Genomic DNA, 56,961 nt, shown 5'->3' with positions numbered 1-56,961 from the left:
GGTGGCTTGCGCACGGGCCGCGACGTCATCATCGGCGCATTGCTGGGGGCCGACGAGTTCGGCTTCTCGACCGCGCCGCTGATTGCCGCCGGCTGCATCATGATGCGCAAGTGCCATCTCAACACCTGCCCGGTCGGCGTCGCCACGCAGGACCCGGTTCTGCGCAAGCGCTTCAAGGGCACGCCCGAGCACATCATCAACTACTTCTTCTATGTCGCGGAAGAGGTGCGCGAGCTGCTCGCAGCCATGGGCTACACCCATATCGACCAGATCATCGGCGATACCGATCTTCTGGAAAAGCGGGCGATGATCGAACATTGGAAGGCGCGCGGGCTCGATTTCGCCCGCATGTTCCACAAGCCCGACGCTCCGGCCGAAGCCACGCACTGGACCGAGCGTCAGAAGCATCCGATCGATGACGTTCTCGACCGCAAGTTGATCGAGCAGGCCAAGCCGGCGCTCGAATCGCGTCAGGCCGTCACCATCGAGACCGAGATCCGCAACGTCGACCGTTCGGCCGGCGCCATGCTTTCGGGCGAAGTCGTCAAGCGGTTCAAGCACAAGGGCCTGCGCGACGACACGATCTCGGTGAAGCTCACCGGCACGGCAGGCCAGTCCTTCGGGGCGTTCCTGGCGCGTGGCATCTCGTTCGAGCTGATTGGCGACGGCAACGACTATGTCGGCAAGGGTCTCTCGGGCGGACGCATCGTCATCCGCCCGCCGGAGAATGCGAAGATCGTCGCCGAGGATTCGATCATCGTCGGCAACACCGTGCTTTACGGCGCGACCGAGGGCGAATGCTACTTCCGCGGCGTCGCCGGCGAGCGTTTCGCCGTGCGCAACTCGGGTGCCGTCACCGTTGTCGAAGGCGTTGGTGACCATGGCTGTGAATACATGACCGGTGGTGTCGTCGTCGTCATCGGCCAGACCGGGCGCAACTTCGCCGCCGGCATGTCGGGCGGTGTCGCCTATGTGCTCGACGAGGCCGGCGATTTCGCCGAGCGCTGCAACATGGCGATGGTCGAGCTGGAGCCGGTTCCGGAAGAGGACGACCTGATGGAGAAACTTCTTCACCATGGCGGCGACCTCGACCACAAGGGCCGCGTCGACGTATCCGGCGACATGACCAGCCATGACGAGGAGCGGCTCTATCAGCTCATCTCGAACCATGTGCATTTCACCGGTTCGACACGCGGCAAGGCTATTCTCGACGACTGGGCGAACTACCGGCCGAAATTCCGGAAAGTCATGCCGGTCGAGTACCGCCGCGCGCTGATCGAAATGGAGCGCATGAGGATGGGCGTCGCGGCCGAATAGGCCGCGTCAGCCGTCCGGACAGAAACGGGCCGACCGAAGGTCCGGGCTGGACGGCTGAGCCAACCTGCTTCAAGAGAAGAGCCAACAATTTTTGCCTGTGATTTTTCGCAGGGCCTGATCGACGAAAGTTTTTGCAATGGGCAAGGTAACAGGATTTCTTGAGATCGACCGGCAGGTGCACAAGTACCAGCCGGCCTCCGACCGCATCCGGCATTTCCGTGAGTTCACGCTGCCGATGTCGGACAAGGAAGTCGAAAAACAGGCCGCGCGCTGCATGGATTGCGGCGTGCCGTTCTGCCACGGTCCGACCGGCTGTCCGATCCACAACCAGATCCCGGACTGGAACGACCTCGTCTATAATGGCGATTGGGACAATGCGATCCGCAACCTGCATTCGACCAACAATTTCCCGGAATTCACCGGCCGCATCTGCCCCGCGCCTTGCGAGGAAGCCTGCACGCTAAATCTGGAAGACATTCCGGTCGCCATCAAGACGGTCGAGCAGGCGATCGCCGACAAGGCTTATGAGCTTGGCCACATTCGCCCCTATCCGGCGGAGAAGAAGAGCGGCAAAAGCGTCGCGATTATCGGCTCCGGTCCGGCCGGCATGGCCGCTGCCCAGCAGCTTGGCCGCGTCGGGCATGACGTTCATGTCTATGAGCGCGAGAGCAAGCCGGGCGGCCTGATGCGCTTCGGCATTCCCGACTTCAAGATGGAAAAGCACTATATCGACCGCCGCGTCGAGCAGATGCAGGGCGAGGGCGTGATCTTCCATTGCGGCGTCAATGTCGGTGTCGACAAGCCCGTTTCGGAACTGCTCGCCGAATACGACGCCGTGCTCTATTGCGGCGGCTCAGAGACGCCGCGCCCGGCCAACATTCCAGGCGACGATCTCGAAGGCGTGCATGATGCGATGCCTTACCTCGTCCAGCAGAACAAGCGGGTGGCGCGCGAAGACATTCAATCGGTCGCCTGGAAATCGGAGGCCATCGTTGCCGGTGGCCTGCACGTTGTCGTTGTTGGCGGCGGTGATACGGCGTCCGATTGCGTCGGCACTGCATTCCGGCAGGGCGCTGTGCGCGTGACCCAGCTCGACATCCGCCCGCAGCCGCCGGAGAAGGAAAACAAGCTTGCCGTCTGGCCTTATTGGGCAACCAAGATGCGTACCTCTTCTTCGCAGGCCGAGGGTGCCGAGCGCGAGTTCCAGGTGGCGACGCTCGAGTTCATCGGCGAGGACGGCCAGCTGACCGGCGTGAAGTGCTGCGAGGTCGATGAGAAGCGCAAGCCGATCGCCGGCACGGAGTTCGTGATCCGCGCCGATTTGGCCTTCATCGCCATCGGCTTTGCCGGTCCGATGGCTGGTGGCGTGGTCAAGGAGCTGGACGGACAGCTGAAGATTGGCGTCGATAGCCGCCGCTCGACCAATGTCGATGCCAATGACCGCGACTACCGGACGAGCGTCGACAAGCTCTACGCGGCCGGCGACATTCGCCGCGGCCAGTCGCTGGTGGTCTGGGCCATCCGCGAAGGCCGCCAGGCCGCCCGCGCCATCGACGAGGCGCTGATGGGTTCGAGTGTCTTGCCGCGGTAGGCAGCTTCGAGGAAATCTCGTGAAAAGGCGCCTGCGTGGCGCCTTTTCTTTTGCCTAAGCATGGCAGCTGCCGGCTTTGTCCAAGACTGCCACGTGAAAATTACTCAATCTGCTGATACAGTTTGAGGATGCAGGAGTTCGATCCAGAGGATGTTCTAAGTCGCCCGTTGATGGCGAATTTGGCGACCGTTACCGAGGACGGCGCACCGCGCAACGCGCCGGTATGGTTCGTCTGGGAGAACAGTGCGATCTGGCTTCTCGGGTCATCTGATGGAAGCGCGGTCAAGCATCTGGAAAGAGACCCCCGCTGCGCGGTGGAAATCGTTCACTTCGACAATGAGGCAGGCATTCTGCTGCATCTTGGGCTGCGCGGTGTCGCCACCGTTGAGCCGATGTCGCCGGACCGCTTCATGCGGCTGCTTCACAAATATCTCGGCCCCGAAGCAGGGTGGAATGAATGGTTCATCGACAACGTGGCCCAGATCGAGCATCCGGACGGGCGCATGATCAGGCTTGCGCCGACCAGCATTTTCACCAACAACGTGTCGTTCTTCAGAACCGGTCCTGACTTTGCGTGGCCTCCGGGGTAGGGGCTGATCAGCGCCTGACGGTCGCTGTCGTGTCCGGCGCAGCTGCCGTTGCCGGTTCGGCCGGCCTGGGCGGCCAGGAAAAATCGTCGGCGCGGCCGGGCTTGGCTTCGGGCGCGATGCCGTCGATCGCCAGTTTTTCGCCGGGGGAGCGCGGCGATGCTTTCCCGACATTTGCGCCGAGCAGCTCGGTGCCGCCGTCCAGTTCGGGATCGTTGAGCGAGATCGGCACCGTGCGGTCGACGGGTGCAGCCTTCTGGGCCTCCGGGGTCAGGGCCGGCAATGCCGGCACGCCGGCCGCCGCACCCGGTGCTGCGGTGAGACCGAGGATCTTGCTCAGAGGTTTTTCCGCGTAGAATGCCAGCTTGCGCTTTCCCGCCTGGGTGAGATTGATGCCGTCGTCGGAACGCAGGCGGACCGGCTGGCCGCTGACGTCGGGACCGGTCGTTATGAATGCGCCGTTCTCATCGACGAAGCCGTCCCAGACATCGACGAACTCGGCCTTGGCCCCCTCGCTCGCCGCGCGGTAAATATCGTTGAAGGCCAGCATGTCGGAGGTCATCTTGGAAGACCTGAAAGCCGGTACGCCGACCCAGACGAACGGCACCTTGCCTAGTGTGATCGCCTTGGCCAAGGCTTCTGTGCGCTTGGCATATTCCTTGTTCCAGTTGTCTGTTCCCAGAGTTTCGCGCGTATCGCCGACTCGCATCTGCTGACGGTCGTTGGAACCCATCATGACGGCGATCGCGGCGGGCTTTTCGGTTTCGATCAGCGCGCCGATTTCCTTGGGCCAGTCGAAATAGTCCTCGCGCACGAAGCCGGACGAGCCTTTCGACCTGTCTACAATACGGACCTTGGGGTTGTCTGCGTATACGATACCAAGACCGTCGGCGAGGCCGCTGCCGAGAAAGTCACCAATGACGAGCACGACCTTTGCATCGGGCGCCTTGTCGACGACGGGAATTTCCGGCTCTGCCGGCTTACGTGCGACGGCGCGCGCCTTTGGTGCCGTCTTGCGCACGCGCGCCTTGGGCCTGCCACCGGGTATGTCTTCCGGTGGCGCCAGGCGTGGCTCCCTGCGCGGGAAAAACAGGTCGCGCAACGACCATGGCCGGTAGACCGGTTCCTGCGCGAAGGCAGGCGAAGCCGGCAAGGCCAACCAAAGACCGGTCGTCAGGACCGCAAGCGCAACAAGGAACGCCGTAATCCGGACCGGAAATGCGGTGCGTTCCTTGCCTGGCAAAGGCCTTGCTCCTAGCGTTTCCTCAACGTCTTGAGCACTTCCATGCTCGGATGGCCGTCCTGCGTCAAGCCGGCCTTGGCCTGGTATGCCTTGATGGCCGCACGCGATCCTTCACCGATCTTGCCGTCGAACTTGCCTTCGTAATAGCCATAGGCGGACAGGCGTTGCTGAAGTTCCTGCTTCTCCTCGAAGCTGAGCTTGGTGAAGGGGCGGCTCCAATCCTGCACGAGGCCGCCATAACCGGCGATCTCGTCGGCAAGCAGGCCTACGGCGAGCGCATATTTGTCGGCATTGTTGTAGCGCTTGATGACGAAGAAGTTCTTGGTCATCAGGAAAGCCGGTCCGCCACGGCCATCCGGCACTTTCAGCTCCGCCTTGTCGGAGCCGCTGCGGAACGGCTTGCCGCTTGCGCGGGTGACGCCGAGCGACTGCCATTGCGACAGCGACTTGGAGCCACCGGGAAACTTGCGGCCATCCGGCAGGCTGACCTCGTAGCCCCAGGTCTTACCGCTCTGCCAGCCATTCTTGCGCAGCAGGTTGGCGGCGGTCGCCAGTGCGTCAGGTACGGAATTCCAGATGTCGCGCTTGCCGTTGCCATCCATGTCGACGGCATAGGCCTGATAGCTGGTCGGAATGAACTGGGTGTGACCCATGGCGCCGGCCCACGAACCGGTCAGGTGGCTTTCGTCGATATCGCCGCTCTGCAGGATTTTCAGCGCAGCGATCAGCTGCGTGCGCGCGAATTTTGCCCGGCGTTCGTCGGCATAGGCAAGCGTCGCCAGCGAACGTACGACATTGCGCATGACATCGTCGCGCTTGAGGATTTCGCCGTAGTTGGATTCCATCGACCAGATGGCGAGCAGTATGTGACGGTCGACGCCGTATTTCGCCTCGATGCGGTCGAGCCACGGCTTCCATTTGCGGGCCATTTCGCGCCCGACAGCCACCGATTGCTCATGCACCCGGTTGTCGAAGTAATCCCATACCGACGCGGTGAATTCGGGCTGGAAGCGCGCCTTCTGCAGCACTTCCGGATCGATGTCCTTCACATTGCGGAAGGCGCGATCGAAAGTCGTGCCGGAAATGCCGCTTTGCGCGGCGGTGTTGCGGAAGCTCGAAACCCAGCGCTGAAAGCCGGCGTCGGCCGAAGCCGGAGTCGCCGAAAACATAAGAGCGAGCGACAGACCGGCGGCTGCCGCGGCGCTTGCAAGGCGAATTGCGGTCTTGCGAACGAGCATATTTTCCTCCTTGTCCATCATCGGAAGACTCATTCATCGCCGAACGCGGTTATCAATCAGTTTACCATAGCGAAATTCGCACGCCAAAGAGCCCGCGAAAGCGCAAAAGCGGGTGGTCAATTCAATATTTTTCAATTTCGGCGTGAAAATGTCGCACTCCGTGATTGTCGACAGGCCGTTGGGGTGGATAAGTGTCAATATGAAACAGGTTCGCAAAGCAGTATTTCCGGTCGCCGGTCTCGGCACGCGCTTTCTTCCCGCAACAAAATCCATTCCCAAGGAAATGCTGACGGTCGTCGACAAGCCGGTCATCCAGTATGTGGTGGATGAGGCGCGCGAGGCCGGCATCGAACATTTCATCTTCGTGACCGGCCGCAACAAGGCTGTCATCGAGGATCATTTCGACGTCCAGTTCGAGCTGTATGACACGCTTGCCCAACGCGGCAAGGACGACCAGCTTGCGCGTCTTCAGCGCCTCCAGCCGGCGCCCGGGCAGACGAGCTTCACGCGCCAGCAGGTGCCGCTCGGGCTTGGCCATGCGGTATGGTGCGCGCGCGATCTCGTCGGCAACGAACCCTTTGCGGTGCTTCTGCCGGACATGATCATGCAAACGGATCAGAGCTGCCTCAAGCAGATGGTCGAACTCTACAACGAGACCGGCGGCAATATCGTCGCGGTGCAGGAATGCGACCCAGCCGAGGCGCATAAATATGGCATCGTCGGGCGCGGGAACGAGGTGCGTAACGGGTTCGAGATCACCGGCATGGTGGAAAAGCCGAAGGCCGGAACGGCGCCGTCCAATCTCTACATCAATGGCCGTTACATCCTGCAGCCCGAGATTTTCGGAATCCTGGAAGGACAGGAGCGCGGGGCAGGCAACGAAATCCAGCTTACCGATGCGATGCTGAAACTGGAAAAGCAGCAACCGTTCTACGGCTCGCACTATAAGGGCAGGACCTTCGACTGCGGTTCGCCCGAAGGCTTCATCGAGGCCAATGTGGCGTTTTCGCTGTGGCGGCCAGACATGCACAAAAATATCTCGGCGATGCTGGAAACCATGCTCAAGGAGCTGAAGCCCATCGAGTAGCGGTTGATTGGCCTATCTCTGGACTTTCAGGCCGACGAACACGCTGTTGGCCTGATAGTCGCGGCCTTCCAGATTGCTCTTCAACTGTTCATGGCGCAGCCGGCCGGTCAGGCCGGCATAGCGGTTCAGCCACCAGGTCGCACCGGCTTCCGCATTGAATATGACGTCGTGCCCGTCCGATCCCGAATAGTCGCGGTATCCGGCGCCGACCGCAGCATTGGCCGTTAGATTGGCGCGGATTTCGCGCTCGACCGACAGCCGCGCGGAATGGAGTACCGAGCCGCTTTCGCCGGCCGTCGTCGATCCCTCCACCTCGGTCGAGGCGGCGAGGTTGACCATCGTGCCGCGCTCCGGCGACCAGGCAAGATTGGCGTTGACGGTCGGCCCGCCTATCGCATCCAGGCGATCGTCGTCGAAGCCTTCGCGAATCCAGCCGGCGGAAAATTCACCCGACAGCTTTTCGCCGAGATCGAGTTCAACGCCCGCGCGCGCGCCGAGCCGGTTGGATGAGCGCTCATATCCGCTCGCATCGATCTTCTCGTCGTAGAAGCGACGGCCGACTTCCGCTTCCAGGAAGGGCGTCAGCGCTGGTGAGATTTCGTAGCCGCCGCGAAGCGTCAGCGTTGCCAGCGTCGAGTCGCGGTCCTTCTGAGAGATGGTGCCGCCGGTGGAGAGTTCCGCGTCGCCATACATGTCATGCTCGACCCTGCCGGTGATGCCGAAGCGGGCCTTGCCCACATCCTTTTCGAGGCCGAGGCTGCCGTTGAACGTCTGCCGGATCGGCTGGGACAGGGTGCCTTCGATCGCGACCGGGGAGGAGCCCGATTCCGGCCGGCGCAGATAGCCGGCCTCGACGCGCCCGCGAAGCTCGTTGCCGAGTTCGAGATCAAGCTTTGCGTCGATACCTGCTTGCGTCTCCTTGATCTCTTCGCCGGAGAGTGTCCTCCGCAGGATACCGTAAGCGTCGATCGTCGCCGAATGACGGCTCCAGTCGGATACGGCGTTAAGGCGTAGCGTGGTTTCCGAAAGCACGCCGGACGAACCGCCGCTGCTCGCACTGGCGTTGGAGGTGGCGGTTATGCCCTGCTCCAGGGACGGGCGAAGCACGAAGGAACCTGCGCGGATGCCGGTGGCGGCAAAAGGATTGTCCTCGCGGGGCCGCTTCAGGCCCTCGATCGCTTCGGCACGCTCTGCGCCCTCGTCGAGCTTGAGGACTTGTTCCGAATCGATGGTCGGCGTGCGCACAGTGCCGGTGGTCGTTTCATCATCGACGCCCTCGACCGGTTGTCCGCTGGCAGTTGTTTCGTCGTTCGGCTGCGTGGTGGTTGCACTGTTGCGATTGCGCGCATCTTCGGTGCGTTTTCTGGCCGCAGAGGTGGGACGCGTGCTTGCCGGCGGCGGATCGTCGGCAAAAGGGTCGTCGGCATTCGGCGGCAGAGCGAACAGGCTGGTATCGGGCGAAGCCGCGTTTTCGGGGGCATCCGGGACGGCGCCGGTGCTTTCAGGAACATATTGCGGCGGCGGGTTCTGGTCTGTGGGTGCCTGATTTGCGGCATTCTGTGCCTGAGCCTTGCCGGTCTGACCTTTGCCCAGCAAGGAGCCGGTAACATCGGTCTCGGCAACCGCTCCGCGCAGTCCGCCACTGTCCTGCGCATGAGCCTGGAACGCGCACAAAAGGGTGGCGGCACTTGCCGTAAGAAGCAAGGTCCGCAGCGCCCGCGCTTCCGGGCGTCCTCTATTTTCTGGGCGAACCCAAGACATAATCACCTGCTGTGAAGCCCCAAACCGCCATCGCACGCAGACATCAGCGTTACCGGACCGTAAATCGGGATGGTTAACGGAGGGTTGAGGAAGGCGCTGCCCGGAAGGGGCTGGAGTCGATAATATTGGACAGCGGCACGCCAAAGCGCTAATCGCATCAGCCATGCACGCAGGATCTCTCAAGAAGAAACAGCCGGACAGGCAGGCGTCGATCGCTTCGGCGATGCGGACGGTGAGCACCGAACGGGCAGGCGTTGAGGCGCTGACCGAAGCGCTGGAAAATGGCCTGGCGGAACCTTTCGCCGAAGCCGTCGAATTGCTGGCCGGCATCAGTGGCCGAGTTATCGTGACCGGCGTCGGCAAGAGCGGGCATATCGGCTCCAAGATCGCGGCCACATTGGCCTCGACCGGAACGCCGGCGTTCTTTGTCCATCCCTCCGAAGCCAATCACGGCGATCTCGGCATGATTGCCCGTGACGACGCCATACTTGCCATGTCCTGGTCAGGCGAGACCGCCGAATTGAAGGGCATCGTTGCCTACGCCCGGCGCTTCAGCATTCCCCTGATCGCGGTGACTGCAGGCGAGAATTCGGCCCTTGCCCGCGAATCGACCGTTGTCCTGAATCTGCCGCGCGCGCCGGAAGCCTGCCCGCATGGGCTTGCACCGACGACGTCGACGCTGTTGCAACTGGTTATCGGCGATGCGCTTGCAGTGGCGCTTCTCGAGGCGAGAGGTTTCACGGCCGACCATTTCCGTACTTTTCATCCGGGCGGCCAACTCGGTGCCAATCTGATGCATGTCGCCGAGATCATGCATTCAGGCGACGAGATACCTTCCGTGCCTACGGGCACAAGCATGTCCGAGGCGATTATCGAGCTGTCCAAGAAGCGGTTCGGCTGTGTCTGCGTCATCGACGGCGAGGGCAGACTTGCCGGCATCGTCACCGACGGCGACCTTGCCCGCAACCTTCACCGCAATCTTGGCCAGTTGGCTGTCGACGACATCATGAGCCGCAAGCCGAAAACGGTGAAGCCGCAGATGCTGGCAAGTGCGGCCATTGCCGTGCTCAATGACAACAACATCAGCGCGCTGGTGGTTGTCGAGGACGAGCGCCCGGTCGGCGTCGTCCATTTCCACGACCTTCTCAGGATCGGCGTCGTTTAAGAAAACGACGCTACGCGGTCAGCCGGCGCCCGATTCGCGCCGGTGGCAGGCGGCCAGAGGAGGGTTCCTCAGCATCGTTTGCACCTGCCGGACCATGCCGGAATATCTGGTTCAACGGCTTGGGGCGGCCGAGGAAAAAGCCCTGTGCCTCGTCGCATTGTTCAATCCGAAGAATGGAAAGCTGATCGTCAGTTTCCACGCCTTCGGCCAGCACCGGAATATCGAGGCTTTTGCCGAGCGTCAGCACCGCACGTACGATCGCCTTCGCCTGCGGGCTTTGCTCCACTTCGCTCATGAAGGAGCGGTCCAGCTTGATCTTGTCGAACGGGAAGGATCGCAAGGTATCGAGCGATGAATAGCCCGTTCCGAAATCGTCGAGCGCGATCGTCACGCCGAGCGCCCTGATCTGGCGCAAGATATGAAGCGTGCGGGTCTTGTCGGCGATAATGGTGGATTCCGTGATCTCGAGTTCCAGTCTGTTCGGCGAGAGGCCGGTTTCGATCAGGATCTCATGGACAAGCTTTGAGAGGTCGGCGTGGGCGAACTGTACCGGCGATAGATTTACCGCGATCTTGTAGGGCGTGTGCCATGAAACGGCTTGCCGGCATGCCGTGCGCAGCACCCATTCGCCGATCGCGAGAATAAGGCCGTTTTCCTCGGCGATCGGGATGAACTCCGACGGCGGGACCGAGCCAAGTTCTGGGTGGTTCCAGCGCAGGAGCACCTCATAGCCGCGAACATCGCCCGTCAGGACCGAGGTCTGAACCTGGTAATAGGGTTCAAGCTGGTCGAGTTCGATGGCGCGGCGCAAATCCTGGGCCAGCGCCCGGCGTGCGCGCGAGGCTTCGTCCATCTTCGATTCGTAGAAGCATACCGCCCGCGTGACCTCGGCCTTCGCCCGGTACATTGCAAGGTCGGCGTTGCTTATCAGTCGGCCCTGGTTGTCGCCGTCTTCAGGATAGATCGCGACCCCGATGCTGGCGCCGGTCGAGGTCTCGAAATCGTCGATGCGAATCGGCCGGAACAAGGTGGTTTCCAACCGCGATACGAAATCCAGAAGATCGTTCGGTTCGCTGAAGCGTTTGACCGCCGCGAACTCGTCCCCGCCGACGCGGGCTATGAATTCGCCGTCCTTCAAAAGCCGGGAAAGCCTGCGAGCGATGGTTTTCAATGCATGGTCGCCCGCGCTGTGGCCGCGAAGATCGTTGATTTCCTTGAAGCGGTCGAGGTCAATCCCGAGAACGGCCACCTTGACGGAGTCTTCCTGGGCACGTTCCAGCTCGTTTTCGAGGTAGCTTCCAAAGCTCACGCGGTTCGGCAGGCCGGTCAGCGAATCGTTATGCGCCAGATGCTGGAGCCGCTGGAACGTTTCCAAGCTGGAGCGCGCGTCGATCAGGTAGCTCGCGATTCCCGTGCCGGCGATGATGAAGCCAACGCCTGCGACTGCAATGGCCATCGCCTCAAGCACGTCAGGGTCGGTGCCGGCGGCTCCGGTCAGCATCGGTGTGACCGAGACAGCCGTCATTCCGGTGAAATGCAGGCCGACGACGGCGAGAACAAACAGGCCGAGGGAAAGATGATGGGCGGAAATCTGGAAGGACCGACGGACAGCCTGACCAATCGCCAGCGCTGAAAGGATTGCAGCGATAGCGATCGACGTCACGACGTAATCGGCGTTCCATTCGACGATGCCGTCGACACGATACGCCATCATGCCGGTGTAATGCATTGCTGAAACTGCAAGCCCGATGGCTGCGCCGCCCAGTTCCGGCGCGAAGCGCTGCGTCCGAATCAGAGCGACCGTAAAGCCGTAGGCACAGCCGGCAATCGCAATGAGAAGCGAGGCCATCGTCAGCATCGGGTCGAAGGTGACCGGGGCTTCCGCCTGATAGGCGAGCATCGCAATGAAATGTGTGCACCAGACCGAAGAGCCGGCAGCCACGGCCGTGAGGAATATCCAGCCGCTCTTCTGCAGGCCCTGCCGTTCGCCCGCCCGTCGAAACAGTCCAAAGGTGACCCAGCTGCCGCTCACGCATATCAGTGCAGCCAGAATGACCAGCCACAGGTTATGCTCCGTGGCGATGCACGAAATGACGCTCATAGAGAGGGACCCCCGTCCGACAACTTTCGCGTGAAGTCGGACAACCTAAGGTCTTACTTCACCACCCGTAAAGTACGCAGAAGTTGATTACAAATGGTAAAAAAGACCGTGACGGTCATGATTTGCGTGATGACGCAGGGGAAACGGCTGGAACTCGAGGATGCCTCAGCCGATGTCAGGCGACTTCGACGACCAGCTCGGAGTCTTCCACGGCCGTAACCCGCACGCGCGCGCCGACAGGAAGGTCTGGCCCGGAAACGCGCCACATGGTGTCACCAAGCTGGATGCGGCCACGGCCTTCGGTGATCGGTTCCGTGAGTGTCGCCGTGCGGCCTATCATCTGTTCGCTGCGCCGGTTTAGCAATGGCTGGTCACTCTGGCTGTTGCGGCCGGACATGATCCGATTGCCGAGATAGGCTGAAACCAGCGACAAAAGCAGAAAGACGATGACCTGGGCCTGCCAGACCCAGATGCCGGCATCCCAGATCAGCAGGGAGATCGCGCCGACGATTAATGCGGCGATGCCGATCCACAGCAGGAAGACGCCGGGAACGACGATCTCCAGCGCGAGCAGGGCAAAGCCCAGCACCATCCAGTTCCATGGGCCCAGTTCAGAGAAAATGCGTTCAAGCATGTTCGTTGCCCCGCGCCGGTATCAGTTCTTGTCCGGTGTGCGCGTCACCGGCGGCCGCGATGACTGGCGCTGGGCGCCCGCCGTGCCTTCCGGCCGGAATACTTCCTGGGCGATCGCGCCAATGCCGCCGAGTGAACCGATCAACGACGATGCCTCGAAGGGCATCAGCACGATCTTGTTGTTGCTGGAAGAACCGATCTTGGCCAGCGCTTCGGTGTATTTCTGCGCCACGAAATAGTTGATTGCCTGCACGTCGCCCTTGGCGATGGCTTCCGACACGACCTGTGTTGCACGCGCCTCGGCCTCGGCCGAACGTTCGCGCGCCTCGGCGTCGCGGAAGGCGGCTTCCCTGCGGCCCTCGGCTTCCAGGATCTGCGACTGCTTCAGGCCTTCGGCAGCGAGAATCTGCGCGCGCTTGTTGCGCTCGGCCATCATCTGGCGGCCCATCGATTCGACGAGATTGGCCGGCGGGTTGATGTCCTTGATTTCGACGCGGGTGAGCTTGATGCCCCATGGGTGGGCTGCCTCATCGACCACCCGCAGCAGGCGTTCGTTGATCGCGTCGCGGTTCGACAGGAGCTCGTCGAGGTCCATCGAGCCCATGACGGTACGAATGTTCGTCATGGTCAGATTGAGGATGGCGTTCTGCAGGCCGGACACCTGATAGGCGGCCTGGGGTGCGTTCAGCACCTGATAGAAGGCGATGCCGTCCACGGCGACGATGGCGTTGTCGCGGGTGATGATCTCCTGCGTCGGCACATCCAGAACCTGCTCCATCATGTTCATCTTGGCGCCGATGCGATCGATGAAGGGGATGATGAGATTGAGGCCCGGCGAGAGCGTCTTGGTGTAACGGCCGAACCGCTCGACGGTGTAATTATATCCCTGCGGCACCGTCTTGATTCCCGTAAACAGGAAGAGAAGGACAAGGATAACCAGGATCGGGATCAGGACGTCGAGACCGGTGAACGGCATGCAGCTCTCCCTCAGATTCGGCATGCGGCATGACCGCGTGGATGCGGTCCTGCCTTCACGAAAACACTTAAGGGTGTTTCCTCACGGTTACAATCGCGTGATGGTTGATTGTTTCGGCAGGCGCCGCATCAATGATCGAAAGCGAAAAGCGATGCGTCGGTATCGCTTGCGCCTTCAAGCGCCGAGACGATGATTTCGGAGGCTATCTGCGAGTAGGTTATGCCGTTGCCGCCATAGCCCATCACGGCAAATATCCGTGGGTGCTGCGGTATGGCTCCAATATAGGGAAGGCCGGTGCTCGTGGTGCCGAAAGAACCGGCCCAGGAAGATGCCGGTTCCGTGTCCAGCTGCGGGAACAGGGCCTTCAATTTGGTTGCGATCCGTGCCGATTTGGCGCCGATCAACTGGTCTCGGCTATCCTCATCAGAAAACTCCTCGTCTTCGCCGCCGCAAATGACGCGGCCGTCAGATGTCGCGCGCATGTAAAGATAGGGGTCAGACGCTTCCCAGACGAAGGCCTGATCGCGCCAGAGCGAATTCTTCTGCGGTTTCGTCGCGATTGCCCATGTCGAGATGATCTGGTGCCTGACCGCCGGCACGATATCGGTCAGTTCGTAACCCGTTGCCAGAACGACATGTTTCGCCGTGATCGTCGGGCCCTGCGTCGACGCTGCGACGACATTTTCGCGGGAGGTCTCCATGCCTGCTATTTCGACGGGCGCGTAGTATCGAGCCTTTGCCTCGAGCGCGCTGAGAAAAAGCCCGGCCGCGAGTTTTCTCGGATCGAGCGCGAGATTGTCACGGCTTAGAATGGCGCCGTCGCGGTCGATGCTGAACGCATTCTGAAGTGCGGCCTTGGTGAGATAGGTTGAGTGGATGCCGGCAGCGCGCCTGGCTTGAGCTTCCTCGCGAAGCGCTGTCGGGCCAAGCACATTGCCGGCGAGATAAAGCGAAGGCTTTGGCGAGGGGCTGCACTTTATGGCAAGTTCTTCGATGCGTGCGCCAAGGTTGGCCACTGCGAGTTTCGATCGCCGCCATGCCTGCTCGGCCTTTGCCTTGCCGATCTTGGAGACAAGCGTCGTAAGCGGCTGATCGACCTCGAATTGGACAAGCGCTGTCGTGGCCGATGTCGAACCTTCGAGCGGACCGCGTCGGTCAACGCAGACGACGGAACGTCCGCTTGCGGCAACGGCCTGCGCAATCATTGCCCCGCTGATGCCCATGCCGACGATCAGGACATCGGTTTTCACATCTCGGGTCAGCTTTTGCGTCGGAACCGCGGGCGAGCGGTAGGCGAACCAGACGGGGCGGCCGGTTCTCAAGTCAAGCTTGCGGTTCATGGAAAGGTTTTCTCCGGAAGGGGCGGTCGTCAACGCCGCTCCGACCGGGGAGTTCCCATTGTCACACCCAGCCGGACAATTCGCGCCGCACCAGCGCTTCAATTACCGCCATGCCGTCGGGGCTGTCGTTGAGGCAGGGGATATGCGCGAAGTTCTTGCCGCCGGCATGGTGGAAGATTTCCGAAGCCTCGACCGCGATCTCCTCCAGCGTCTCGATGCAGTCGACGGAAAAGCCGGGATTGACGACGGCGATCGACTTTACGCCTTCACGTGCCAGCCTCTCTACGGTCTTGTCGGTGTAGGGCTGCAGCCATTCCTGCGCGCCGAAACGCGACTGAAAGGTGTTGATGAGCTTCTTCTCATCCCATCCCAGGCGTTCGCGCAGCAGCCGCGTCGTCTTCACGCAATGGCAGTGGTAGGGGTCGCCCTTCTCGAAGTAAGGCTTCGGGATGCCGTGATAGGAAGCGAGAATCACCTCCGGCTCGAAGTCCAGCGTCGCAAGATGGCGGGTGATCGAGTTCGCCAGCGCGTCGATATAGACCGGCTCGTCATAGTAAGCCGGAACGCTGCGGATCGCCGGCTGGTTGCGCATCTTCATCAGCGCGCGAAACAGCTTGTCGTTGGCGGTGGCGGTCGTGGTCGCCGAATATTGCGGATAAAGCGGGAAGGTCAGGATGCGGGTGCAGCCTTGCTCGACGAGGCGCTTGGCGACGCTTTCGGTAGAGGGATTGCCGTAGCGCATCGCCCAGTCGACGACCACGGTAGGCAGATCGGTGAGGGCCTCGGAGAGCCTTTCGCTTTGTGCGCGCGTATAGGTGCGCAGGGGCGATTCGTTGCGTTCGGTGTTCCATATCTTCTTGTAGTTCGCGCCTGATTTTTTCGGCCGCGTCGTCAGCACCAGCCCGTAGAGAATGGGATACCAGATAGGCTTCGGCAGTTCGATGACACGCGGGTCGGAGAGGAACTCGCGCAGATAGCGCCACATCGGCCCGAACTCGGTGCCGTCAGGCGTGCCGAGGTTGAGAAGGATGACGCCGATCTTCGGCGGCTTGATGGCGGGATGGCCTGCAGGGGCATGGCCCGTTGCGGTGTTCTCGGCTCGTGTAGTCGCGTTTTTCTGGTTCATTCGGTGTTTCTCCCGCGCAGGCCGGAAACTAGCGGCAGATGCCAGGAATTCAATGCAACGTCTGGCCGCAGGCAATTCGGGGCCGCTAATGCAAAAAAGGCCCGCCGGCGAACCGAGCGGGCCTTTCGTAAGACGTGTACCGCGAAATCAGTTCGCGGCGGGGATCGCCAGTGTCGCACCGACGGGCAGATGCTTTGGCGTGTATTTCGAGTTGGCCTCAGCGATGCGCTTCCACTTGAAGCCGTCGCCATAGACCTTCTGGGCAATGTCCCAATAGGTGTCGCCGGCGACGATGACGTGGCTGTCAGGTGATGCCGCCGTGGCAGTTCCGGCTGCGGGCGCAGTGGTTGTTGCAGATGCGGCCGCGGTGCCTGCTGCCGGCGCCGTCGTGCCGCCTTCGACCTTCGGTGCCTGATTGGCGATGTCGCCAGAGGCGGCCGGCATGTCGGGCAGCTTCACGTCGCCACTGGCGGCAGGCGCGGCGCCTGTTGCCGGTGCAGTGGTACCAGCAGCCGGTGCCGTGGTGGTTTCCGCCGGCTTGGTCGCATCGGCCGGTGCTGCAGCCTGTGCAATTTCGGTGATGCGGCCTTCAATCTTCGGCGTGTAGGGCTGATGGGCGCCGAGATAGTCCGCAACCACCTGTTCCAGTCCCGGACCGTAGTCATAGGCGTTCTTGGCCTTCTCGGCGAACACCTTGTAGCCGTCGCCGCCCTGGCGCACATAGTTGTTGGTGGCGACCGTGTACTCCTTGTCCGGGTTGATCGGCGCCCAGGCGCCGTTCTCCATGACCTCGACCGACTTGATGCGTCCCTCATTGGGGGCACCCGACCTGTCGAAGGAGTATTTCAGCCCTGCTACCTGCGCGAAGCGTCCGGCGCCGTCGTCGATCTGGCTGACGCCGTTCTCAAGCGCGGCTTTGAGATCCTTGCCGGCAATCTGGAAGGTTGCGATGGTGTTCTGGAACGGCAATACGTTGAGAACCTCGCCCATCGTGACCTTGCCGCCGTCGATCGAGGCACGCAGGCCGCCGCCATTGGTTATGACGATCTCGACGCCCTGGCCTTTGACCCTGTCCAGCACCGCATCCGAGACGAGATTGCCCATCGCGCATTCCTGGGCGCGGCAGGTTTCGCGGCTTCCGTCGATAGCAGCTGCCGTCTCGCCCACCTCCTTGGCTTTCAACTCCTCGATCGGAGCGCCGAGTTCCTTGATGCGGGCAAGCACTGCCGGGTCGGGCGTGATCGATTTGTCGAGGAAGATCGGGTCGCCATTGGCTTCCTTGATGTTGCCGTCGTCATCGAACACCACCTTGAACTCGCCAAGATATTTCGAATAGGAAGCCGCCTGCACCACCGCCACCTTGTGGCCGTCCGGATTGTCGACCATCGTCGGATAAGGGCCTTCGGCCTTGGGGTCGGTATTGGACAGCAGCGAGTGGCTGTGGCCGCCGACAACGACGTCGATGCCCGGAATCTTGGCGATGACATCGCGCTCGCGCTTGTAGCCGATATGGGTGATGGCGATGATCTTGTTGACGCCCTCAGCCTTCAGTTTCTCGACCTCGGCAGTGATCGCCTTGACGTCGTCCTCGATGGCAATGTTCGGGCCGGGCGAAGCCAGATCCGGCGTATCGTTGGTGATGCCGCCGATGAGGCCGATCTTCTGGCCGCCGACTTCGACGACCATCGACGGCTTAAACTTGCCGGCAGCGCCGGATTTGTCGTTCGGCACGACATTGGCGCTGATTACCGGAAACTGAGCCTTGTCGAGAAAAGGTACAAGCGCGCTCTCGCCGTCGTCGAATTCATGGTTGCCGAGGGTAACGGCGTCCAGCTTCATCTGGTTGAGGAATTCTTCTTCCGCCGCACCCTTGTAGGTGATGTAGAACAGTGAGCCCTGGAAGCTGTCGCCGGCATTGAGCAGCAGGACGTTCTGGCCGTCCAGCTTCTTGCGCTCCTGGGCGATGGCCGTGATGAGCCGCCCCGCGCCGCCTATGCATTCGCCCTTGGTCTCTTCCTCTGCCGAGCAGGTCGACTCGTATTTGTTGTTGCCTTCGATACGGCTGTGCCAATCGTTGAAATGCAGGATATTCAGTGTGTAGTCGGCAAAGGATGCCCCGGTCGAGAGGGCGAATGCCGATGCGGAGAGCGCTGCGGCAGCGACGAGCTTCTTCATTTGGTGTCTCCCGAGTGATCCTGTCCGGAGGCGTTTAACGCCAGTCCTTGACCGTTTTTTTACACGGCTCGCGGGCATGTTCACATTGCGGTTTGGCGGATGCAAGAGGAATCCAGCCCTAGTCGACGGTCTGCCGATTATTTCGCGTAGTCGCGTTCGTCAGCAATTATCTTGCCGTCGTTCGGCAGGGAGCCCGGCATGGCGATCTGCACGTCGCCGCCAAGCTTGGTCACGTCGCGAAGCGAGGCTTCGAGCGCATTCTTCTCCGCTGTCCGGCCATTTGCCGGCTCGACATGCAGCACCATCGTGTCGCGCTCGCCGTCACGCCCGACGACCAGACGCGCTTTGGCAATCTCGGGATGACGCCTGACGATGTCTGCGACCTGCTTGGGGTCGACGAACATGCCCTTGATCTTGGTGCGCTGGTCGGCGCGGCCCATCCACCCCTTGATCCGGGCATTGGTTCGGCCACATGGCGAAGCGCCCGGCAGGATCGTGGAGAGATCGCCAGTGCCAAGACGAACCAGCGGGTAGGCGGGATTGAAGCCGGTCACCACGACCTCACCGACCTCACCGTCGGGTAGAGGGTCGCCGGTGCCAGGGCGCACGATCTCGATGATGACATGCTCGTTGACGATCATGCCGGGGAGAGGCGTTCCATCTTCCGCAGCACTTTCATAGGCGATGACGCCGAATTCGGCTGTGGCGTAGCATTGTAGAACGTCTATCCCGCGCTCGCGATATTCCGCTCGCAGCGAGGGAAAAAGCGCTCCGCCCGACACCAGTCCACGCCGGAAGCACGAAAGATCCTTTCCGGCCTCGGCTGCCCTATCGAGCATGACCTTCAGGAAATCCGGGGTGCCGCAATAGACTGTTGGCTTCAGGCTGGCGGCTGCCTCCACCTGCATGTCAGTGTTGCCGGTTCCTGCTGGAAAAACCGTGCAGCCGAGCGCGCGGGCGCCCTCGTCGAGGATGAAGCCGCCGGGCGTCATGTGATAGGCGAAGGCATTATGGACGATATCGCCAGGACGAATGCCGGCGGCGAAGAAGGCACGCGCCGCAGCGCCTTGATCGACCTTCAGGCCCTGCGGCTCCCATAGTGGACCCGGTGACAGGAAAACGCGGCTGCCGGCGAGTGCGGCGGGATCGGCAAAGCCACCGAAAGGTGGCTCGGCCATTTGAAATTCCATCAGCTCGGCTTTTCTCAGAACCGGCAAGGCAGTCATCGCCTGCCTGCTGGTGATGGCCGAAAGGTCGACCCCGTCCAACCATCGGGCAAGGCCGGGTGCGGCTTTCACGGCAGTCTTGAGAAAGCGGGGCAGCGCCTCGAACAATGCCTTTTCGCGATGGGCCGGGGCCTGGGTTTCGGCCGTATCGAAAAAAGCAGTCATCGCGTTCTCCCTCCGCGTTGCGGCGGGACTATCGCAAGACTCTGATCCAACGCGCAAGGTTGAACAGCGATATCAGCGCACCGGCAAGATAGGTGAAGGCTGCGGCGCGCAGGACGTGGCGCGCTGCGGGCATATCTTTATCGCTGAGATAGCGTCCGCGCTGCAGAATGGGCAGAGCCTTTCCGAAGCTCGCATCGAATTCGACCGGCAGCGTGACAAGATGCACGACAGCGCGGATCGCCAGCATGCCGACGCCAAGCCCGAGACAGGCCAGGAAAGCCGCCGGGGTGCGGAACACTGCTGCAAGAATGGGCGCGCCGATCAGGATGACCGAAGCAATCTTGTCGGTGGTTATCGCCAGAACGGCCAGCCTGTGGCGCAGCGCCAGCATCTTCTCGCCGCGACCGTCCTGCAAGGCGTGAGAAACTTCGTGTGCTGCGATTGCGACCGCGGAAACAGACCGTCCGTCGTGGTGCGCAGGCAGCAGCCTGACGGCCTTCGCCTCGGAATCATAATGATCGCCGAGTTCGGTCGTCTCCACCTTGACGTGACCGAGGTCGAACTCATCGAGCAGGTGACGGGCAAGCTCACCGCCTGTGCCGGGAAAATCGGGCCGGTCCTTGCCGTGATGGGCGATGATCGACCGCACCCAGAACTGCGGCACGAAAACAATCGCGGCCAGCAGCACTATGCCGATGACCGCGATCAAAACCCGTCCTCAGAAACGCTGGTTCAGCCGACCGCCGGCCGCCGTGTCAGCACGAACTGCTGGCCGCCGGAGCTGGTGCAATTGAGCTGGTTTGCAGCGACCATCGAGCAATTGACGTTGCTGGTGGTCTGGCGGATCAGCGAGCGCATGGTGATTTCCACATTGCGGTTATCAGCCATGCGATAGCTGCCTTCAGCCAGCTTGTTGCCCGTATCGAGCGCGTTGGTCTGGAATACGCCACCGGCAAAGCGCGAGACGGCAACGCCATCCGTGCTCATCCATTCGCCTTCGACGCCCTGGGGAGTCGCGGCGAGAGGCCCGCCACCCGGCCCGGAGCTGACGCAGCCGGCCAGAATGGCGGCAGTTGCGGCAATGGCTGCCGCCGAAAACAGTTTGCGCGCAATCGTCATGATAAAATTCCTTCCTCGGTCCGCAATCAAGCAATCACCCGATTTCCGGGCGATTGCAAGGGCTTGGGGGTACCAGAGACTTATGAATGAGAGTTAACGTACCAGTATGTTACGGAACTGCCACGGGTCCTTGGTGTCGATGTCTTCGGCAAACAGGCCTGGACGGCCCTCTAGAGGCGTCCAGTCGGTGTAGTAGCCCTTCACCGGGCCCAGATAGGGCGACTGCACTTCAAGGCAACGTGCGAAGTCCATCTCGTCGGCTTCGACGATGCCGGCTTCGGGGTTTTCGAGCGCCCAGACCATGCCGGCCAGTACGGAAGAGCTCACCTGCAGGCCGGTCGCGTTCTGGTAGGGCGCGAGCTTGCGTGCCTGCTCCAGAGTCAGCTGCGAGCCGAACCAGTAGGCGTTCTTGTCGTGACCGTAGAGCAGTACGCCGAGCTCGTCCGAGCCGTCGACCAGCTCGTTCTCGTCCAGAACATGCTGCACCGGCTGCGCCTTGCCGGCGGCGCCGAACATCTCGTCCAGCGAAAGCAGGGCGTCGTTGCAGGGATGATAGGCGTAGTGGCAGGTCGGGCGATAGGAGACCTTACCCTTCTTGTCGTGCACGGTGAAGAAGTCGCTGATCGAAATGGCTTCGTTGTGCGTCACCAGCAGGCCATATTGGGGGCCCGGGGTCGGGCACCAGGTGCGCACGCGGGTGTTGGCGCCGGGCTGCTCCAGGAAGATCCCCGCCTTTGAGCCCTTCTTATGCTTCCTGGCATTTTTAGGCGTCCATTTTTCGTGGGTGCCCCAGCCGAGTTCTGCCGGCTGGAGGCCCTCGGAAATGAAGCCTTCCACGGACCATGTATTCCAGAAAGTATTGAACGGCTTGGGAGTCTTTGCCCGCTGGGTATCGCGCTCGGCGATGTGAACGCCCTTGACGCCGGTCTTCTTCATCAGCCGGGCCCAACCGTCGCGGTCGTCCTGCGCCGGCGTGGCGAATTCGAGGCCAAGATCGGTGGCGAGGTTGACCAGCGCCTGTTTGACGAACCACGAGACCATGCCCGGATTGGCGCCACAGGTGGAAACGGCGGTCGGGCCACCCGGATGCTTGCGCTTTTCGGCCAGCAGCGATTCACGCAGGGCGTAGTTGGTGCGCGAGGCGTTGTCGGCCTTGTCGTCGAAATAGAAGCCGAGCCACGGCTCGATGACCGTGTCGATGTAGAGAACGCCGAGCTTGCGGCAGAGACGCATGAGCTCGACCGACGAGGTGTCGACGGAGAGATTGATGCAGAAGCCGCGGCCTTCGCCCTCGGTCAGCAGCGGGGTCAGGAGGTCCTTGTAGTTCTCCTTGGTCACAGCTTCGTGCAGGAAGGTGATGCCGCGCTCATCGAGCAGCTTGCGGTCGGTGTCGCGCGGGTCGATGACCGTCATGCGCGACTTGTCGAATTTGAAATGGCGCTCGATGAGAGGGAGCGTTCCGCGGCCGATCGAGCCAAATCCGATCATCACCACCGGGCCTGTGATCTCACCGTAAACGGGCCATTTTTCTTTCGCCATTCTTCAAAACGCTCCTTGTTTCGCGCCTCCGGAAGGTATTTCGGACGGTCGCCAGAGTGCCAGATCACAGATCGGCGTCACAATAAAGAAGATTCCGCCAACAGGGTTAGGAGGCGCCGGCCATCTGGCTCAACACCGCGACCAGCCGATCGCGGTCGGCGCTCAGCCCCTTGTAGTCGAGCTGGGCCTGGTCGAGACCGGCCAACTGGCCGGCGAATGATGCGGCAAGCGTTGCTCTCTCAGGATGTTTGCCCAGCATCGAAAGCGGGTTCAGGTAGATGCGGATGGTGAAGAGAATATCCTGCGATTTCGGCAGTTTGCGCAACGTCTGGCGTTCGACGCGGATGAAAGCCTGCGCGGCGATCTCGTCCTCGGAAAACTTCGAAGGCTGCATGGTGGCGCGGTCGATGCGCTGCCGTTGCGAGATGGGATGATAGAGCGCGTCGCCGGCCTGCAGCGACCAGTTGAAGCGCTCGACGGCCTGCCCCTGCAGCCTGTCGAACATGCGCTCGATCAGTTCGGCGGGCCGTGTGCCCGGTCCGAAGCCGGGCACCGGCTCGTGGATATCATGCAGCGGCTTGCCGAATTTTTCCGTGAGCGACCATGACGAGGGAAAGCATAGCGATCCTGCGGCGAGCCGCCAGCCGTTGTCGCCCTTGCGCATCAGGATGAGGTCTTCGGGAACGAGCAGTGACGCGGTGCGCAGCGGAGGTGTTTCCGCCGCGTTCAACGCGATGCGCCGTCCAAGCGCGGGTATCTCGATGGCGTCGCCGATACGCCGATAGGTCTCTGGAAAACGCTCCGGCAAATATGCCACGAGAGCATCGAGGATTTCGCGCTGCGCTTCGCCGGTATCGGCTTCCGCGACGAAGACTTTTTCGAGCAGCGCCCCGTAAAGCCGATCCTTCTCGGCCAGATAGTTTTCGAGATCGCCATCGATCTCGATCCATTCATGCGGGTCGAGCGGCTTCAGGCCGATCGTGAAGGGCTGCGAGGAGCCGTCATAGGGCGTGTGGGTGAGCGTTTCGTTCAAGGCATCGTCCGGATCGTCGTTCAGCGGCACTATGCCGTTCCTGAAGCTGGGCACAAGAAAGCTCTGCTAGGCCAGCCGTGCCCGGATGAGGCCCCGTAGCGAATTGCCGACGAAGAGGGTTTTTGCCTTGTATAGATCGTCAGTTGTGAGAACGGCTTCGATGGCCTTTCCAGTTTCCAGCAATTCGGCGCGCAGAACACCGGCCAGCAAGCCGCAACGGAGCGCCGGCGTCCGCAGCACACCGTCGCCGGTATCGACGAACAGCGTGGTGATGGTTCCCTCGCAGGCCTCGTCTCGCTCGTTCAGCAGGATGACTTCGTTGGCCGCATCTGCCGGAAATTCCGATCTCGCTGCCTCATAGGCCGCGCGTTTCGTCGTCTTGTGGCGCAACAGCTGATCGTTTGAAGCCAGCCGCGCTTTGGCGATGGCAACCTTCCAGATGGTGTCGGCCGGGAGCGGCGCGAAAGGCTGTGTGGTGACTTTGGCTTTGCCTGCCGGGTCGATCGTCAGGCGAATGCGGAGCGGTGCGCTTCCACTTGCGTTGTTCGAGAGTTCGCGCTCCACCACAGCCTGTTCAAACTTGAAACCGAGATTACGCGCCGACGCTTCAAGCCGCGCCAGATGCCGCTCAAGCCGGACGAAACCTTGCGCCGGCTCCCAGCGCAGTGTCTCGATCAGTTCGAAGTCGGGCGGGTTCCCGTCGCGAAGCGGGCCTTCAGAAGACATTCCTCATATTCCTCTTCAGCCGTCGAATCGAAGACGATGCCGCCGCCGACATTGTAGACGGCCTCGCCCTCGGGATAGAGCGAGATGGTGCGGATGGAGACGGAAAAGCGCATCGTGCCGCCGGGCGCGATCCAGCCGATGGCGCCGCAATAGGCGTCGCGGGCCGTGCCTTCCAGATCGTGCAGGATTTCCATCGCCCTGATTTTGGGCGCACCGGTGATCGAGCCGCATGGGAAGAGGGCGGCAAATATCCGCGCGATCGACAGGTCGGGCAGGAGCTTTGCGCGCACCCGGCTGACCATGGTGTGCAGCGTCGGGTAGGTCTCGATCTTGAAAAGCTCCGGCACGTCGAGCGTGCCGACTTCGCTGATCAGCGAGATGTCGTTGCGCAGCAGATCGACGATCATGCGGTTTTCCGCCTGGTTCTTCGGGTCGTTGCGCAGGAAGTGGCGCTGCGCCTCGTCCTCTTCCGGGGTCGCACCGCGGGGCGCCGTCCCCTTCATGGGATGCGTCTCGATCCAGCCTTCGCTATCGATCTGGAAGAAAAGCTCCGGCGAGCGCGACAGAATGATCGGATCGCCAAGCGAAACCAGCGCGCCATATTTCACCGGCTGGCGCTCGGTCAGTGCGTTGAAGGCGGCAAGCGGGTCGCCCGACCATGAGGCGTGGATCGGGAAAGTCAGGTTGCCCTGATAGCAGTCGCCCTGCCGAAGATGCTGGTGCAGCCGCGAAAAACGCTTCTCGTAGTCCTCGAACGACCAGGTCGCGCGGGCATCGAAGATCGGGCCGTTGGTCACCGGCTGACGAAAGCCGGGCAGATCGCTTTCCGATGGACCGTCGAAGACGCCAAGGCAGATCAGCGGCGCGCGGCGTCCCTCGGGCAGGATCGGCCGCAGCTTGGGCTCCAGCAGATAGCCGGCCTCGTAGGAAAAATAGCCGGCAAGCCATTTGCCGGCATCATGGGCCGCCTGTGCTGCCTCAAGTGCCGGGAAGAAGCTCTCCGGCGTGTCGGCGACAATAATCTTGTGCGGCCGGTCGAACAGGAGTTCGTGGCCGGCTGGATCGTCGCGGAACAGGACGAACGGGGATGCTGGCATCGTGCTTAACCGGTGAATTCCAAATCTGCCCGGCTCAATCGAGCGTTTCCAGCTCGTCGATCAGGTCGCCGATGACGGCAAGGCCGATCTGCCAGAAGGCCGGGTCGGAGGCGTCGAGGCCGAACGGTCTCAGCAGCTCGGAGTGGTGCTTGGTGCCGCCGGCGCGCAGCATGTCGAAATACTTCTCCTGAAATCCCCGTTCGGCGTTCTGGTAGACCGCGTAGAGCGAATTCACCAGGCAGTCGCCGAAGGCATAGGCATAGACGTAGAAGGGCGAATGGATGAAGTGCGGGATATAGGTCCAGAAGGTTTCGTAGCCTTCGCGCAGCCTGATCGCCGGTCCCAGGCTTTCGGCCTGCACTTCCAGCCAGAACTGACCCAGCTTGTCGGACGTCAGTTCGCCGTTGCGGCGTTCGGTGTGCACCTTGCGCTCGAACTCGTAGAAGGCGATCTGGCGCACGACCGTGTTGATCATGTCCTCGACCTTCTGGGCGAGCATGGCCTTGCGCTCGCGCCGCTCGGTGGTCTTGTCGAGCAGTGAGCGGAAGGTCAGCATCTCGCCGAAAACCGAGGCAGTCTCGGCAAGCGTTAGCGGCGTTGAGGCCATCAGCGCGCCCTGCGCGCCGGCAAGCACCTGATGCACGCCGTGGCCGAGCTCGTGGGCCAGCGTCATCACGTCGCGCGGCTTGCCCATATAGTTGAGCAGAACATAAGGGTGAGCCGACGGCACTGTCGGATGCGCGAAGGCGCCCGGCGCCTTGCCCGGCCGCACCGGCGCGTCGATCCAGCGGCGGTCGAAGAAGGTGCGCGCGATCTGCGCCATATCCGGCGAAAACCGCTGGTAGGCCGACAGTACCGTGTCTTTCGCTTCGTCCCATCCGATTGTCGCCTGCGGTGTCTCGGGCAGCGGCGCGTTGCGGTCCCAGTGGTTCATCACGTCCATGCCGAGCCAGCGCGCCTTCATCGCATAATAGCGGTGCGACAGGCGCGGATAGGCGTCGCGAACGGCGGAAGCCAGCGCATCCACGACGCTGCGCTCGACGCGGTTGGCGAGGTGGCGGCTATCTGCAATGTCCTCGAAGCCGCGCCAGCGGTCCGAGATTTCCTTGTCCTTGGCAAGCGTGTTGGTGATCAGCGTGAAGGTGCGCAGGTTTTCCTTGAAGGTTGCGGCCAAGGCTTCCGACGCCTTGCGCCGCACCTCGCCATCGACATCCTGAAGCCGGTTCAGGGTTGGCTCCAGCGTCAGCTCTTCGCCGTCGATGTCGAAGCGCAGATCGGTCATCGTTTCATCGAACAGACGGTTCCAGGCGCCGCGCCCGGTGATCGACTTCTCGTGGAAAAGCTGCTCGATCCGGTCTTCCAGCTGGAAGGGCTTGTCTTTTCTCAGGTCGAGCACCCAAGGTCGGTAGTGGCCGAAAGCCGGGTCGGCATCGAGTGCGGCAAGAACATGCTCATCCTCGACCAGATTAAGCTCCAGCGCGAAAAACAGCAGATGAGCGCTGGCGTCCGTCATCTTCTCCTGGATGTCGCCATAGAGCTTGGCGCGCTGCGGATCGGCAGTGTTTCCGGCATAGATCAGCCCTGCATAGGAGGCGATGCGGCCGATCAGTTCCTCGATCGCCTCGTAGGTGCGGAGCGCTTCGCCGAGCCGGCCGCTGGCGCCCTTCTGGGCTTCAATCGCCAGCGTTCCCTTCCAACGGGTCTCGAAGGCGATTGCGTCTTTCGCCGCCTTTTCGAGGTCGCGTTTCAGTTCCGGCGCATCCATGGCCGCATAGAGGTCGGTCAGATCCCATTCGGGAAGATCGCCAAGATCACCGGCTGCGTGGCCGGAGGTCAGTGGAGCGGCGTTCCGCCCCGAAACCATGCGCATAGAATTACCTTCCGATTTCAGACGAGGAGAAGGCCGGACTTTTCTTAAAGCTTTCGTTCACCGGCTTTTTTGAAACCTTATTTAGAACCCTGTGCCAGTCTGATCCAGACAGCAATCAATCTCTAGTGCGATTCTCCGAATTATTCATGGCAGCTTGCGTTCTCATAGTCGACGACGATCCCGTGCAACGGCGCCTTCTGGAAGCCGCAGTCACGAAGTTCGGCTATGAATCCGTGCTGGCAGATGGCGGCGAAGCGGCGCTCAGGCTGCTTGAAGGCGGTGACGTCTCGGTCGTCATCCTCGATCTGGCGATGCCCGGCATCGATGGCATCGGCGTGCTCACGGCCATGCGCGAGCGTGGCATCACGCTTCCTGTCATCGTCCAGACAGCCCAGGGCGGCATCGAGACCGTTGTCTCGGCAATGCGTCACGGCGCGTTCGATTTCGTGGTCAAGCCGGCCTCTCCGGAGCGGTTGAAGACGGCGATCACCAATGCCTTGAAGATCGAGACGCTGAGCAGCGAGGCGAAGCGTTCGATCCGCGGTGGCGGCACGCTGACCTTCAAGGACATGATCACCAGAAGCCAGGCGATGGAGCGGGTGATCCGGCTCGGGCAGAAGGCTGCCGCTTCCAGCATTCCTATCCTGATCGAGGGCGAATCGGGCGTCGGCAAGGAACTCGTCGCCCGCGCCATACAGGGTTCGAGCGCGCGCCGGTCGAAGCCGTTTGTCACCGTCAATTGCGGCGCGATCCCTGACAATCTGGTCGAGAGCATTCTCTTCGGCCACGAGAAGGGCTCCTTCACCGGCGCGACCGAGAAGCATACGGGCAAGTTTGTAGAAGCTCATACGGGCACGCTGTTTCTCGACGAGATCGGTGACCTGCCGCTCGACGTGCAGGTCAAGCTGCTGCGCGCAGTGCAGGATGGTGAAGTCGATCCAGTCGGCGGGCGGGCGACCGTCAAGGTCGATATCCGACTGATTTCGGCGACGCACCGCAATCTTCTGCAGCAGGTCAAGGACGGAAAGTTCCGCGAAGACCTTTTCTACCGGCTGAATGTCTATCCCATCTACGTGCCGCCGCTGCGCGAGCGCCGAGACGATATTCCGCATCTCGTTCGGCATTTCATGGCGAAAGTGCCGCCGTCGGATGGGCGCGGCCGTGTCGTGGATATCTCGTCGCGGGCCTTGTCGATGCTTCAGGCCTATGACTGGCCCGGCAACATCCGCCAATTGGAAAATGCGGTATTTCGGGCGTCCGTGCTGTGCGAAGGTGACGTGCTGACCGAGGAAGAATTTCCGCAGATCAGGGCGCAGGTCGAAGGGGTCATCAGGCTTGAGGATGTAGCCTCCGACGAGGCGCTCAGCGATGATGCTGAACCTGCGCTGGCGCGATCCGACGTCGAGCGCATGCACATCGCGCCGCCGGCAATCGCACCTGAGACGCATTTCGGCATCCTGAAAGCTCTCGACGACCGAGGCAATGTCCGGTCGCTTGCGGAGGTCGAACTGGAGATGATCAAGCTGGCCATCGATCACTACAACGGCCAGATGAGCGAGGTTGCCCGCCGGCTTGGCATCGGACGCTCGACCTTGTACAGGAAGCTCAAAGAATATGGTATCGACCCGGAAACTGGTCGGGCCGAGCGCCTGGTGTCCTGACCCAATTCTTAACCAGCGCCACGCAAGGCCCAGACGATAAACCCCCGGTTTACCAAGAACTCCCGCGCTTAATTTTTGCCGGGATAATGCCACGGTGTCACCGCATTTCGACTTCAATAAGCAGTGATTAACCATTAGGATCGATATTCGGACGTAACTTTCCACGTCCGGAAATTCAAATCCGGGGACAAACGGCAGTCTGTAAGGCCTTTTGATTTGATTAGCATCGAGCGATTCACAACCCGGCGATTCTTCAAAACGACCGGCTGGCAAGGTTTGCTGGCGGTATTGATGGTCGCCTTCGGTTTCCTCACTCTGGCAGCATCCGCGGCAAGTGCCGAGACACGGACGCTGAAGCTCTACTTCATCCATACCAAGGAGAAGGCAGAGATCACGTTCAAGCGGAATGGCCGCTACGATCAGTCCGGCCTGCAGCAGATCAACCGGTTCCTGCGCGATTGGCGCCGCAACGAACCGACCAAGATGGACCCGCGGCTTCTCGACCTGGTCTGGGAGGCTTACAAGGCCTCCGGATCGCGCGACTACATCCACGTCGTTTCGGCCTATCGTTCGCCGGCCACCAATTCCATGCTGCGCGGCCGCAGCAAGGGTGTCGCCAACAAGAGCCAGCACATGCTCGGCAAGGCGATGGATTTTTATCTCCCCGATGTGCGGCTCAAGACGCTGCGCGAGATCGGCCTGAAGATGCAGGCCGGTGGTGTCGGCTACTATCCGACGTCCGGCTCGCCCTTCGTCCATTTCGATGTCGGCAATGTGCGCCATTGGCCGCGCATGAGCCGCAAGGAACTGGTCGCAGTCTTCCCGAACGGCAAGACACTGCATGTGCCGAGCGACGGCAAACCGTTGCCGGGCTTCGAGCAGGCGGTCGCTGCCTATGAGGCCCGCAAGGGCAGGGGCGATCTGGCTATCGCCCTGGCCAGCAACAACAGCAGCAGCAGCAAGCGCTCCGGCGGGCTTCTTGCAGCCTTCTTCGGCGGCGGCGGTGGAGCCGACGACGACGAAGACAGCAGCCCGGTCGTAGCTTCTGCCGCACCCGCTCCGAAGGCCGCCGTCAGGCAGGCTCCGGCAGCACAGGCCCCAGCGGTTAAGGCAGCACCTTTGCCCGGCATCCAGATATTGTCTCCGGACGAGGCCCAGCGCGCCGATATTCCGGTGGCGGATACGCCGAAGCCGGTGGAACAGACGCCCGAGACCATCATAGCTGCCCTGCCGGCGCGCAACGTGCCGCTGCCGGCATTGGCGCCGCGCCCGCAAGCCGAGGTTGCTCCGGCAGTTGCCGCTGCCCAGGCACCGGAACAGGTTCCGTTCGGCATGGCGAGTGCGCCATTGCCTGAGGCGCCGGCTGCTCCGGAGCAGGAGGTTGCGCTCAACATTCCGTTGCCGACGCGCCGTCCCGACTACACGCCGCCGTCCGAACTGGCGACGCCCGCCCAGCAGCAAGCGATCCTGCTGGCACTGGCCGAGCCCGAGGGCAAGAACCGGACGATGGCCGACGCTTCGCCCGTGCCGCTGCCGGGAAATCGCCCGGAAACGGCCGATCGCGATATGATCGTGGCAGCGCTGCCCGAAGCGCGGCCGACACTGCCCGAGCCTGCCAATGCCGATGCAGCCGCCAACGCCGCTGCCGTCGATGCGGAGCTCAAGGCCAGCCATGCGCGCGTCGCAGCACTCAACAATGCCGCGGCCTTGCGCGAAACGGTCACCGAACGCCCCACCGCCTCGGCAGCCGCAGCGGTCGATACCGGTGCCAAGACGACACGCAAGGCGGCACGCGCCAGCGCCCAGGATTCGAAGCCTGATCGCAAGCCGGTCGTGGTCGCGGCCCAGCCGCAGGCCGCGCGCTGGGTGCTGCACAACGACTATGTGACCAAGGCTTCGGCCGGAACGCGCGCACCTTCCTTCGCCTACAACATCGTGCGGACCGCGCCGCGTGAAGTCTACACCGCCGGTTTCCAGGCCGAGAACCAGCTGGCCGACGCCAACCGCTTCTCCGGCAAGGCGGTCAAGTTCCTGACGGTGGCGCGCTTCCAGACCCACTGACGGCAACGCCGAACTCGAAAAACAAAGCGCCGGGTTTTGCCCGGCGCTTTTTGTTTGTGGGTTCGGTATCGGCAGCGTCATCTGTGCTGCGACGGAGGAGCGCCTGTGGCTTGTGCGCTTAGCTCTTGCGCAGGCCGGAGGCTTCACGGGCGAGCGCCTCGATGGCGGCCCAATCGCCGGCCTTGACGAGATCGTCGGGCGCGACCCAGGAGCCGCCGACGCAGTTCACATTGGGCAGGGACAGGTAGTCGCGTGCGTTCTTGGCGGAGACGCCGCCGGTCGGGCAGAATTTGATGCCGGCGAAGGGCGAGGCGAGCGCCTTGAGGAAGGATGCGCCGCCCGCCTGTTCGGCCGGGAAGAACTTTAGAAAATCCAGCCCGGCCTCGCGCGCGGCCATGATCTCGCCCGGTGTGATCGCACCCGGCAGCAGCGGAACTTCGCTGTTGCCCGCGGCTGCAAGAAGCTCGCGCGTGACGCCGGGGCTGACGATGAATTTCGAGCCCGCTTTCTCGGCCTGCTCGAACTGCCTGGCGTCGAGAATGGTGCCGGAGCCGACGATCGCTTCCTCGACTTCGCCTGCTGCCCGGCGGATAGCCTCCAGCGCATCGGGCGTCCTCAGCGTGATCTCGATGGCGCGCAGGCCGCCACGGGCCAGAGCGCGCGCCAGCGGCACGGCATCTGCGACATTGTCGATCTTCAAAACAGGGATGACCGGCTGGCCGTCGAGGAGGGAAAGGAGCTTTTCGGTCTTGCTGGACATCATGCTTTCTCTTGGCAGGCTAGATCGCCGGGCGTCCATTCGGACGCATAAAGGACGATCTAGTAGTTTGAATGAGCATCGGAATATTCCGAAAACCGGCACCCACTTTTCGGTCCGATGCTCCATGAATTTCAATCGATTTAGCAGACGCCGACCGGCAAGTCCACGTGAGCACGGATTGTTGTTACCCCCTCCAGAGGAAGTTCGCCAGTTTCCTCAGCATTGCGCGCCAGCCGCCAGCCTGTGCCGTTTTGGCAGGCGCCGCACCGGGAAGCGCGACCGTCGGCGAGATTTCGCTGCGGGCAGGTGAGCCGCCAGATGGCGAAGCTGCTGTGCCGGTGTCCGTCTCGCTCGCCCTGTAGCGCTTGTAGGCAGCTGCGATCCTCGTGTGGTAGGCGTGGCGCTTGTAATCCGGCCCGTTGTAGCCGCGCGCGAAAGCATCCCAGTCGTGCCGGCGGATAGCCGGAACGAGACCGCTCTTTTCGATATAGCGCTCCATCAGTCTCGTCTGGCCGGCAACGCCGGAGCGCGCCTGCCTCACCAGTGCCTCGACATTGGCAAAGCCCAGCCATGCCCAATGGGTGCCCATGACCTGGCCGAGGCCCCAGGATACGGACTCATATGCCGCCTTGCGGTCAATGGCTGCCGCGCGTTCCAGCAGGCGCCAGCGGGCCTCCTGCGTCTTCGGGTTCGGAACGCCGCCTGCGGCCGGCGACGAAAGCTTTTGCGCGCGTGCTTTCGCGCGATTGTCAGGCGACAGGCGCCGGTCGAAATAGTGGCCCTCGAAACGGATCATCGGCTCCTTGCGCCCTTTCACCAGAGCGTAGGCCTTGCCGGCGCTTTCCACCTCGGCAATGGCCAGCAATGCGGCGGGTTCGATGTCGAGGGTATTTGCGACGGCGGAAATTTCGCGGATGGTTTCCTTGCTGAACATTTGCGGCGGCACTCCTTGTTTTGCCCGCCAATTCTCGCCGCGTTTTCGCAGGCGGGGATAAACTTGCGCGTTTTACGATATGCCCGCCGGCGCGCCGCTGGTGCAAGATTATGAAAACATAGGTATTTTTCACCGGGCTTGAAACAAAAACGCTCAAAAGCTACTGGCGGTGACCATGAATTCATCCACATCCCGCCAAGCCTTCCGCGTTGCCGCGCTCTACCGGTTCTGCCGGTTCGAAGCGTTTGCCGCGCTGCAAGCACCGTTGGCTGCCTTCTGCTGCACTCGTGGCATCAAGGGTACGCTGCTGCTTGCGCGCGAAGGCATCAACGGCACGGTGGCCGGAACCGAGGCGGCGATCGCCGAGCTCGTCGCCTGGCTCGAAGCCATTCCCGAGCTTGCCGGGCTTGAGCTCAAATACAGCCACTCCGCCGAAATGCCGTTCCACCGCATGAAAGTGCGGCTGAAACGCGAGATCGTGACGATGGGCGTCGAGGGCATCGACCCGCTGGAAGGGGCAGGGGCCTATGTCGCGCCGCAGGACTGGAACGCGCTGATTTCCGATCCCGGCACCTTGGTCATCGATACGCGCAACGACTATGAGGTCTCGATCGGCACGTTCCAGGGCGCAGTCGACCCGAAGACCAAGAGCTTTCGCGAGTTTCCCGACTGGGTCGCGCAACATCGCGACGAGCTCGAGGGCCGCAAGGTGGCGATGTTCTGCACCGGCGGCATTCGCTGCGAGAAGGCGACCGCCTATGTAAAATCGCTCGGCATCGATAACGTCTTTCATCTCAAGGGCGGCATCCTGAAATATCTCGAGGACGTGCCGGCTGAGGAAAGCCTCTGGCAGGGCGAGTGCTTCGTCTTCGACGAGCGCGTTTCCGTTTCGCATGGTCTCGAGCCGGGCGATATCTGCCTCTGCCGCGCCTGCCGCCATCCGATCACGCCGGAAGAGAAGCTTTCGCCGCAGTTCAGCGATGGCGTGTCCTGCCCGCATTGTTATGAGGCCCGCACCGACGAGGACCGCGCCCGCTACGCCGAGCGCCAGCGCCAAGTGGCTCTGGCGGAGAAGCGTGGCGAGAAGCATATCGGGAGCTAAGCGGTGCCACTCCTTCTCCCCTTGTGGGAGAAGGTGGATTGGCGCGCAGCGCCAAGACGGATGAGGAGTGCTGGACGGAGTGCCGTCTGTTCCGAACAGCCGTAGCAGGCATAGCTACCCGTCCCTCGTCGCGCTCCGTCCAACACCCCTCATCAGACCTCCCCTTCGGGTCGGCCACCTTCTCCCACAAGGGGAGAAGGAGAGGCGCACTTCATCATCGCCACGCCCGGTTTTCACCGTCTGGCCATTGTCAAAGAACTCCCTCTACGAGGGTGGGAATGCGGGGCGCAAAGGCCTTGCCTTCCTAAGTGTAAATTCGTGGCGCAGCCATTGCGCCCCGCCAGCGCTCTTGTCCCGCTCAGTCGCCTCGGCATTCGCGCCGCCAGCCGTAGCTAAGGACCCGGGCTTAGGGGTTCATCACCCAGCAGTGCTACCGCAGCACCACCAGCCCGGACGCCGACGCTTCCCCCTGATACCCGGTGCGCACCAGGGATCCCGTTGGAAGCGGATTTGCGAGGGGAAGTATGGAGGAGGCTGGAAAGAGGGGGATAGATTGGGCGTGAAAAAGTGTTCGGTGTGAATGGAAACAACGGGTTGAGGGGAAATTATGTGGAAATCTTTCCACACCTTCGCAAGCTTCAGTTTCGGCAGCTCTGCACCGCGACAGCCGTCATAGGTGTTCCGGCATGGATCCCCGAGTTCTTCGCATTCGTTCCGCTCATGCTGCGACCCGAGGATGACCAAGGGAGGGAGGCTCCGGCTGATCATCACCGTTGCAAATGAAACGAGACGGAGTGTCGGGTCGCGGACAACATATCTGGACCGCATCTCCACCCACCCAAAACACAAAAAAATTCCGCCCTGGACGCAGTACACGCCAGGGCGGAATTGTTCGGATCTTGGGGGGGAAAGATCCGACAGGGATTACTGGACGGCGGGGGTTTCCGTCTTCGGAGCTGCCTTCTTGGCGTGCTTCTTATGCTTCTTATGCTTCTTGTGCGAAACCTTCTTGTGATGAACCGGCTTCTTCAGCGTGGCTTTCTTCACCAGCGGCGTGGTTGCCGTGGTCGAAGGCTGGGCCATCGTGGCGCCGGCTGCATTGGCGGTCGAAGCGGTCAGAACCGGAGCCGAGAAGGTGAGAGCAACGGCCATGCCGACGGCGGAAAGGAGGGTCTTGTTGATGGTCATGATACGTTTCCTTTTTTCACAAGGGCCTGGGTGGAGTTTCGCCGGTCAGGGATCGACCGGTTGCACCCCGAGCATCTTCAGTGCGGTGGCGTAGGCACGAATGCCCTGGGCCTGCTCTTTGCCGGCACAGAACTTCGTCGCTTTTTTCTGAAGAGCTTTCGCTTCGGTGGCCCGTTTTGCCTCAGCGTGGTTGGTTATTGCGTTAGCGAATTGCTGCTGCAGGCTGTTGCAGCGATCGGTCCGGGTTACCGGGCTTTTCGCCATTGGTTGTTCGGTGGCAGCGCCAAGCGAGAACACGCTGAGCAGAACGATCATCGAACTGGTCACGAGCTTTCGCATTTTGATCCCTAACCGACACCTCAGACGCCCTGAGCAGCACGGTTGTTATGACGGACCGTTTTTGCGGGTATTTTTCCCGATTGCAGAGTTTTGTTTCTGGATTGTAACAGCCGAATTCCGCACGGTTTTTTGCCTGCCGACCGCTCCCAAACCCGTCCTTATTCTGCCATGGTCGGGGCAGATGCATTCTCGATCGAGCTGGGAAAACAACGCCTTTGAAAACCGACGCCCATATCCTCATCGTCGACGACGACAAGGAGATCCGCGACCTGCTTCAGGAATTCTTCCAGAAGCACGGCATGCGCGTGTCGGCTGCCCGCGATGATGACGAGATGCAGGCCGAACTGCGCCGCGCACCGGTCGACCTGATCATCCTCGACGTCATGCTGCCGGGAAAGAGCGGCCTAGACATCTGCCGCGACCTGCGCACGCATTCGAAAATCCCGATCATCATGCTGACCGCCGTCACCGAGACCATCGATCGCGTCGTCGGGCTGGAGATGGGCGCCGACGACTATGTGCCGAAGCCATTCGACCCAAGGGAACTGCTCGCCCGCACGCGTGCCGTGCTGCGCCGTCCCAGTGCGGCGGGGGCCAATCATCGTCCGGTGCCGCAGATCTATAAATTCGCCGGCTGGACACTCGATTCCGCGCGCCGCCGGCTGCTGCGGCCGGACGAGGTCCGTGTCGAGCTCACCACCGCGGAGTTCAACCTGCTGCAGACGCTGGTGCGCAGCGGCCAGCGCGTGCTGAGCCGCGACCAGCTAGTCGAACTGTCGAACCAGAACGGCGACTACAGCTACGACCGCAGCGTCGACATTCTGGTCAGCCGCCTGCGCCGCAAGATGGAAGACGATCCGCGCTCGCCCAAGCTGATCCTCACCGTACGCGGCGGCGGCTACCAGTTCGTGCCCGAGGTCGCGGCCGAATGAAGTGGCTCCTGCCCCGATCCCTGCCTGCCTGGGTCCTGCTGATCGTCATCGCCGGCCTGCTGGCCATCCAGGTTTCGACGCTGTCCATCGTTTCGCGCGAGCGCGTCGCCTCCAACACCATCCTCGACCTGTTCCGGCTCAACGACCGCGCACTGTCTCTGGTCAAGCTGATGTATGCAGCCTCGCCGGAGGAACGAAAACACGTAGCCGCCGGGCTTTCGGTGGCGCCTTATGTGCTCTCCATCTCCGACACGCCGGCGATCACCTCCTCGATACCGGCCGACGACGAGATGGCCGAGCTGGAAGACGTCATTGTCGGCCGGCTGACCAAATTCGGCGTCGAGGAAGCGCGCGTACGCCGTGAAAGCGCCCAGGCGCAGGAACATCCCAAGCACAAGGTCACGGAGCCCGACGACAATCTCGGCGGCATAGAGCGGGAACTGCTCGATCTTTCCGCCGATTTCAACAAGACCGATACGCTGGTCGCCTCGATCGAGTTCAAGGACGGCCAATGGCTCAATTTCGTCATGCCGTCGACGCCGCTCAGTCCGATCCTGACCACAGACAGCCTGCCGCTTTACGGCTCTGTCGCCGCACTTGTGGTGTTGCTTTCGATATGGTCGCTGCGCCGCCTCACCGCGCCCTACCGCGCGCTCGAAAGTGCTGTCCGGCGCATCGGCGACGACCTGAAAAGCCCGCCGCTGGCCGAGCGCGGCAGCAGCGAATACAAATCCGCCGCCCGCGCGGTCAACACCATGCAGGCAAGGCTGCGCGAATATGTCGAGGACCGCGAACTGCTGGCAGCCGCACTTGCCCACGACCTGCGCACGCCGCTGACCCGCATTCGCCTGCGCCTAGAACTCCTGCGCAATTCGCCGCTACGCACCGCGCTGATGCAGAATCTCGCCGATATCGAAGCGATCTCGTCATCGGTGCTGGATTTCGCGACTTATGAAGCCAAGGGCGAGGAGCCGGAACGCATCGACTTCTGGTCGCTGGTTGATTCGGTTGCCGACGGCAACCCACAGGTCGTCTTCGATGGATCGCGCAAGCATGCCCGTGGGCTGGTCTGTTATGGCCGAACCGTTGCCCTGCGCCGCTGCGTGACGAATTTGGTCGACAACGCCGTCAAATATGGCGGCAAGGCCCGCCTCGTCCTTTCGCAAAACGAGACGGAAATTCTCCTCACCATCGATGATGACGGGCCCGGCATTCCGGAAGGCCAGATGGAGAAGATTTTTCGGCCCTTCGCCCGCGTCGAGGCCTCACGCAACCGCCAGACCGGCGGCTTCGGCCTTGGCCTGACGATCGCGCGCAACATCGCGCGGCGCTTCGGCGGCGATGTCCGGCTGCACAACCGGACCGGCGGCGGCCTGCGCGCCGAATTGACGATACCGCTGGCAAAGGGCGCGCAACTGCACGCCGCGCAGTGATACCTGAATTCATTTTGAGTGTTAGATCGTCCTTTGCGCGTCAGGACGGACGCGCGGCGATCTAATCCCGCTTCCTGGCTTGACTGCGGCCACGCAACCAGAAGACCAGGAAGAACGCGGCGACGAACAGCACGGCGACCACGCCCGCTGCCGCCGGCGACTTGTTGCCCACCGCCAGCATGATCGTGGGCAGGAAATAGCCGACGATACCAAAGCCCAGCAGGATCACGGCTGCCGCGATCGCCGCATCACGGTTCTTCCCGTCCATCATCACCATTCCAGTTCGCTCTCAGCTCCGGTTGGCTACGCAGCCTCGGCGCGGAAATCTTCCAGTCGCCGCTTCTGCTTGCCCTCGGCGTCGTAATTAGCCGGATCGAGCCACGCCTCATAGGCGCGTTTCAGCGCAGGCCATTCCGTGTCGATAATCGAATACCACGCCGTATCGCGGTTTTCGCCCTTTACCACCAGATGCTGGCGGAAAATCCCCTCGAACTGGAAGCCGAAGCGCTCGGCCGCACGCTTCGACGGCAGGTTGGCATTGTTGCATTTCCACTCGTAGCGCCGGTAGCCGAGCGTATCGAAGGCATATTTCATGAACAGATACTGTGCCTCGGTCGCCGCCGGCTTGCGCGAGATGATCGGCCCCCAATAGATGTTGCCGATCTCGATGACGCCATTGGCGGCGTCGATCCGCATCAGGGTTTGGCGCCCGGCGATCTTGCCGCTGGCCTTGTCGATGACAGTGAAGAAAAGCGGGTCTTCGCTGGCCTGCACCCTGTCCAGCCAGGGCTGGAAGTCCGCGCGGGTTTGCGGCGGAAACTCCGGCAGCCAGCGGAAGCGCTCGCCGGCATCGGCGACCGACGATGCCTCGAACAGCCCGTCGCCGTGCTTTGCCGCGTCCAGCGGCTCCAGCCGCACATAGCGCCCCTCGATAACCTCGCGCTGCGGACGCGGCCTCGGCTGCCAGTTCTTCAGATCGACGGACATATTGGCTCCTGCGATTGACTTTTTCGTCCCGACACTCACAAAAACGCTTGCCCAGTGACAGAACCACACGGACAGGAAAAATGCTCCAAACGATTGCGGCCTTCGATCGCCTCGGCGAAGAAAATGCCTTCGCGGTTCTGGCCCGCGCCACCGCCCTTGCCCATGAGGGGCGCGACATCATCAATCTCGGCATCGGCCAGCCCGATTTCAGCACGCCGCAGCACATCGTCGAAGCCGCCATCAAGGCGCTACGCGACGGCCACCATGGCTATACGCCGGCAAACGGCCTGCTCGCCACCCGCGAAGCGGTCGCCCGGCGCACGCTGGCGCTCACCGGCGTGGAGGTCTCGCCGGAAAACATCATGATCATGCCCGGCGGCAAGCCGACCATGTTCGCCGCGATCCTGATGTTCGGCGAGCCGGGCGCCGAAATCCTCTATCCCGATCCCGGCTTCCCGATCTACCGCTCGATGATCGAATTCACCGGCGCAAAGCCCGTTCCCGTGCCGATGCGCGAGGCCAACGGCTTTGCCTTTTCGGCCGAGGAAACGCTGTCGCTGATCACACCGAAGACGCGGCTGCTGATCCTCAACTCGCCGGCCAACCCGACCGGCGGCGTCACGCCGCGCGCCGAGATCGAAAAGCTGGTCAAGGGACTGGAAGCGCACCCGCACGTCGCCATCATGTCCGACGAAATCTACGACGTCATGACCTATGACGGCGAGGCGCATTGCTCGCTGCTGAAATTCCCCGAAATCCGCGACCGGCTCATCATCCTCAATGGCTGGTCGAAGACCTGGGCCATGACCGGCTGGCGCATGGGCTGGTCGATCTGGCCGAACTCGCCGGCAAGCAACCGCCTCTACGACAAGGTGCGCAAGCTGGCGGTCAATTGCTGGTCCTGCGTCAACGCGCCGAGCCAGTATGCCGGCATCGCGGCCATCGATGGCCCGCAGGACGAGGTGGAAAAGATGATGCGCGCCTTCGACCGCCGCCGCAAAACCGTGGTCGAGGGGCTGAACGGCCTGCCGAATATCTCCTGCATCACCCCCAAGGGCGCTTTCTATGCCTTCCCCAACATTGAAAAGACCGGCTGGAAGGCCAAGAAGTTGGCTTCGGCGCTGCTTGAGGAAGCCGGCGTCGCGCTCATCGGCGGACCGGATTTCGGCATTCTCGGCGAAGGCTACATCCGCCTTTCCTACGCCAATTCCGAGGAAAACATCCTGCGCGCGCTGGAGCGGATCGGGGATTTTCTGGAGCGGACGAAGGCGGGCTGACGGGTTTCTGTTCACCCGTCTACGAGAGGGCTGTCGCATACGGACGCTCTGATGGACCTGAGCGACGTCATACCCCCACCCCTAACCCCTCCCCACAAGGGGGAGGGAGACGATCTCGTCGCCCATCAAGAACGTTGAGGAATGGGGTTGAACTACCGTCCAACAAAGTCCCCCTCCCCCTTGTGGGGAGGGGTTAGGGGTGGGGGTATCTTTAAAACGCAATAGACCCCCATCACACCTGCCTAAGCCGACAACACCGCCGTCGCCTCGATCTCCACCTTCGCCTCGTCTTCCATCAGCGCCACCACCTGCACCATGGCCATCGCCGGATAGTGCTTGCCCATGACGTCGCGATAGGCGACGCCGATCTCGCGCAGATTGGCGAGATATTCGGCCTTGTCGGTGATGTACCACGTCATCTTGACGATGTGCTCGGGCCGGCCGCCGCCCTCTTTCAGGATGTCGACGATGTTGCGCAGGGTCTGCCGCGTCTGGCCGGCAAGGTCTTTCGCCTCGAACACCTGATCGCCCGTCCAGCCGATTTGCCCGCCGAGATAGACCACGCGCCCTTCCGCAACCACGCCGTTGGCATAGCCCTTGGCGGCCTTCCAGTTGGCCGGGTGAAGCACCTCATGAATGGTTGGTGCGGTCATGGTCGTCTCCAGTCCTGTTCTTGCTATCGGCTTCTTCTTGTTGACGTCTCAAACGCCGAGATAGCGGTCCTGCAAATCTGCGGTCAGTTCGTTCGGGTGTCCGGAAAACACCGTCCGGCCCTTTTCCAGCACGAAGCAGCGGTCGGCCACCGGCAGAAGTTCGGACAGCGTCTTGTCGACCACAAGGATCGACTGGCCCTCCGCCTTTAGCCGCCGGATCGCTGCCCAGATGTCCTGCCGGATCACCGGCGCCAGCCCTTCGGTTGCTTCATCGAGTATCAGCAGTTTCGGATTGGTCATCAGCGCGCGGCTCACCGCCAGCATCTGCTGCTCGCCGCCCGAAAGCGTGTTGGCATATTGGTCGCGCCGCTCTTCCAGGCGCGGGAAAAGCTCGTTGATGCGGGCAAGTGTCCAGACGCCAGGCCGCGCTGCGGCAACGAGGTTCTCGTAGACGGTGAGGTTCGGGAAACAGCGCCGCCCTTCCGGCACCAGCCCGACACCGAGACGGGCGATGCGATGCGGCTGCATGCCGGCGACATCTTTCCCCGAAAGCCGGATCGTACCATTGCGCGGCCGAACGAGCCCGAGCACGGAGCCGATCGTCGTCGTCTTGCCCATGCCGTTGCGGCCCATCAGCGCCACGACTTCGCCTTCGGCAACCGCGAGATTGACCCCGAACAGCGCCTGCGAAGCGCCGTAAAAACTTTCCAGCCCGGATATTTCGAGAAGGCTCATGACGCTTCCCCAAGATAGGCGCGGCGTACTTCCGGGTCGTTGCGGATTTCGTCCACCGTGCCGCTGGCGATGATGCGGCCATAGACGAGCACCGAAATGCGGTCTGCCAGCGCAAACACCGCATCCATATCGTGCTCGACCAGCAGGATCGGCGCTTCCTGCCGCAATGTGTCGAGGAACGCCGTCAGCGCTTTCGAGCCTTCCGGCCCCATGCCCGCCATCGGCTCGTCGAACAGGAACGCCTTTGAGCCAAGCGCCAGCGCAATGGCGATCTCCAACTGCCGCCGCTCGCCATGCGACAAGGCGGCCGCCGGCACCTGCGCGCGGGCGGCAAGGCCGGTGCGCTTCAGCATCGCCATCGCCGGCTCGGTCAGCGATTTGTCGGCCATCACCGGGCGCAGGAAGCGGAAGCTCGACCCTTGTCGCGACTGCACCGCCAGCATGACATTGCGCAGCGCCGAAAATTCCGGCGCCAGCGACGAAATCTGGAAGCTGCGGCCAAGCCCGCGCCGGGCGCGCGCCGCCACGCCAAGCCGGCTGACATCCTCGCCAAGGAAATGCACCGAGCCGCTGTCCGGCTTGATCGAGCCCGAAATCTGGTGGATCAGCGTCGTCTTGCCGGCGCCATTGGGGCCGATCAGCGCGTGGATTTCACCGGGGCGCAGGTCGATGCTCACGCCGTCGGTTGCCTTCAGCGCACCAAAGGTCTTTTTCAGGTCGCGAATGGAAAGGACGGTGTCAGCCATGACGCGCCTTTCCGGCAACGAGGCCGATCAGCCCGCCGCGGGCAAACAGCACGACGCCAAGCAGGATCAGGCCGAGGAAGAACTGCCAGCGCTCGGTGATGCCGCCAAGCGCGAATTCGAACAGCACGAACAGCATCGCACCGGCAACCGGCCCGAACAATCGCGCCGTGCCGCCAAGGATGATCAGCACGATCAACTCACCCGACATCTGCCACGACAGCATGGACGGGCTGACGAAGCGGTTGAGATCGGCAAACAGCACGCCGGCAAGTCCGGTGATCGCCGCCGAAATCGCAAACGCCACCAGCCGCACCCGGAACGGCACGATGCCGACAGCGGCAAGGCGCTGGTCGTTCTGCCGTCCGGCCTGAAGGGCCGCGCCGAAGCGCGAATTCTGGATCAGCCAGAACATGAGCAGGGCGACGGCCAGAACGCCGTAGCAGATCAGGAAGAAGCTCAGTGGGTTGGCGGTATTCACGCCCGGAAAGCCGTTGCGCGTGATGATGGAAAGCCCGTCCTCGCCGCCATAGGCCGGCCAGGAGATGGCGAAATAGTAGATCATCTGCGCGAAGGCCAAGGTGATCATGATGAAATAGACGCCGGACGTTCTGAGGCTGATGGCGCCGATCGGAATGGCGACGGCAACGCTGACCAGCATCGCCGCCAGCCAGATTACCGGCATCTGGTCGCTGCCGGAAAATTCGAAGGGCGAGGAAAACATCGGCTCCATGTTGAAGGCATGGCTGGCAAAAATGCCGGCGACATAGCCGCCGATGCCGAAGAAGGCAGCGTGGCCGAACGAGATCAGCCCACCCAGGCCGAGCGCGATGTTAAGACCCACCGCCGCCAGCGCGAGGATCGCCATGCGGGTCGCCAGCGTGATGTAGAATGGCTCCTCCATCGCGGTCGCGATGAAGGGCAGCGCCAGGAGGGCTGCGGCGAGAAGGATGTTGATGAGGGTTTCGCGGCTCATGGCTTGCCCGTCACGCATTGGCCGCGAACAGGCCCTTGGGCCGGAACGCCAGGATGAGCGCCATGACGATATAGATCAGCATCGAGGCGATCGCAGCCCCCGCCGTCGCGCCTTGTGCAGGTCCCATGAAAGCCGCGAACAGTTTCGGCAGCAGAAACCGCCCGAGCGTGTCGACCAGCCCGACGAGGATCGCGCCCACGAGAGCGCCTTTGATCGAGCCTATGCCGCCAATGACGATGACGACGAAGGCCAGAATCAGTACCGGCTCGCCCATGCCGACCTGCACCGACTGCAACGCGCCGACCAGCGCGCCGGCAAGGCCTGCAAGGGCAGCACCCAGCGCGAAGACGACAGTGTAGAGTGTGCGGATATCGACGCCGAGTGCTGCAATCATCTCACGGTCGGATTCGCCGGCGCGGATGCGCATGCCGAGCCGCGTCTTGGAAATCAGCAGGTAAAGCCCGACCGCAACCGCAATGCCGACGCCGATGATGGCCAGCCGGTAGAGCGGATAACGCCCGCCGCCCGGCAGTTGCACCGCGCCCGAAAGGGTGGAGGGAATGTCGAGATAAAGCGGGAACGAGCCGAAAAGCCAGCGCGTGCCTTCCGAAAAGATCAGGATCAGCGCGAAGGTGGCAAGCACCTGGTCGAGATGGTCGCGGTCGTAAAGCCGTCTGATGACGACAAGCTCGACCAGCGCCCCGGCGGCCGCCGCCGCAGCCAGGCTGGCAACCAGTCCGAGCCAGAACGAGCCGGTCGCAGCCGCCACCGCCGCGCAGGCAAAGGCTCCGATCATATAGAGCGAGCCATGGGCCAGATTGATCAGGCCCATCACGCCAAAGATCAGCGTCAGCCCCGCCGCCATAAGGAAAAGCATGACGCCGAACTGCAGCCCGTTCAGTATTTGCTCGATCAGGAGCGCTGTGGACAAGGATCAGGTTCCATCAGTTTGGGTGTTGGATTGGAGGCGCAACCTTGCGCCCCTCTCCTCGTAAGCGGCAGGCACATGAAGCACCCCCACCCCTAACCCCTCCCCACAAGGGGGAGGGGAACTTTACTGCAAGGTCGCTCAGCGCCGTCAACGTTGCTGGCCAAGGCGATGAAATCGTCCCCCTCCCCCTTGTGGGGAGGGGTTAGGGGTGGGGGTACACCCCCGCTCTAGCCCCATCAGCACACGTCCACTCCCGTAAACGGGGAGAAGGAAGCTCTAATCCTCACATCTTGCAGTCTTTGGCGTAGGCGTCCTCATGGTCGGTGAAGCTGGTGGCGACGATCTTGTTGGTCAGCACGTCGCCCTCCTTCACCACTTCGCGGACATAGATGTCCTGGATGGGATGGTTGTTGCTGTTGAACTTGAACTTGCCGCGCACGGAATCGAACTTCGCTTCCTTCAGCGCCGCGCGGAAGGCGTCCGCATCCTTCACACTTGCCTTGCCGGCCGCCGAGATGATCAGGTTCGCCGTGTCATAAGCCTGCGCCGCATAGATCGAAGGCAGCCGGTTATATTCGGTCTGGAAGCCTTCGACGAACTTCTTGTTGGCGGCGTTGTCGAGGTCCTTCGACCACGAGGCCGAGTTCTTCACGCCGATTGCCGCATCGCCGATCGCGCCGAGCACGTCCTGGTCGAAGGAGAAGCCCGGGCCCATCACCGGCGTTTCCACGCCCGACTGCGCATACTGCTTCATGAAGGCGATGCCCATGCCGCCCGGCAGGAAGAAGAACACCGAGTCCGCACCGGAATCGCGGATTTGCGCGATCTCGGCTGCATAGTCGGTCTGGCCGAGCTTGGTGTAGACCTCGCCGGCCAGTTCGCCCTTGTAGAACCGCTTGAAGCCGTTCAGCGAGTCCGTGCCGGCGGGGTAGTTCGGCGCCAGGATGAACACTTTCTTGTAGCCGGCGGTGTTGGCATAGTTGCCCATCGCCTCATGGAAATTATCGTTCTGGTAGGCGACGTTGAAATAATTCTTGTCGCACTTGGCGCCCGCCAGCGCCGAAGGGCCGGCATTGACCGAAAGGTAGAACTTGCCCTGCGCCACCGCGTTCGGCACCACCGCCATGGCAAGGTTCGACCAGATGATGCCGGTCAGCAGATCGACCTTGTCGCTCTGGATCATCTTGTCGGCGATCTGCACGGCAAGCTCCGGCTTCTGGGCGTCATCCTCGGTGACGACCTCGATGTCCTTCACGCCCGACTGCTTGAGCGCCAGCATGAAGCCGTCGCGGGCATCGACGCCCAGCCCCGCACCGCCGCCCGAAAGCGTGGTGATCATGCCGATCTTGAGCGGGTCGGCATAGGCCATGCCCGACGTCGCCATCGACAGCGCCAGAATGCTTGCGGCAAGTATCTTCTTCATTCCCAATCTCCCATTGTTTTTGGTCGTAAGTGGTTCTTATCGTTGTAGTCAGAGTTCGGTGCGAACTTTCCAGAGTTCCGGAAACAGTTCAACCTCCAGCATCTTGCGCAGGTAGGATACACCCGAGGTTCCCCCGGTCCCGCGCTTCAACCCGATGATGCGCTCGACGGTGGTGACGTGGTTGAAGCGCCAGCGGCGGAAATAGTCCTCGAAATCGACCAGCTTTTCCGCCAGTTCGTAGAGCATCCAGTGCTCTTCGGGCGCGCGGTAGATGTCGCGCCAGACGTTCAGCACGGCAGCGCTTTCCTGCCGGGTTTCCCGCCAGTCGGGGCGCGTTGCATCTGCGCCGACATCAAAACCCTGCCGGGCGAGCAGCAGCAGCGCTTCGTCGTAGAGGCTGGGCGCGGCAAGAATATCCTCGAGCTTCTCCAGGACTTCCGGCCGGTGCGCATGCGGCTTCAGCAGCGCGTTGTTGCGGTTGCCGGCCAGAAATTCGATCGCCCGATACTGGTAGGATTGAAAGCCCGAGGACTGGCCGAGCGAATCGCGGAACTGCGTGTATTCGCTGGGCGTCATCGTGCGCAGCACGTCCCAGGCGCTGTTCAGCTGCTCGAAGATGCGTGCCACCCGCGTCAGCATCTTGAAGGCCGGCTGCAAGCGATCCTCGCGGATCGCCACGATCGCCGAGCGTATCTCGTGGATGGCAAGCTTCATCCACAGCTCGGAAGTCTGGTGCTGGATGATGAACAGAAGCTCGTCATGCGCAGTGGACAGCGGCTCCTGCGCGTCGAGCACCTTTTCCAGATGGAGATAGTCGCCATAGGACATGCGCCCGCGAAATTCCATCTGGGCGCCTTGGGCGGGATTGTCAGCCTGCGTCATGTGACCTGCCCTAATCTGGCGCGATGCGCTCGCATCGCCTCCTGCTGGTCACTCAGGATTGCATTCCGCAAACTACATTTCAAGCATGAAATTTTATGATTAAAATATCTCGTGACCGCTTGGGTATGTTGAGATTCAGGTGAGGAAGAGTCGAAAATAGCTGTTTTCGAGAACCGAAGCGGAGTGGACTTTTGGGTCCATGAGCATCGGAAGCGCAGAAAGGTGCCATTTGCAAACCGTCATGGCGTGAATATCAACATACCCTAATGAGCGCTGGTTTTGGAGAACAGGTTCAGGACCAGAACACCGGCAACGATCAGGCCCATTCCCGCAAAGCCGGCAAGGTCGGGCCGCTGCCCGTAGACGACCCATGCGACCAGCCCGACCAGCGCGATCCCGCCGCCGGCCCAGATCGCGTAAGCGATGCCGAGAGGTATCCGGTCAAGGACTTGGGACAGGAAGAAGAATGCCGCGGCATAACCGAGGATCACCAGCACGGAGGGGCCAGGTCTGGTAAATCCTTCTGCGGCTTTCATCGCACTCGTGGCGACGACCTCGCAGATGATCGCAAGGGCGAGGATAGCGTAAGCGGGCATGGGAGCCTCCGTTGAAGGAGGCTTCTAATGATCAGAACTTCCAGACCTCGTCACGTTCACTTTCCTGTGACTGGACTGCCCGCCAACGGGCCTGTCGGAGATACGATCGCCCAACAAAAAGGGCGGTCATTGGCGACCGCCCTCAGATGTGAATCGCGCTTGGGAGGAGGAAAAGCCGATCCGACTGTCAAAATGATGCGCCCGAACGGTTAACGAAACCTTACCGCACAATCTATAGTTGTTTATAACAATTTCGGGAAGAAATCGCAATAGATTTTCGTCCAGAGTAGCGCTAAAACAAACAGTTAGATCAGATCGACGATTCTACCATAAATTGTATTGCTGTGCTTGGGCAGCTACGCTCCGACGGTCGCTTCCGTCTTGGCCGCCGAAACCGTCGCCCCGATATGGTCGACCAGCGCGTCCGGCAGTTTCAGCCGGCCGGCGAGCATGTCGAGGAAGCCACGCTCGGCGCGGGTGTCCGGGTCGATGGCGAGGCGCGCGGCAGTGTAAAGCTCGATCTTCTGCGCATCCGTATGGGCAGAAGCTGCAAGCTGGTCGAGGTCCAGCGGCTTGTCGATTTCGGCAAGGAGAAAACTTTCGGCCTCGCTGCCGACGCCCGAAAGCGCCAGCCTGTCGGCGATCTTCTTGCGCTCTTCGTCATCGACATGGCCATCGGCCTTGGCGGCGGCGATCATCACGCGCACCAGCGTCAGCGCGAATTCCGCCTCGCCCTGCGGCGCCTGCGACGGGTGAAAACTGGTATCGGCGGGCGGCGGCAGCAGCTCTTGCTGGGCAGTGCCCGCCTGTTCCGGCTGCTTGCCGTTCTGGTAGTTCTGGTAGGCCTTGTAGGCGAGCCCCGCGACGGCGGCGAGCCCGCCGAGCTTCAGCGCCGAACCGGTAACCGCACGGCCTGTGCCGGTGCCGAGCAGCACCGCTGCCAGCGCACCCGCTGCCAGCGGATTATCCTTGGCAAGCTGTGTCGCCTGAGCGGCCTTGTCCCTGACGGTCGAACCCGTGCCGGGAACTTTCGAACCGAGCAGGTCATCGAGCAGTTTCTTGGGATCGAACATCAGTTCCTCCGAAATTTGCGCCCGTCTCTTCGGGCGGGTTTCAAGTGTCGGTGAGGTAGGCAGTCGAAGGCGACATTACAATGACGCGCGGTGTTTTTGGTAGGGTTTGTGCTCGGTGGAACATTTGCGATTAACGGTCACAACCGTGAAGTTCGTCATCCCGGAAACCGCAGCGAAGCGGAGGTTATCCGGGATCCATTGGCCGAAACATCGCTGGGTGCGGCCTGCTCCTGATATTGGCGCGCGTTCAGTACCGTTGAAGCTCGTCTCCGTTCCGGCATGGATCCCCGGATCTCCGCCCTTCGCTTCGCTCGTGCTCCGCCCGAGAATGACGAATTGCATGTTCGGTCTTCGCTGACCGTCAGCGTTGTCGATCCACCACTGCGACTGTGCGTTCACTTTCCTGCAAGCGGTCAAGCAGTGCAGTGGAGAGCCCAACCCCTAGGGGCGGGGCTATAGAAGCCGCTCAGGCGCTTCGAAAAGCATAGCGTTCGCTCTGCGGTAAGCAGGCGAGATCAAGGCGAGCCGAAACGAAGAAAGCGGCTACACCGTCAGGCTTGCGGTCAACAACAGCAGGCCGAGGACGAACACCAGTCCGGCGCCGCCGATCTCGATGGTGGTGTGGATGCGGTTGCCGAGGCGGCCGTCGCCTGCTGCCGCTACGGCCCAGTTCTTGGCGGTGACCGCCAGGGTTGCCAGCGCCGAAACGGTGATTGCGGTGCCGAGGGCCATGGCGAAGACCGACAGGATACCGCCGGCCCAGATGCCGTTGAGGAAGGCGAAGGTCAGGACGATCAGCGCGCCCGAGCAGGGACGCAGGCCAACCGCTGTAACCGCCGACCATGCCGTCTTCCAGTCGAAATGATCGCCCGAGATCATCGCCGGGTCCGGGGCATGGGAATGACCGCAGCTCTCGCAAACCTGACCGGCTGCATGACTGTGGGCATGGGAGTGGCCATGCAAGGTTGCATGGCTGTGGGCATGGGCGTGGCTATGAGCATGCGCATGATCGTGGTGGTCGTGCGCATGCGAGGGGTGGTCGCAGGCGTGGTCATGATGGTCGTGATCGTGGCCGGCATGGGAATGAGCGTGCGCGTGGGCATGTGCGGCCGACAGGCTGTAGGCCGGGTTGGCGCCGAGCCAGCCGCGCACCAGCGGGCCGGCCTTGCGCCAGAGCAGCCATGCGCCGAACAGCGTGATGAGCACATAGCTCGAGACTTCGAGGAACCAGGTCGCCTTGGTCATCGAGATCGAGGTGCCGCGCAGCACGAGGAACAGCAGCGCCATCATGACGATCGCGGTGAGCGCCTGAAGGAACGCGGAGATGAAGGACAGCATGATGCCGCGCCGCAAGGCCACTTCGTTGGCGAGCATATAGGAGGAAATGACCGCCTTGCCGTGGCCGGGACCGGCGGCGTGGAAAATGCCGTATGCGAAAGACAGCCCGACCAGAACCCACATCTGGCCGCCATTGTCGCGCATCGCCTTCATCGCGCCGGTCAGCGAGCGGTAGAAGGCCTGCTGCTGCGCGTTGATCCAGTTCATCCAGCCAGCGAACAGCCCGGTCGAGGGCACCATGGCTTCGTTGGTGCCGATGCCGAGCGAGCTTTGCGCGTGGGCGAGGCCGGCGAAATGCGTGAGCACATAGGCTATCGCCAAGGTAGCAAACACCAAGCGGATGGTCGTCTTCTTCACGGGGTCTATCCTTTGGCTGTGCAGTTCAGTTCAAGGCGGGTCGCGAAAATCTTGCTCATGTCGGTGCCGGTAGGATCGTTGAAGAAGGCGTCGGTGAGCGTCGACTGGTTCTGGGCGATGGCCGTATCGGGATCGGGGCGGATGACCTGCTTCGTGCACATGGGCGGCAGGTCCGCAACCGACATGTTGGCGTCTTCGGTGAAGTCGATCGCGGTGTAGAAGGTCGGGTCATAGACGCCGAAATCGATCTTGCCCGACAGCTTCAGCGGCTGCTCCGGCTCGGATTCGAACAGCACGATGAGCTGGTCGTTCTCGTAATTGGCCATGAGATGGGCCGGCGGCTTCATCTTCACGTCCTTGCCGTTGGAGGTGACGATCTGGAAGTAGCCATACTCGGCAAGCGAAGTGTAGATGGTGTTGGCGACTTCCTTAAGCTCGGTATCGTCCAGCTTCAAATCGGAGTTCTTGTCGAACTCCATCAGCACGGTGGATGAGAACAGGTCGTCAAAGCGCCACAGATGCCGCAGCGACTTTACCGTGTGGTCGGGGTTGAGCACGACATCGAGCCGCGCTTCGGCAAAGACATGGGGATGGACGCTCGCCGGGACGGTCGAGACCAGGAGGGCTGCGGCAGCCGAAGCCAGAATCGCCGTTCGCATTTTCAGCTTCATTTGCAGTCGCATTCCAGTCTGGGAGTAAGGATAGGGAGAGTTACCAGAAACCCGGCGAAATTGGGACCGTTTTGCGACAGGCAATCAAGCGTGATCGCGCGGCTTGAACCACTGCACGAGGAAATCCACGAAGACGCGGACCTTCGCCGGCAGGTAGCGGCGATGCGGGTAGACCGCGAAAATGCCGCCGCCGGTGAGGATGCGATCGTCGAGGATCGGCACCAGCCTGCCGGCCTCGATATCAGGCGCGGCGATGAAATCGGGCAGGATCGAAAAGCCGAGACCGGACAGGGCGGCGGCGCGGGCGGCAAGCGGGCTGTTGACCTCCATCGGGCCGGTCACCGACACGGTGACGGTCTCGCCATTGTCACCGAGGAACGGCCAGTTCGACAGCCAGCGGCCATTGGTGTCGATGATGCAGGGCAGGCGGGCGAGGTCTTGCGGGCGGGTCGGCTTGCCGTGCTTCTCGATGAGTTCGGGCGAGCCGCAAAGCCGCACCGAAAACGGCGACAGACGCCGCGCGATGAGCGACGAATTTTCCAGCCGCGAGATGCGAATGGCGAGGTCGAAGCCTTCCTCGACCAGATCGACGAAGCGGTCGTCGAGATGGATTTCCAGCACGATTTCAGGGTGCGCCTTGGCGAAGTCGATGAGCGACTGGCCGATCGGCGCATCGGCGAAAGTGCGCGGCGCCGAGAGCTTTATACGCCCACGCACGTCGCCGGAGGATTCGCGCACGGCATCCGCCAGGCTGTCGACCTCGCGGACGATTTCGGAGGCGCGGCGATAATAGGTGTGGCCGGCCTCGGTCAGCGAGAACTGCCGCGTCGTGCGGTTGAGCAGCAGCGCGCCGAGCTCGTCTTCCAGCTCGCGGACATATTTGGAGAGCAACGCCTTGGAGCGGCCGATCTTGCGGGCAGCGGCCGAAAAGCCCTCAGCCTCGACCACGTCGATGAAGGCGCGCATGCGAGTGAGGGTGTCCATGGCTCAGCCTTTGTTTTTCGATTGGAGTATTCGCTTGCCCAGCGAAATCAATTGCAGGTCGCTCTTGGACGGTCCGAGCAGCGACAGCCCGAAGGGCGCGCCATTTACGGTGCCGAGCGGCAGGGTGATCTGCGGAAAGCCGGAGAGGCCGGAGAGGCACAGCAGCCGCAAGGCGCGCTCGCGATAGGCGAGGAGGTTTTCCGGCGTATCGGCCTTCAGTGGGGCAGCGCCCGGAACGGTCGGCAGGACGAGTATGCCGGTGTCGCCGAGCAGGTCGCGCAGTTCGTCGCGGAAGGCGGTGCGGCTGGCGTGTGCTTCAGCTAAGGCCTGATCGTCAATCGTTGTGGCGAAGCGGAAGCGGTCTTCTACGCCTTTGCCGAGACTGCCGGGATGCGCCGAAATCCACGCGCCGTGATTGGCCCAGGCCTCGCGCGCCTGGATTTTGCGGAAAGACCAGTAGAGGTCGTCCGGGGTTTGGTTGAGGGGTTTTGCTGGTTTAGCTTCGCCGAGAACGGCGGTGACGATGGAGAGCATTCGACGGTATTCGTCTGCTTCGGTGTTGCCGAGGACGAGGTCGTCGAGGGCGGTTAGGCTCACGAGCTTGCTCTCTTCCGTAGACGCAGCGGCGGTTTCGCCACCCCCACCCCGGACGGCTTCGCCGTCCGACCCTCCCCGCAAGGGGGAGGGTGGGGCGTGCAGCACCACCTCCGCCACCTTTTGATACGTCTCGATATCCCTGGCGAACCAGCCGAAGGTGTCGAGCGAAGGGGCGAGCGGCATGGTGCCTTCGAGTGAGATGCGGCCATGCGTGGTGCGCAGGCCGACCAGTCCGCAGAAGCTCGCCGGTGCGCGGATCGAGCCGCCGGTGTCCGTGCCGGTGGCGATGTCGGCGAGCCCGCCTGCGACGGCCGCGACCGAACCGGAGGACGAGCCGCCGGTGACGCGGTTAGGGGCGGCGGCGTTTACCGGTTCGGGGAAATGCGAATTCTGGCCCATCAGCGAAAAGGCGAATTCGTCGGTCTGCGTCTTGCCGAGGAAATGCGCACCGGCATCGAGAATCAATTGCACGGCCGGCGCCGTTTTCGTGGCTGGTGCGGCCTCAGTGAATTTCTGCGGGTTGCCGCAGCCGGTGCGATAGCCCGCAACGTCGAAGATATCCTTCACGGCAAGGCCGAGGCCAGCCAAAGGTCCGGTTTCCCTATTGGAAACAGGCACTTGCGGGGCGTCTAGGAAGGCGTTGAGAGGATCGCGCATGGCCTGCATTGTTCAATGATTCACAACGATTTGGCCAGCTTTGTTCGACATCTGAAAATTTACAAGCTGCGATACGATTTTTGTTGATTGTGACAGACGCGACTCCTATATCGCGCTTGCCCAAAGTCGCACGTGCCTGTGGGTGTCCGCCGATCCTCGAATGGTGAGGGAAATCGGTAAGGTAACTGGAGCTAACCCCTCCAGTCGGTTTAGCGGCCAACCGCCAAATCGAGGACACCTTGAAGCAACGACGGTGCGGGCCTTTCTGGTGTTCTGCCGGTTGTCCAAAAACCGGGGTTACTGAAGAGGCACACCCTCATTGCCGGCAGTGCGGAACGGGTCTCCCAATCCAAGCCAAGGCAGACAAAGCGAACCGAAGCCGGGCAAGGCTAGGTTCACCGCCGCGTGACGCACGCTCATGGTTCCGGGGTCTCCACCGGCTGGTTCCATGAAAATGTGATCGCGCCTTTGTCCACCGCGGATTCCGTGGCCGATGTCGGCCGCGCCGCAGCTTGATTTCGCGCGCCTGAAAGCCGCGCATTCGCATTGGAGAGACCCATGGCCACGCAGCGCATCCTCGACTTCCTCGCCACCCGACGTCCAGAAGGCCCTTGCCTCGTGCTGGACCTCGATGTCGTGCGCGAAAATTTCCATGCCTTCGAAAAGGCGCTGCCGGATTCCAAGATCTACTACGCGGTGAAGGCAAACCCCGCGCCTGAAATCCTGCGCATGCTTGCCTCGCTGGGTTCGTCCTTCGACACCGCTTCGGTCGCCGAGATCGAAATGGCGATGGATGCCGGCGCACCGGCCGAGCGCATCTCCTTCGGCAACACCATCAAGAAGGAGCGCGATGTTGCGCGCGCCTATCAGCTCGGCATTCGCCTGTTCGCCGTCGATTGCGTCGAAGAGGTCGAGAAGATTGCCCGCGTCGCACCCGCTGCCCGCGTGTTCTGCCGCGTGCTGACCGATGGCGAAGGTGCTGAGTGGCCGTTGTCGCGCAAGTTCGGCTGCGTGCCGGCGATGGCCGTCGACGTGCTGCGCCATGCCAAGGCGCTCGGCCTCGACGCCTATGGCGTGTCGTTCCATGTCGGCTCGCAGCAGATCGACCTTGCCGCCTGGGACCGCGCGCTTGGCGACGCCAAGGCCGTGTTCGAGACGCTGGCTCAGGAAGGCATCACGCTGAAGATGGTCAATATGGGCGGCGGTTTCCCGACCCGTTATCTCAAGGACGTGCCGACCGCGCGTGCCTATGGCGAGGCGATCTTCTCGGCCCTGCGCAAGCATTTCGGCAACCGCATTCCGGAGACGATCATCGAGCCGGGCCGCGGCATGGTGGGCAATGCCGGCGTCATCAAGTCGGAAGTCGTGCTGATCTCGAAGAAGGCCGACAACGACAATGTGCGCTGGGTGTTCCTCGACATCGGAAAGTTCGGCGGTCTCGCCGAGACGATGGATGAGGCGATCCGCTACCCGATCGTCACGCCGCGCGATGGCGATGCTGTTGCACCTTGCGTGCTCGCCGGCCCGACCTGCGATTCGGCCGATGTGATGTATGAGAAGGCGCCGTATCCGCTGCCGCTGTCGCTGACCATCGGCGACGAAGTGCTGATCGAAGGTACCGGTGCCTATACGACGACCTACTCGGCGGTCGCCTTCAACGGCTTCGAGCCTCTCCGATCCTACGTGATCTGACGGGCTTAACAGCCCCTCAGGTCACCCCGTTCGCCGGCGGATTTTTAGCCGGCGACGGGTTTGCTCGTGGAACAATCTCCGCTTGTGAAGGATCGCGGATATGGAAGTCTCTGAAATCACCGGCAAAGCGCCGGCATTTGTAATCATCGCCGAAACCGTAGCCGACGTGGCGGCGCGCGAAGCGCTGCTCGACCGCGCCATGGGCGTGAGGCGCAAGAAGAAGTCGTCGGAGAAGCTGCGGCGGGGCCGGCGGCCCTCCGAAGGCTTGGCATTCGTCGCGCGTGACGCCGAGGGCATGGTCATCGGGACGGTGCGGCTGTGGGACGTGGCGTTCGCACAGGATGTCTCCCCCCTTGAGGGGGAGATGGCTGCGAAGCAGCCAGAGGGGGTAACCTCAGAAGGCACCGCAAGAGCGTCGAGCACTGCCGCGACAACCCCCTCCGCCGCCTTCGGCGGCACCTCCCCCTCAAGGGGGGAGGGTACGGCATTGCTTTTGGGCCCGCTGGCCGTTGACCCGTCGATCAAGAATGGCGGTGTCGGCTCGGCGCTGATGCGGCAGGCAATCGCGGAAGCACGGCGGCTTGGCCACCGTGCCATTCTGCTGGTCGGCGATGCGCCTTATTATGCGCGGTTCGGCTTTTCGGCCGAGAAGACCGGTTCGCTTGCGATGCCCGGCCCCTATGAGCAGCATCGCTTCCTGGCGCTAGAGCTTGTCGAGGGCGCGCTCGACGGCGCTTCCGGCGTGCTGAAGGCTGCCGGTCGCAAGCAGAAGAAGACCGAGCGGTTGCAACTCGCAGCCTAGGGTATGTTGATATTCACGCCATGACGGCCTGCAACCTGGATCTCGACACATCCTGAAACGGCCATAAACGAAAAAGCCCGGCAGCTTTGCAGCGCCGGGCTTTTTGTTTGTTTGGTCGTTCGGTCAGATGACCTGGCTGAGCGCCATGGCAACGGTCATGTCGCCCTCGACCTTGATCTTGCCGCTCATGAACGCCATCGTCGGGTTCAATTCGCCGGCAACCAGCGACTCAAGGTCGTCGAGGCTGAGCTTGATGGTGCAGTCGGCAGGCGCGTCGGTGGTCGAGATGCTGGCACCGTCGATGACGATCACGCCGTCGCCGCCGGTATCGAACTTGACCGAGCGGTCGAAGCCGGAGCTTTCCACCTTGGACCGGATTTTTTCAACAACAGCTTCTACGCTCATGGCAATGCTCCCTTGTCTCGTATCGCGCGCAGGCGCGCCGTTTTCAGATGTGCCTCGGCATTTGCCGCAGCACCGTAAAGTGTCGGAAACCGTATAGCGTCTCGTTGACGTAAACGTCAATGGAGGGAATTGGTTGCTGCTCGCAAAATAGCGCTTGGACTTAATGTGCGGCTGCCGGCGTGGCCTCGGGCCGGGTGACCTCGCGGCGGCGCAGCGACTTGTCGCGCGTTTCTTCCCGGGACAGGAAGTCGATCTGCTCGACGATGACTTCGCTGATGAGCTTTTCGCCGACGCGCTTGTTGACGCTGTCGCGCACGCCTGTCCGGAAAGTGTCGAGATTGAAGTTCTCGCGCTTGGAGAAATCGATCTGCGGATTGGCGTAGAGGTAGGTGTAGACCTCGTCGACGATCAGCGATTGCGCCGGCACCGACAGCTTTTTCATCTGTGCCGGGTCAACGGTGTAGACGAGGCGGGTCAGGAAATAGCCGTCGATCGTGGCCTTGCTGAACACCGGGACCGAGATGACTTCCGTCCTGATGTAGTCCAGGCCGCCGAGAAGGGCGGGCGTGGCGGCCGCATCGGACTTGGCGCTCGACGTCTGGAACGAATAGAAAACCGCGCCGAGCGTGGCGAGGCAGATCCAGACGGCGGCGACAATGAATTTGATCAACGGGCGGCCCACCCGAATTCGCCTTCGGAATAGGTACCGTCGGCATCGGCGCGCTGGATCACGTTCTGCATGAGCGTTGCGATCTCGCTCACTGCGCCCATATGCGCCTGGATCACGGCGGCGTTCGTCGCCAGCTTGTCACGCAGCATCTTGATGCCGTCGCGATGCTCGGCGAGAAGTTCGGGTTCGCCGACGCCCCGGGTGGCGCGGGTGAGTTCGTAGAGGTAGCGGCTCTTGCGGACGTTGGAGGACTTGATGTCGAAGCTGCCGCCGGCACGGATCGCGGCGGTTTCCTCCTCGACAGCTTCCACGATGCGCCCGATGATCGCCGACAGATTGCCCATACGCGCGGCCGGTTCGGCCCGCGTGCTGCGGGCCGGCAGATTCTGGACGGTCGGCTTCTGTTCAGTCATGTTCGAATATCCCTAGAAATTAGATTTTTGTCTTTGCCGAAATGGCTGCCTGATCTTCCGAAAGGCTTTTTGCCATTTTGCGCTGAAGTTCCTGGACGAGGGCGGTGGAAAGCATCGTCTGCTTGTCGGTCTCGGCCTTTTCAGGCCCGCCTGAGACGGGTCCGACGGCGACCTTGTTCTTGCCGTCGACATAGTGGTCGCCGAGCACGCGGTCGGCGATGCCGATGCCGCCACGTTCGGCCATGACGTCGGCGATCTTGCCGGCCATCATCGACTTCCACATGTCGCCCGCCATGCCCTTGCCGTAGACGTTTTCGGCGTCCTTCGGCAGCATGTTCTGGATGAAGGTCTGCAGCACCATCGCCTCAAAACGCTTGAAGGAATCGGGCGTCTTGGCCTGTTCTGTGCCGGTCTTGAAGCTGCCGGAAATGCCGGTCTCACCGAGCGAGAACGACGCGACGGCACTGCCACCCACAGCACTTCCACGCTTGGCCAATTCGGCGCGAGCCGTTTCCAGATTGGAAGGCTCGACCGCGCGGGCAACGTCCAGAACGATGTCGCTGGGTGGGGAAAT

The 56,961-nt window shown here is 62.1% G+C and carries 53 protein-coding genes (2 of these 53 only partly in view); 13 read left to right on the top strand and 40 right to left on the bottom strand.

Annotated elements, in window-relative coordinates; translation table 11 throughout:
- The 3 genes from gltB to BM413_RS17475 form a co-directional block, all read left to right on the top strand.
- Positions 1-1,317, top strand: partial view of a glutamate synthase large subunit gene (gene gltB, locus BM413_RS17485; protein ID WP_091915302.1) — the 3' end only. The gene continues 3,414 nt to the left of window position 1, outside the view; only the last 1,317 of its 4,731 coding nucleotides appear in the window; the start codon falls outside the window, past its left edge; it ends in the stop codon at positions 1,315-1,317.
- A gap of 136 nt (positions 1,318-1,453) precedes the next feature.
- The gene (locus BM413_RS17480) at positions 1,454-2,908 is read left to right on the top strand and encodes a glutamate synthase subunit beta (RefSeq protein ID WP_091915300.1); all 1,455 of its coding nucleotides are present in this window, start codon (positions 1,454-1,456) and stop codon (positions 2,906-2,908) included.
- 128 nt (positions 2,909-3,036) lie between these two features.
- Positions 3,037-3,498: a pyridoxamine 5'-phosphate oxidase family protein gene (locus BM413_RS17475; protein WP_091915298.1), complete on the top strand. Its 462-nt coding sequence runs from the start codon at positions 3,037-3,039 to the stop codon at positions 3,496-3,498.
- 7 nt (positions 3,499-3,505) lie between these two features.
- Here the strand turns inward: BM413_RS17475 and BM413_RS17470 are convergent, their stop codons facing one another.
- Both BM413_RS17470 and BM413_RS17465 read right to left on the bottom strand, forming a co-directional pair.
- Entirely contained in the window at positions 3,506-4,738 is a 1,233-nt protein-coding gene (locus BM413_RS17470; protein ID WP_091915296.1) for an SGNH/GDSL hydrolase family protein, read from the bottom strand.
- A gap of 11 nt (positions 4,739-4,749) precedes the next feature.
- On the bottom strand, positions 4,750-5,976 hold the full coding sequence (locus tag BM413_RS17465) for a lytic murein transglycosylase (protein ID WP_091915555.1): 1,227 nt from the start codon (positions 5,974-5,976) through the stop codon (positions 4,750-4,752).
- Positions 5,977-6,175: 199 nt separating this feature from the next.
- On the opposite strand from BM413_RS17465, the gene galU reads away from it, so the two are divergent.
- Positions 6,176-7,063: a UTP--glucose-1-phosphate uridylyltransferase GalU gene (gene galU / locus BM413_RS17460; protein ID WP_091915553.1), complete on the top strand. Its 888-nt coding sequence runs from the start codon at positions 6,176-6,178 to the stop codon at positions 7,061-7,063.
- A gap of 12 nt (positions 7,064-7,075) precedes the next feature.
- On the opposite strand, the gene BM413_RS17455 is transcribed toward galU, so the two are convergent.
- Positions 7,076-8,767 (bottom strand): outer membrane beta-barrel protein, encoded by a 1,692-nt coding sequence (locus tag BM413_RS17455; protein ID WP_348272909.1) that lies wholly within the window; start codon positions 8,765-8,767, stop codon positions 7,076-7,078.
- Positions 8,768-8,987: 220 nt separating this feature from the next.
- Here BM413_RS17455 and BM413_RS17450 point away from each other — a divergent pair, with 220 nt between their 5' ends.
- Entirely contained in the window at positions 8,988-9,989 is a 1,002-nt protein-coding gene (locus BM413_RS17450) for a KpsF/GutQ family sugar-phosphate isomerase (RefSeq protein WP_091915292.1), read from the top strand.
- 10 nt (positions 9,990-9,999) lie between these two features.
- Here the strand turns inward: BM413_RS17450 and BM413_RS17445 are convergent, their stop codons facing one another.
- The 14 genes from BM413_RS17445 to BM413_RS17380 all read right to left on the bottom strand — a co-directional run bounded on the left by BM413_RS17445 (position 10,000) and on the right by BM413_RS17380 (position 27,115).
- Complete coding sequence (locus BM413_RS17445; protein WP_091915290.1) at positions 10,000-12,090, bottom strand: putative bifunctional diguanylate cyclase/phosphodiesterase; 2,091 nt, start codon at positions 12,088-12,090, stop codon at positions 10,000-10,002.
- 175 nt (positions 12,091-12,265) lie between these two features.
- Positions 12,266-12,724 carry an NfeD family protein gene (locus BM413_RS17440; protein ID WP_091915288.1) on the bottom strand — a complete coding sequence of 153 codons (459 nt, stop codon included), beginning with the start codon at positions 12,722-12,724 and terminating at the stop codon, positions 12,266-12,268.
- A 21-nt stretch (positions 12,725-12,745) separates the two neighbouring features.
- Positions 12,746-13,699, bottom strand: coding sequence for an SPFH domain-containing protein (locus tag BM413_RS17435; protein WP_091915286.1), 954 nt, complete (start codon positions 13,697-13,699; stop codon positions 12,746-12,748).
- 128 nt (positions 13,700-13,827) lie between these two features.
- Complete coding sequence (locus BM413_RS17430; RefSeq protein WP_091915284.1) at positions 13,828-15,039, bottom strand: NAD(P)/FAD-dependent oxidoreductase; 1,212 nt, start codon at positions 15,037-15,039, stop codon at positions 13,828-13,830.
- Positions 15,040-15,100: 61 nt separating this feature from the next.
- Positions 15,101-16,165, bottom strand: a complete 1,065-nt coding sequence (gene hemH / locus BM413_RS17425; RefSeq protein ID WP_091915282.1) for a ferrochelatase — start codon at positions 16,163-16,165, stop codon at positions 15,101-15,103.
- A gap of 147 nt (positions 16,166-16,312) precedes the next feature.
- Positions 16,313-18,340, bottom strand: a complete 2,028-nt coding sequence (locus BM413_RS17420) for a bifunctional metallophosphatase/5'-nucleotidase (RefSeq protein WP_091915280.1) — start codon at positions 18,338-18,340, stop codon at positions 16,313-16,315.
- A gap of 137 nt (positions 18,341-18,477) precedes the next feature.
- Positions 18,478-19,731 (bottom strand): phenylacetate--CoA ligase family protein, encoded by a 1,254-nt coding sequence (locus BM413_RS17415; protein WP_091915278.1) that lies wholly within the window; start codon positions 19,729-19,731, stop codon positions 18,478-18,480.
- Positions 19,732-19,759: 28 nt separating this feature from the next.
- Positions 19,760-20,440: a zinc metallopeptidase gene (locus tag BM413_RS17410; protein ID WP_348272908.1), complete on the bottom strand. Its 681-nt coding sequence runs from the start codon at positions 20,438-20,440 to the stop codon at positions 19,760-19,762.
- Between the two features lie 23 nt (positions 20,441-20,463).
- Positions 20,464-20,850 (bottom strand): outer membrane lipoprotein Omp10, encoded by a 387-nt coding sequence (locus BM413_RS17405; RefSeq protein WP_091915276.1) that lies wholly within the window; start codon positions 20,848-20,850, stop codon positions 20,464-20,466.
- A 93-nt stretch (positions 20,851-20,943) separates the two neighbouring features.
- Positions 20,944-22,389: a homospermidine synthase gene (locus BM413_RS17400; protein ID WP_091915274.1), complete on the bottom strand. Its 1,446-nt coding sequence runs from the start codon at positions 22,387-22,389 to the stop codon at positions 20,944-20,946.
- A 106-nt stretch (positions 22,390-22,495) separates the two neighbouring features.
- On the bottom strand, positions 22,496-23,452 hold the full coding sequence (locus tag BM413_RS17395) for a heme-dependent oxidative N-demethylase family protein (protein WP_244537903.1): 957 nt from the start codon (positions 23,450-23,452) through the stop codon (positions 22,496-22,498).
- A gap of 36 nt (positions 23,453-23,488) precedes the next feature.
- Positions 23,489-24,148, bottom strand: a complete 660-nt coding sequence (locus BM413_RS17390) for an aminotransferase class IV family protein (protein WP_091915547.1) — start codon at positions 24,146-24,148, stop codon at positions 23,489-23,491.
- A complete protein-coding gene (locus tag BM413_RS17385; RefSeq protein ID WP_091915272.1) occupies positions 24,097-25,245 on the bottom strand; it encodes an aminodeoxychorismate synthase component I in 1,149 nt (382 codons plus the stop codon). Before BM413_RS17385 ends, BM413_RS17390 begins: the two co-directional genes overlap by 52 nt.
- Positions 25,246-25,279: 34 nt before the next feature.
- On the bottom strand, positions 25,280-27,115 hold the full coding sequence (locus tag BM413_RS17380) for a M3 family oligoendopeptidase (RefSeq protein ID WP_175544349.1): 1,836 nt from the start codon (positions 27,113-27,115) through the stop codon (positions 25,280-25,282).
- Between the two features lie 146 nt (positions 27,116-27,261).
- Here BM413_RS17380 and BM413_RS17375 point away from each other — a divergent pair, with 146 nt between their 5' ends.
- Both BM413_RS17375 and BM413_RS17370 read left to right on the top strand, forming a co-directional pair.
- On the top strand, positions 27,262-28,776 hold the full coding sequence (locus tag BM413_RS17375) for a sigma-54-dependent transcriptional regulator (RefSeq protein ID WP_091915271.1): 1,515 nt from the start codon (positions 27,262-27,264) through the stop codon (positions 28,774-28,776).
- A 291-nt stretch (positions 28,777-29,067) separates the two neighbouring features.
- Positions 29,068-30,837 carry a peptidoglycan L,D-endopeptidase MepK gene (locus tag BM413_RS17370; protein WP_091915269.1) on the top strand — a complete coding sequence of 590 codons (1,770 nt, stop codon included), beginning with the start codon at positions 29,068-29,070 and terminating at the stop codon, positions 30,835-30,837.
- A 118-nt stretch (positions 30,838-30,955) separates the two neighbouring features.
- Here BM413_RS17370 and BM413_RS17365 read toward each other — a convergent pair whose 3' ends face one another.
- Both BM413_RS17365 and BM413_RS17360 read right to left on the bottom strand, forming a co-directional pair.
- Positions 30,956-31,597, bottom strand: coding sequence for a 2-dehydro-3-deoxy-phosphogluconate aldolase (locus BM413_RS17365; RefSeq protein ID WP_091915543.1), 642 nt, complete (start codon positions 31,595-31,597; stop codon positions 30,956-30,958).
- A 184-nt stretch (positions 31,598-31,781) separates the two neighbouring features.
- The gene (locus BM413_RS17360; protein WP_091915268.1) at positions 31,782-32,531 is read right to left on the bottom strand and encodes an N-acetylmuramidase family protein; all 750 of its coding nucleotides are present in this window, start codon (positions 32,529-32,531) and stop codon (positions 31,782-31,784) included.
- A gap of 175 nt (positions 32,532-32,706) precedes the next feature.
- Here BM413_RS17360 and BM413_RS17355 point away from each other — a divergent pair, with 175 nt between their 5' ends.
- Positions 32,707-33,633, top strand: a complete 927-nt coding sequence (locus BM413_RS17355) for an oxygen-dependent tRNA uridine(34) hydroxylase TrhO (RefSeq protein WP_091915266.1) — start codon at positions 32,707-32,709, stop codon at positions 33,631-33,633.
- Positions 33,634-34,557: 924 nt separating this feature from the next.
- Here the strand turns inward: BM413_RS17355 and BM413_RS17350 are convergent.
- Entirely contained in the window at positions 34,558-34,821 is a 264-nt protein-coding gene (locus BM413_RS17350; RefSeq protein ID WP_244537902.1) for a hypothetical protein, read from the bottom strand.
- Between the two features lie 45 nt (positions 34,822-34,866).
- On the bottom strand, positions 34,867-35,160 hold the full coding sequence (locus tag BM413_RS17345; RefSeq protein ID WP_091915264.1) for a hypothetical protein: 294 nt from the start codon (positions 35,158-35,160) through the stop codon (positions 34,867-34,869).
- 215 nt (positions 35,161-35,375) lie between these two features.
- On the opposite strand from BM413_RS17345, the gene BM413_RS17340 reads away from it, so the two are divergent.
- Positions 35,376-36,092 (top strand): response regulator, encoded by a 717-nt coding sequence (locus BM413_RS17340; protein ID WP_091915262.1) that lies wholly within the window; start codon positions 35,376-35,378, stop codon positions 36,090-36,092.
- Positions 36,089-37,525, top strand: a complete 1,437-nt coding sequence (locus tag BM413_RS17335; RefSeq protein ID WP_091915260.1) for an ATP-binding protein — start codon at positions 36,089-36,091, stop codon at positions 37,523-37,525. Before BM413_RS17340 ends, BM413_RS17335 begins: the two co-directional genes overlap by 4 nt.
- A gap of 61 nt (positions 37,526-37,586) precedes the next feature.
- Here the strand turns inward: BM413_RS17335 and BM413_RS17330 are convergent, their stop codons facing one another.
- Both BM413_RS17330 and BM413_RS17325 read right to left on the bottom strand, forming a co-directional pair.
- On the bottom strand, positions 37,587-37,793 hold the full coding sequence (locus BM413_RS17330) for a hypothetical protein (protein WP_091915539.1): 207 nt from the start codon (positions 37,791-37,793) through the stop codon (positions 37,587-37,589).
- A gap of 35 nt (positions 37,794-37,828) precedes the next feature.
- Positions 37,829-38,512, bottom strand: coding sequence for a GNAT family N-acetyltransferase (locus BM413_RS17325; RefSeq protein WP_091915258.1), 684 nt, complete (start codon positions 38,510-38,512; stop codon positions 37,829-37,831).
- A gap of 80 nt (positions 38,513-38,592) precedes the next feature.
- On the opposite strand from BM413_RS17325, the gene BM413_RS17320 reads away from it, so the two are divergent.
- Positions 38,593-39,789: a pyridoxal phosphate-dependent aminotransferase gene (locus BM413_RS17320; protein WP_091915256.1), complete on the top strand. Its 1,197-nt coding sequence runs from the start codon at positions 38,593-38,595 to the stop codon at positions 39,787-39,789.
- A 242-nt stretch (positions 39,790-40,031) separates the two neighbouring features.
- Here BM413_RS17320 and BM413_RS17315 read toward each other — a convergent pair whose 3' ends face one another.
- The 13 genes from BM413_RS17315 to BM413_RS17255 all read right to left on the bottom strand — a co-directional run bounded on the left by BM413_RS17315 (position 40,032) and on the right by BM413_RS17255 (position 52,414).
- A complete protein-coding gene (locus BM413_RS17315) occupies positions 40,032-40,442 on the bottom strand; it encodes a RidA family protein (RefSeq protein WP_091915254.1) in 411 nt (136 codons plus the stop codon).
- 48 nt (positions 40,443-40,490) lie between these two features.
- Positions 40,491-41,177 carry an ABC transporter ATP-binding protein gene (locus BM413_RS17310; RefSeq protein WP_091915252.1) on the bottom strand — a complete coding sequence of 229 codons (687 nt, stop codon included), beginning with the start codon at positions 41,175-41,177 and terminating at the stop codon, positions 40,491-40,493.
- Complete coding sequence (locus tag BM413_RS17305) at positions 41,174-41,923, bottom strand: ABC transporter ATP-binding protein (protein ID WP_091915249.1); 750 nt, start codon at positions 41,921-41,923, stop codon at positions 41,174-41,176. Before BM413_RS17305 ends, BM413_RS17310 begins: the two co-directional genes overlap by 4 nt.
- Positions 41,916-42,896 carry a branched-chain amino acid ABC transporter permease gene (locus BM413_RS17300; protein WP_091915247.1) on the bottom strand — a complete coding sequence of 327 codons (981 nt, stop codon included), beginning with the start codon at positions 42,894-42,896 and terminating at the stop codon, positions 41,916-41,918. The genes BM413_RS17305 and BM413_RS17300 overlap by 8 nt, the downstream gene beginning before the upstream one ends.
- Before the next feature lie 10 nt (positions 42,897-42,906).
- Positions 42,907-43,827, bottom strand: a complete 921-nt coding sequence (locus BM413_RS17295; protein ID WP_091915245.1) for a branched-chain amino acid ABC transporter permease — start codon at positions 43,825-43,827, stop codon at positions 42,907-42,909.
- Between the two features lie 283 nt (positions 43,828-44,110).
- Positions 44,111-45,250, bottom strand: coding sequence for an ABC transporter substrate-binding protein (locus tag BM413_RS17290; RefSeq protein WP_091915243.1), 1,140 nt, complete (start codon positions 45,248-45,250; stop codon positions 44,111-44,113).
- A 48-nt stretch (positions 45,251-45,298) separates the two neighbouring features.
- The gene (kynA, locus tag BM413_RS17285; RefSeq protein ID WP_091915241.1) at positions 45,299-46,132 is read right to left on the bottom strand and encodes a tryptophan 2,3-dioxygenase; all 834 of its coding nucleotides are present in this window, start codon (positions 46,130-46,132) and stop codon (positions 45,299-45,301) included.
- Between the two features lie 263 nt (positions 46,133-46,395).
- Positions 46,396-46,728, bottom strand: a complete 333-nt coding sequence (locus BM413_RS17280; RefSeq protein WP_091915239.1) for a DMT family transporter — start codon at positions 46,726-46,728, stop codon at positions 46,396-46,398.
- 356 nt (positions 46,729-47,084) lie between these two features.
- Positions 47,085-47,801, bottom strand: a complete 717-nt coding sequence (locus tag BM413_RS17275) for a tellurite resistance TerB family protein (RefSeq protein WP_091915237.1) — start codon at positions 47,799-47,801, stop codon at positions 47,085-47,087.
- 543 nt (positions 47,802-48,344) lie between these two features.
- Positions 48,345-49,505: a nickel/cobalt transporter gene (locus BM413_RS17270; RefSeq protein WP_091915235.1), complete on the bottom strand. Its 1,161-nt coding sequence runs from the start codon at positions 49,503-49,505 to the stop codon at positions 48,345-48,347.
- Complete coding sequence (locus BM413_RS17265; protein ID WP_091915233.1) at positions 49,502-50,167, bottom strand: DUF1007 family protein; 666 nt, start codon at positions 50,165-50,167, stop codon at positions 49,502-49,504. Before BM413_RS17265 ends, BM413_RS17270 begins: the two co-directional genes overlap by 4 nt.
- Before the next feature lie 84 nt (positions 50,168-50,251).
- Entirely contained in the window at positions 50,252-51,151 is a 900-nt protein-coding gene (locus BM413_RS17260) for a LysR family transcriptional regulator (RefSeq protein WP_091915231.1), read from the bottom strand.
- A 3-nt stretch (positions 51,152-51,154) separates the two neighbouring features.
- Positions 51,155-52,414: an amidase family protein gene (locus BM413_RS17255; protein WP_091915229.1), complete on the bottom strand. Its 1,260-nt coding sequence runs from the start codon at positions 52,412-52,414 to the stop codon at positions 51,155-51,157.
- A gap of 549 nt (positions 52,415-52,963) precedes the next feature.
- On the opposite strand from BM413_RS17255, the gene odc2 reads away from it, so the two are divergent.
- A complete protein-coding gene (gene odc2 / locus BM413_RS17250) occupies positions 52,964-54,097 on the top strand; it encodes an ornithine/lysine decarboxylase (protein WP_091915227.1) in 1,134 nt (377 codons plus the stop codon).
- A gap of 100 nt (positions 54,098-54,197) precedes the next feature.
- Positions 54,198-54,899 carry a GNAT family N-acetyltransferase gene (locus BM413_RS17245; RefSeq protein ID WP_091915225.1) on the top strand — a complete coding sequence of 234 codons (702 nt, stop codon included), beginning with the start codon at positions 54,198-54,200 and terminating at the stop codon, positions 54,897-54,899.
- A 123-nt stretch (positions 54,900-55,022) separates the two neighbouring features.
- Here BM413_RS17245 and BM413_RS17240 read toward each other — a convergent pair whose 3' ends face one another.
- The 4 genes from BM413_RS17240 to BM413_RS17225 form a co-directional block, all read right to left on the bottom strand.
- Positions 55,023-55,304: an SCP2 sterol-binding domain-containing protein gene (locus BM413_RS17240; RefSeq protein ID WP_091915223.1), complete on the bottom strand. Its 282-nt coding sequence runs from the start codon at positions 55,302-55,304 to the stop codon at positions 55,023-55,025.
- Between the two features lie 160 nt (positions 55,305-55,464).
- A complete protein-coding gene (locus BM413_RS17235; RefSeq protein WP_162931568.1) occupies positions 55,465-55,974 on the bottom strand; it encodes a hypothetical protein in 510 nt (169 codons plus the stop codon).
- Positions 55,971-56,387: a hypothetical protein gene (locus BM413_RS17230; protein ID WP_091915219.1), complete on the bottom strand. Its 417-nt coding sequence runs from the start codon at positions 56,385-56,387 to the stop codon at positions 55,971-55,973. The genes BM413_RS17235 and BM413_RS17230 overlap by 4 nt, the downstream gene beginning before the upstream one ends.
- Before the next feature lie 19 nt (positions 56,388-56,406).
- A protein-coding gene (locus tag BM413_RS17225; protein ID WP_091915217.1) for a rod-binding protein crosses the window boundary here: on the bottom strand, positions 56,407-56,961 show its 3' portion. It continues 6 nt past the right edge of the window; 555 of the gene's 561 nt are visible here — the last part of the coding sequence; the start codon falls outside the window, past its right edge; it ends in the stop codon at positions 56,407-56,409.

The sequence above is a fragment of the Mesorhizobium sp. YR577 genome, assembly GCF_900116595.1.
Taxonomy (GTDB): domain Bacteria; phylum Pseudomonadota; class Alphaproteobacteria; order Rhizobiales; family Rhizobiaceae; genus Mesorhizobium_M.
This window is presented reverse-complemented; position numbering and strand designations above follow the sequence as displayed.

Bases quoted from the DNA above. Each gene is read 5' to 3' on its own strand.
- BM413_RS17480 (WP_091915300.1), top strand. From the start codon at position 1,454: ATGGGCAAGGTAACAGGATTTCTTGAGATCGACCGGCAGGTGCACAAG.
- BM413_RS17475 (WP_091915298.1), top strand. From the start codon at position 3,037: ATGCAGGAGTTCGATCCAGAGGATGTTCTAAGTCGCCCGTTGATGGCG.
- BM413_RS17465 (WP_091915555.1), bottom strand. From the start codon at position 5,976: ATGCTCGTTCGCAAGACCGCAATTCGCCTTGCAAGCGCCGCGGCAGCC.
- galU (WP_091915553.1), top strand. From the start codon at position 6,176: ATGAAACAGGTTCGCAAAGCAGTATTTCCGGTCGCCGGTCTCGGCACG.
- BM413_RS17450 (WP_091915292.1), top strand. From the start codon at position 8,988: ATGCACGCAGGATCTCTCAAGAAGAAACAGCCGGACAGGCAGGCGTCG.
- BM413_RS17445 (WP_091915290.1), bottom strand. From the start codon at position 12,090: ATGAGCGTCATTTCGTGCATCGCCACGGAGCATAACCTGTGGCTGGTC.
- BM413_RS17440 (WP_091915288.1), bottom strand. From the start codon at position 12,724: ATGCTTGAACGCATTTTCTCTGAACTGGGCCCATGGAACTGGATGGTG.
- BM413_RS17435 (WP_091915286.1), bottom strand. From the start codon at position 13,699: ATGCCGTTCACCGGTCTCGACGTCCTGATCCCGATCCTGGTTATCCTT.
- BM413_RS17430 (WP_091915284.1), bottom strand. From the start codon at position 15,039: ATGAACCGCAAGCTTGACTTGAGAACCGGCCGCCCCGTCTGGTTCGCC.
- hemH (WP_091915282.1), bottom strand. From the start codon at position 16,165: ATGAACCAGAAAAACGCGACTACACGAGCCGAGAACACCGCAACGGGC.
- BM413_RS17420 (WP_091915280.1), bottom strand. From the start codon at position 18,340: ATGAAGAAGCTCGTCGCTGCCGCAGCGCTCTCCGCATCGGCATTCGCC.
- BM413_RS17415 (WP_091915278.1), bottom strand. From the start codon at position 19,731: ATGACTGCTTTTTTCGATACGGCCGAAACCCAGGCCCCGGCCCATCGC.
- BM413_RS17405 (WP_091915276.1), bottom strand. From the start codon at position 20,850: ATGACGATTGCGCGCAAACTGTTTTCGGCGGCAGCCATTGCCGCAACT.
- BM413_RS17400 (WP_091915274.1), bottom strand. From the start codon at position 22,389: ATGGCGAAAGAAAAATGGCCCGTTTACGGTGAGATCACAGGCCCGGTG.
- BM413_RS17390 (WP_091915547.1), bottom strand. From the start codon at position 24,148: ATGTCTTCTGAAGGCCCGCTTCGCGACGGGAACCCGCCCGACTTCGAA.
- BM413_RS17385 (WP_091915272.1), bottom strand. From the start codon at position 25,245: ATGCCAGCATCCCCGTTCGTCCTGTTCCGCGACGATCCAGCCGGCCAC.
- BM413_RS17380 (WP_175544349.1), bottom strand. From the start codon at position 27,115: ATGCGCATGGTTTCGGGGCGGAACGCCGCTCCACTGACCTCCGGCCAC.
- BM413_RS17375 (WP_091915271.1), top strand. From the start codon at position 27,262: ATGGCAGCTTGCGTTCTCATAGTCGACGACGATCCCGTGCAACGGCGC.
- BM413_RS17370 (WP_091915269.1), top strand. From the start codon at position 29,068: ATGGTCGCCTTCGGTTTCCTCACTCTGGCAGCATCCGCGGCAAGTGCC.
- BM413_RS17365 (WP_091915543.1), bottom strand. From the start codon at position 31,597: ATGTCCAGCAAGACCGAAAAGCTCCTTTCCCTCCTCGACGGCCAGCCG.
- BM413_RS17360 (WP_091915268.1), bottom strand. From the start codon at position 32,531: ATGTTCAGCAAGGAAACCATCCGCGAAATTTCCGCCGTCGCAAATACC.
- BM413_RS17355 (WP_091915266.1), top strand. From the start codon at position 32,707: ATGAATTCATCCACATCCCGCCAAGCCTTCCGCGTTGCCGCGCTCTAC.
- BM413_RS17350 (WP_244537902.1), bottom strand. From the start codon at position 34,821: ATGACCATCAACAAGACCCTCCTTTCCGCCGTCGGCATGGCCGTTGCT.
- BM413_RS17345 (WP_091915264.1), bottom strand. From the start codon at position 35,160: ATGCGAAAGCTCGTGACCAGTTCGATGATCGTTCTGCTCAGCGTGTTC.
- BM413_RS17335 (WP_091915260.1), top strand. From the start codon at position 36,089: ATGAAGTGGCTCCTGCCCCGATCCCTGCCTGCCTGGGTCCTGCTGATC.
- BM413_RS17330 (WP_091915539.1), bottom strand. From the start codon at position 37,793: ATGGACGGGAAGAACCGTGATGCGGCGATCGCGGCAGCCGTGATCCTG.
- BM413_RS17325 (WP_091915258.1), bottom strand. From the start codon at position 38,512: ATGTCCGTCGATCTGAAGAACTGGCAGCCGAGGCCGCGTCCGCAGCGC.
- BM413_RS17320 (WP_091915256.1), top strand. From the start codon at position 38,593: ATGCTCCAAACGATTGCGGCCTTCGATCGCCTCGGCGAAGAAAATGCC.
- BM413_RS17315 (WP_091915254.1), bottom strand. From the start codon at position 40,442: ATGACCGCACCAACCATTCATGAGGTGCTTCACCCGGCCAACTGGAAG.
- BM413_RS17310 (WP_091915252.1), bottom strand. From the start codon at position 41,177: ATGAGCCTTCTCGAAATATCCGGGCTGGAAAGTTTTTACGGCGCTTCG.
- BM413_RS17305 (WP_091915249.1), bottom strand. From the start codon at position 41,923: ATGGCTGACACCGTCCTTTCCATTCGCGACCTGAAAAAGACCTTTGGT.
- BM413_RS17300 (WP_091915247.1), bottom strand. From the start codon at position 42,896: ATGAGCCGCGAAACCCTCATCAACATCCTTCTCGCCGCAGCCCTCCTG.
- BM413_RS17290 (WP_091915243.1), bottom strand. From the start codon at position 45,250: ATGAAGAAGATACTTGCCGCAAGCATTCTGGCGCTGTCGATGGCGACG.
- kynA (WP_091915241.1), bottom strand. From the start codon at position 46,132: ATGACGCAGGCTGACAATCCCGCCCAAGGCGCCCAGATGGAATTTCGC.
- BM413_RS17280 (WP_091915239.1), bottom strand. From the start codon at position 46,728: ATGCCCGCTTACGCTATCCTCGCCCTTGCGATCATCTGCGAGGTCGTC.
- BM413_RS17275 (WP_091915237.1), bottom strand. From the start codon at position 47,801: ATGTTCGATCCCAAGAAACTGCTCGATGACCTGCTCGGTTCGAAAGTT.
- BM413_RS17265 (WP_091915233.1), bottom strand. From the start codon at position 50,167: ATGAAGCTGAAAATGCGAACGGCGATTCTGGCTTCGGCTGCCGCAGCC.
- BM413_RS17260 (WP_091915231.1), bottom strand. From the start codon at position 51,151: ATGGACACCCTCACTCGCATGCGCGCCTTCATCGACGTGGTCGAGGCT.
- BM413_RS17255 (WP_091915229.1), bottom strand. From the start codon at position 52,414: ATGCAGGCCATGCGCGATCCTCTCAACGCCTTCCTAGACGCCCCGCAA.
- odc2 (WP_091915227.1), top strand. From the start codon at position 52,964: ATGGCCACGCAGCGCATCCTCGACTTCCTCGCCACCCGACGTCCAGAA.
- BM413_RS17245 (WP_091915225.1), top strand. From the start codon at position 54,198: ATGGAAGTCTCTGAAATCACCGGCAAAGCGCCGGCATTTGTAATCATC.
- BM413_RS17240 (WP_091915223.1), bottom strand. From the start codon at position 55,304: ATGAGCGTAGAAGCTGTTGTTGAAAAAATCCGGTCCAAGGTGGAAAGC.
- BM413_RS17230 (WP_091915219.1), bottom strand. From the start codon at position 56,387: ATGACTGAACAGAAGCCGACCGTCCAGAATCTGCCGGCCCGCAGCACG.